The organism is Shinella sp. CPCC 101442 (assembly GCF_024704725.1).
GTDB lineage: Bacteria > Pseudomonadota > Alphaproteobacteria > Rhizobiales > Rhizobiaceae > Shinella.
Window position 1 is genome coordinate 57,672 of the sequence record NZ_JALIQS010000005.1, and the last position, 55,918, is coordinate 113,589.

Genomic DNA, 55,918 nt, shown 5'->3' on the forward strand with positions numbered 1-55,918 from the left:
AACCGATCCGGTCAAGGCGCGTGCGTTCAGGCGCCGAGGTTGGTTTCCTCGGCGTCGCTGCCTGGAATGAAGGCATCGATCGCCGCCAGCGCCTGCGCGCGAAACCGGTCGGTTTCCTGAAACAGTTCGTGGCGCGCGCCGTCGATCTCGATGAGACGGGCGGCGCGGAAAATGCGGGCGAGATTGTTGATCGCCCGGCGCGGCACCAGCTTGTCCGCTGTGGGGCAAAGGATGAGGGTCGGGATGCGGATACGCGTCAGGTGATCCTGATGTGTCACGCGGGCCATGACCTTCAGCGTCTCGTTCAGCCAGCGCGCGCTCGGCCAGCTGATCGAAAGCTCGGGATGTTCGGTGAAAATCGCGGTGTTGCGAGCAAAGCGGCGCTCGTCCGACGTCACGATATTGCGTGAAAAATCAAGCGCTGGATCGCCCCTGCGGAAGGTGCGCTTGCCGAGCCCGAAAAGCGAGGCGAGGCGGGCGATGATCGTGATCTTGCGCTGGCTCATCGACTGGCCGGCGAGCGCGATGAAGGGGGCGGCGAGCACCATGCGTTCGATACGGTTTTCAAGCTCCGGCGCCTGCGAGAGCGCGACGAGCGCGCCCGTCGAATGGGCGACGATGAAGAAGGGCAGGCGCGCATCCGGCAGCACGATCTTTTCCAGGAAGAGCGCCAGATCGGCTTCGTAGTCGGAAAAGCGGGCGACATGACCGGCGCGGCTGCCTGGTATCAGTCGGTCCGAGCCCCCCTGGCCGCGCCAGTCGAGCGTGGCGACCCAGAGGCCGCGCGCGGTCAGGTCGTTGATCGTCTCGAAGTATTTTTCGATGCACTCGCTGCGCCCACCGAGCAGCACCACCGTGCCCTTGGCCTCGCGCTCCCTCGAACGAAACACGGCATAGCGGATTTTAACCCCGCCGCGACCGTCCATGAAGCCGGCGAAGTGATTTTCCGGAACCGGATTGTCGGCAGTGGCGTGGAGGATGGAATCCATCAAGGCAGGCGATCTCGGATTGGCTATCTGATGGATAGGCGCTGATCCCGCAAGCGTCAAAGAAAAAAGCCGGATGCATGTGGCAACGGGGGTGGCACACATGCAGCCGGCGCAATTTAACCGGGGAGGAAGGGACGTTACGCCCCGGTCGTCGGAAGTTTTCGCTTCCGATGCTGCGGTTCTAGCAGCGCGAAGCTGAACGCTGTCCGAAGTGGTCGTTCATCCACCATTCATCTGACAGGCGTTCCATTCCGAACGCATCAGTTCGTACCAGACCTCGCCGTGCTCGCTGCCGTGGATGGGATCGGGCCAGTCGGCCACAACGGTGCGCGTGTGCTTCATGCCGATCTTTTCCATCACGCGGCGCGAGGCGTGGTTCACCGACATCGTGGTGGCGACGACCGTGTCATAGCGGCAGCTCGCAAAACCCCAGTCGACGAGTGCCGAAGCCCCTTCCGCCGCCAGGCCCTGGCCCCAGTCCATCCAGCGCAGGCGATATCCGAGTTCGGCCAGGCTCTCGTTCTCCGGCCACAGACAAAACCACCCGACGAAGGCGCCCCCGGCGGTGCGACGCGCAGTCCAGACGTAGGGCTCGGTTCCCCTGGGCATGAGGAAGGTGGCGTTCGGATCGGTCCGTTCAGGATCGACGGCGTAGCCGCCGTTGAGGAAACGCATGACGTCCGGATCGCGCTCAAGCGCGATGAAGTCGGCGCGGTCATGCGGGGTGCAAGGACTGAGGGTCAGTTGTGTTGTCTGCAAAACGGTCATCTGTCGAAATTCCCCTCCGGCCGCAGCATCGGCAATCATGCCCCCATTTGTGCCTCGTTCCGGACCTGGATCATATCCGTCCTATTCGTTGAACGGCACTCTTGAACGGTCGCAAAAGCATTCCCATCTCATCTTCACGGGCGCCGAAAGGGTCCGTCGAGGTTTCCGTCGCCAGAAAGGGGCGGAGGCCGGTTGAACCGGGCCGTACCCTTCGGAAATCAGGGGCGGCACTTTGAAAATCGCAATCGTTGCTCTGAAGGAGGACACCATGCGTCACGTCGATTTCTCCCCCCTCTACCGTTCCACCGTTGGTTTCGACCGTCTCTTCACCATGCTCGACAGCCTCGGTCAGCCTGATCAGGCCCAGAGCTATCCGCCCTACAACATCGAGCGCACCGGCGAGACCACCTATCGCATCACCATGGCGGTAGCCGGTTTCGACGAAAGCGAACTGTCGATCGAAGCGCGCGAACATGCGCTGACCGTCAAGGGCGAGAAGAAGGACGAAACGGCTGAGGAAAGCCAGTATCTCTACCGTGGCATTGCCAAGCGCGCCTTCGAGCGCCGCTTCCAGCTCGCCGATCATGTGGAAGTGCGCGCCGCTTCGCTGAAGAACGGCCTTCTCCACATCGATCTTCTTCGCGAGATCCCGGAAGCCGCCAAGCCGCGCCGTATCGAGATTGCGGCCGTCAACCGCGAAGCCAAGCAGATCGAAGCGCAGAACAACTAAGCTCGGGCGCGTCGGAATGAGCAAGGCGGTGCCGCAAGGCACCGCCTTTTTCGTTTCAGAGCGCCGAACGGAAAGTGTCGACGTCGGCCTCGCGCGTCGCAAAGCTGGTGACGAGACGGATCAGGGTTTCGTCGTCGCGCATGGTCGCCTTGAGCTCGGGACCGGCCGGCCAGTCGTAGAAGACGGCGCCTTTGTCCTGCAGGACCTTCATCGCGTCGTTCCTGATGATGACGAAGAGTTCGTTGGAACCCGTCGGCCAGGCGAGGCGGGCCTTTTCGGACCTGGCGAAGCCGCCGGCGAGGCGGGCGGCCATGCTGTTGGAATGGCGCGCGAGCGAGAGCCACAGGTCATCGCGGAAATAGGCGTCGAATTGCGCGGCGATGAAGCGGGATTTCGAAAAGAGCTGGGCGGAGCGCTTGCGCAGAAAATGCATCTGCTGCGCCTTGGCGCGGTCGAAGAGGACGAGGGCTTCGGCACACCAGCAGCCGTTTTTGGTGCCGCCGAAGGAGAGGATGTCGACGCCACGTTTCCACGTCATTTCTGCCGGCGTCGTGCCGAGATTGACAAGGGCATTGGCAAAACGCGCGCCGTCCATGTGCAGCGGCAGGCCGGCTTTTTTCGTAACGTCGGAAAGGGCGGCGATTTCGTCCAGCGAGTAGGCGGTGCCGGCTTCGGTTGCCTGCGTGATGGTCACGGCCATCGGCTGGCCGCCATGCACGAAATCCGGCGGAAAGCGGCCGATTGCGGCGGAGAGCGCATCCGGCGCGATCTTGCCCGCGGGGCCATCGATCGGCACGAGCTTGGAACCCGTCGCGAAAAATTCCGGCGCGTTGCATTCGTCGACATTCACATGCGCCTCGCGGTGGCAGAACACCTGCCCGCCGGGACGGTTGAAGCTTGCCAGCGCAAGCGAATTCGCCGCCGTGCCCGTGCCCACGAAGAAGACGGCGACGTCGCGCTCGAAAATTTCCGAAAAGGTCTTTTCCACACGCTTGTCGAGATCGCTGGTGCCATAGGCGGAAGCGAAGCCACCGGCCGCGTCGACGAGGCTCTTTGCAATGTCGGGATGGGCGCCAGCCCAGTTGTCGGAAGCGAAATACATGCGGTTTCCAGTGCGAATAGGGGCTTCGGAAGGACCATAATGGAGAAATGTCGGCGATCAATCGCCCGAGACGGCCGAAAGCACCATCCTCCCCGAGAATGAAAGGAACGGAAACAATGCGACGCAAGCTCGTAATTTAATTTCAAGTCACCGGGGGTGTGGGCAATTTTTCTTCATGAGGTGGTGATTATTTGGCATGATGGCCTTGCAGGGGAGGGTCGTTTCTGGCATAGAGCTCCTGAAATAGGACAGGGTTGCTGTCCTATTTCGGTCTAGAGACCGAGAAGGCGTCTTTCGCGACCGTGCGAAGGCGCCGAAAACGGCCCGGGCGGGAGCCATTCCCGAAAGCCCGAGGCCTGACGGTCCCGATGATCGCATGCTGATCGGCCGTCCCTTGTGGTCGCATCAGGTTCAGAAACACACGCTCGGTGATCGAGCCTGCCGGAAGGCAGGCGACGACCGCACGGGCGGAAACGATTGTCCGCAGGATGCGGCCCCACAGGAGGAAAGAAAATGGTGAAGACCCAAGCACATGATTTGCGGCAGTCCCGGACGCAGACGACTGCGACGGCCGCCAAAACGCGCGCTTCCGTTCCGGGCCTGCCGAAAAAACAGGGACTCTACGATCCGCGCAACGAGCACGATGCCTGCGGCGTCGGTTTCGTCGCGCATCTGAAAGGCACGAAGTCGCACCAGATCGTCAAGGACGGGCTATTCATGCTCGAAAACCTGACGCATCGCGGCGCCGTCGGCGCAGATCCGCTGATGGGTGACGGTGCAGGCATCCTCGTCCAGATTCCGGACCGCTTCTTCCGCGAGGAGATGGCAAAGCAGGGCATCACCCTGCCGAAGGCGGGCGAATATGCCGTCGGCCACATCTTCATGCCGCAGGACGAGAAGCTGGTCGATCATTTCAAGAAGGTCATCGGAGACGTCGTTGCCGAAGAGGGGCAGATCCTCATCGGCTTCCGCGACGTGCCGGTCGACAATTCCTCTCTTTCCAAAGCGCCCGAGATCGCCGCCACCGAACCGCGTCACGTTCAGGTCTTCGTCGGCGCCGGCCGCGAGGCTGCGACGAACGGAGAGTTCGAGCGCCGTCTCTTCACGCTGCGCAAGGTGATCTCCAACCGCATCTATGACGAATACGAGGGCGAAGAGAGCAACTTCTACCCGGTCTCGCTCTCGTCCACGACCATCGTCTACAAGGGCATGTTCCTCGCCTATCAGGTCGGCGCCTATTACAAGGACCTTGCCGACCCGCGCTTCGAGTCCGCCGTCGCCCTCGTGCACCAGCGCTTCTCGACTAACACCTTCCCGTCGTGGAAGCTCGCGCACCCCTATCGCATGGTCGCCCATAATGGCGAAATCAACACGCTGCGCGGCAACGTCAACTGGATGGCGGCCCGCCAGGCCTCCGTCTCCTCGCCGCTGTTCGGCGAAGACATCACAAAACTCTGGCCTATCTCCTATGAGGGCCAGTCCGACACCGCCTGTTTTGATAACGCGCTCGAATTCCTCGTGCGCGGCGGTTACTCCATGGCCCATGCGGCAATGATGCTGATCCCGGAAGCCTGGTCCGGCAACCAGCTGATGAGCCCCGAGCGCAAGGCGTTCTACGAGTACCATGCCGCCCTGATGGAGCCGTGGGACGGCCCTGCCGCCGTCGCCTTCACGGACGGCCGGCAGGTCGGCGCGATGCTCGACCGCAACGGCCTGCGCCCGGCCCGCTATCTCGTGACCGATGACGATCGCGTCATCCTCGCCTCCGAAGCCGGAACGCTGCCGGTCAAGGAGGAGAGCATCATCAAGAAGTGGCGTCTCCAGCCGGGCAAGATGCTGCTCATCGACATGGAAGAGGGCCGCGTCATCTCCGACGAGGAGGTGAAGTCCGCGCTCGCCGCCAAGCATCCCTATCGTGACTGGCTCGACAACACCCAGATCATTCTGGAAGACCTCGGCCCGGTCGAACCGCGCGCGCTGCGCCGCGACGTCTCGCTGCGCGACCGCCAGCAGGCCTTCGGCTATACCCAGGAAGACACCAGGCTGCTGATGTCGCCGATGGCGACGACGGGGCAGGAGGCGATCGGCTCCATGGGAACGGACACGCCGATCTCGGCCATGTCCGACAAGACCAAGCTGCTCTACACCTATTTCAAGCAGAACTTCGCGCAGGTGACGAACCCGCCCATCGACCCGATCCGCGAGGAACTGGTCATGAGCCTCGTCTCCTTCATCGGCCCGCGCCCGAACCTGCTCGACCATGGCGGTGCGGCCAAGGCCAAGCGCATGGAAGTGCGTCAGCCGATCCTTACCAATGGCGACCTCGAAAAGATCCGCTCCATCGGCCATGTCGAGGATCGCTTCGACACCAAGACGCTGGACTTCACCTATGATGTCTCGCGCGGTGCGGAAAGCATGCCGGAAATGCTCGACCGCCTCTGCGAGCGCGCCGAGCAGGCCGTCGGCAGCGGCTACAACATCATCGTGCTCTCCGACCGCCAGATCGGTCCGGACCGCGTGGCGATCCCCGCACTGCTGGCGACTGCCGCCGTGCACCACCACCTAATCCGCAAGGGTCTGCGCACCTCCGTCGGCCTCGTCGTCGAGACCGGCGAGCCGCGCGAAGTGCACCATTTCTGCCTTCTGGCCGGCTATGGCGCGGAAGCGATCAACCCGTACCTCGCCTTCGATACGCTCACCGACATGCACAAGCGCGGCGAGTTCCCGAAGGAAGTCGACGGGGAGGAGATCGTCTACCGCTACATCAAGGCGATCGGGAAGGGCATCCTGAAGGTCATGTCCAAGATGGGCATCTCGACCTACCAGTCCTATTGCGGTGCGCAGATTTTTGACGCCATCGGCCTGTCGTCCGAGCTAGTCGACCAGTTCTTCTTCGGCACGGCGACGACCATCGAGGGCATCGGCCTCGATGCGATCGCGCAGGAAACCTTCAACCGCCACAAGGCCGCTTTCGGCCGCGATCCGCTGCTCGCCAACACGCTCGATATCGGCGGTGAATATGCCTACCGCATGCGCGGCGAAGAGCATGCCTGGACGCCCGACGTCATCGCCTCGTTGCAGCATGCGGTGCGCGGCAACGCCGCCGATCGCTACAAGGAGTTCGCCGAGCTGGTGAACGCCTCGTCGCTGCGCATGAACACGATCCGCGGCCTGTTCTCCATCAAGGGCGCGGAAGCGGCCGGCCGCAAGCCTGTTGCCATCGACGAGGTCGAGCCGGCGGTCGACATCGTCAAGCGCTTCTCGACAGGCGCCATGTCCTTCGGCTCGATTTCCCGCGAGGCCCACACGACGCTCGCCATCGCCATGAACCGGATCGGCGGCAAGTCGAACACCGGCGAGGGCGGCGAGGAGGCCGACCGTTACCTGCCACTGGCGGACGGTTCCGCCAACCCCGAGCGCTCGGCGATCAAGCAGGTCGCATCCGGCCGTTTCGGCGTGACGACGGAATATCTCGTCAATGCGGACATGTTGCAGATCAAGGTCGCGCAGGGCGCCAAGCCCGGCGAAGGCGGCCAGCTGCCCGGTCACAAAGTGGATGCGACGGTCGCGAAAACCCGTCACTCCACGCCGGGCGTCGGCCTCATCTCGCCGCCGCCGCACCATGACATCTATTCGATCGAGGATCTGGCCCAGCTCATCTACGACCTGAAAAACGTCAACCCCGAGGCCGATATCTCGGTCAAGCTCGTCTCGGAAGTCGGCGTCGGCACGGTTGCCGCCGGTGTCGCCAAGGCGCGTGCGGATCATATCACGATCGCCGGCTTCGACGGCGGCACGGGTGCGTCGCCGCTCACCTCGCTGAAACATGCCGGTTCGCCCTGGGAAATCGGCCTTGCCGAAACGCACCAGACGCTCGTGCTGAACAAGCTGCGTTCGCGCATCGCCCTTCAGGTCGACGGAGGCCTGAAGACCGGCCGCGACGTCGTCATCGGCGCGCTGCTCGGTGCCGACGAGTTCGGCTTTGCCACCGCGCCGCTGATTGCTGCCGGCTGCATCATGATGCGCAAGTGCCACCTCAACACCTGTCCGGTCGGCGTTGCGACGCAGGACCCGGTCCTGCGCAAGCGCTTCAAGGGCGCGCCTGAGCATGTCATCAACTACTTCTTCTTCGTTGCCGAAGAGGTGCGCGAAATCCTGGCGTCGCTCGGCGTTCGTTCGCTGAACGAGATCATCGGCGCCTCGGAACTGCTCGAGAAGGAGACGATGATCTCGCACTGGAAGGCCAACGGTCTCGATTTCAGCCGCATCTTCCACAAGGTCGATGCGCCGAAGGAGGCGACCTACTGGACCGAGCGGCAGAACCACCCGATCCACGACGTGCTCGACCGCAAGCTGATCGAGCAGGCGAAGCCCGCACTCGAGGCGAAGACGCCCGTGGCCTTCGAGGTCGACATCAAGAACGTCGACCGTTCGGCGGGCGCGATGCTCGCCGGCGAGGTCGCCAAGCGCTACGGCTTCAAGGGCCTGAAGGACGACACGATCTCCGTGAAGCTGCACGGTACGGCCGGCCAGTCCTTCGGCGCGTTCCTGGCGCGCGGCATCACCTTCGATCTGGTGGGTGCCGGCAACGACTATGTCGGCAAGGGCCTGTCGGGTGGCCGCATCGTCGTGCGTCCGCCAGAGGGCAACCGCGCGGTGCCGCATGAATCGATCATCGTCGGCAACACGGTGCTCTACGGCGCGATCTCAGGCGAGTGCTACTTCAACGGCGTGGCTGGCGAGCGTTTCGCCGTGCGCAACTCCGGTGCCGTCGCGGTCGTCGAGGGCGTGGGCGACCATGGCTGCGAATACATGACCGGCGGCGTCGTCGTCGTCATCGGCCAGACCGGCCGCAACTTCGCGGCGGGCATGTCGGGCGGCGTCGCCTATGTGCTGGATGAGGAGGGTGATTTCGCCCGTCGCTGCAACATGGCGATGGTCGAACTCGAACCGGTGCCGGAAGAAGACGACATGCTGGAGAAGCTGCACCACCACGGTGGCGACCTCATGCACAAGGGCATGGTCGACGTGTCCGACGACATGACGCGCCATGACGAGGAGCGGCTTTATCAGCTCGTCTCGAACCACCTGCACTATACGGGCTCGCCGCGGGCCAAGGAGATCCTCGACCAGTGGGCCGAGTATCGTCCGAAATTCCGCAAGGTGATGCCGGTCGAGTACCGCCGCGCGCTCGAAGAGATGGAGCGCATGAGGATGGGGGTCGCTGCCGAATAAGGCAGCGGTCCATCTCCCTTCACTGACCGGTTGCGCGAAAGCGAAATCCGGATCGAATTCATCTTAACCGGCGCGACAGCGGAGCTGCGCACCGGTCCGGGGCCGCGAGGCACCGTCTTGAGCAAGGAATATTGACGTGGGCAAGGTAACTGGTTTCATGGAAATCGACCGGCAGGTGGCGAAGTATCAGCCGGCCTCCGACCGCATCCGCCATTTCCGCGAATTCACCATCCCGATGTCGGACCCCGAGGTCCAGAAGCAGGCCGCGCGCTGCATGGATTGCGGCATTCCCTATTGCCACGGCCCGACCGGGTGTCCGGTTCACAACCAGATCCCGGACTGGAACGATCTCGTCTACAACGGCAACTGGGAAGACGCGATCCGCAACCTGCATTCGACCAACAACTTCCCGGAATTCACCGGCCGCGTCTGCCCCGCACCCTGCGAGGAGGCCTGCACGCTGAATCTCGAGGATGCGCCTGTTTCCATCAAGACCGTCGAGCAGGCGATCGCCGACAAGGCCTATGAGATGGGCTACATCGTGCCGCAGCCGGCAACGGTGAAGACCGGCAAGAAGGTTGCTATCATCGGCTCCGGCCCCTCTGGCATGGCGGCTGCCCAGCAGCTCGCCCGCGCCGGCCACGAAGTCCATCTCTACGAGCGCGAATCCAAGGCCGGCGGTCTGCTGCGCTACGGCATTCCGGACTTCAAGATGGAGAAGAACTTCATCGACCGCCGTGTCGACCAGATGCGCGGCGAGGGTGTGACCTTCCATTACGGCGTCAATGTCGGCGTCGACAAGCCGATGGACGAGATGCTCGCCGAGCATGACGCTGTTCTCTACTGCGGCGGCTCCGAAACCCCGCGCGATGCCGGCATTCCGGGTGTCGAGTTTGCCGGTGTGCATGATGCCATGCCCTATCTCGTGCAGCAGAACCGCCGCGTCGGCCGCGAGAACATCGACAGCGTCGGCTGGCCGTCCGATCCGATTCTGGCCGGCGGCAAGCATATCGTCGTCGTCGGTGGTGGCGATACCGCGTCCGACTGCGTCGGTACGGCGTTCCGCCAGGGTGCCGTGAAGGTCACCCAGCTCGATATCCGCCCGCAGCCGCCGGAAAAGGAAGACAAGCTCGCCGTCTGGCCGTTCTGGGCGACGAAGATGCGCACCTCCTCCTCGCAGGCCGAAGGCGCCGTGCGCGAGTTCCAGGTCGGCACGCTCGAATTCGTCGGCGACGAGGACGGCGTCCTGACCGGGGTGAAGTGCTGCCAGGTGGATGACCGCCGCAAGCCGATCGCCGGCACGGAGTTCATCATCAAGGCCGATCTCGCCTTCATCGCCATCGGCTTCCGCGGTCCGTTCACGGACAGCGTGCTGAAGGACCTTGGCGACAAGCTTGCGATCAACACTGACAAGCGCGGCTCGTCCAACGTCATCGCCAACGAGCGTGACTACAAGACCTCGGTCGACAAGCTCTGGACCGCCGGCGACGTGCGCCGGGGCCAGTCGCTGGTCGTCTGGGCGATCCGCGAGGGCCGTCAGGCCGCCCGTGCCATCGACGAGGCGCTGATGGGCGCGACCACGCTGCCGCGCTAAGCTACTAAAAACGTGAAAAGGGCGCGCCGGGAAACCGGCGCGCCCTTTTATTTTGCGCAGTGTGTTCTCAGACGAAGAGGAAATCCGAAGCGGAGAGCTCGGAGAACTTGGTGTCTTCGAGACGCAGTTCGTGCTTGCCGAAGTCGAGTACGAGGTCTTCGCCGCCGTCAGCGGTGCGGACGAATTTCGAGAGATCGGAGAACGTCGAAGCGCCGAGAGACTTGCCAAGCTCGATCGTGTCGTCGCCGGCCTTGAAGTCTTCGATTTCCGTCTTGCCCGTTCTGAAAACGAAAGTGTCGCGACCGGCGCCGCCTTCGAGTTCGTTCACGCCCGTGTCGCCGTCGAGGCGGTCATTGCCGGCACCGCCATCCAGTTCATCGTTGCCTCTGCCACCCGACAGATGATCGTTGCCTGCGCCGCCATTCAGCTCATCATTGCCGTCGCCGCCGTGGAGCTTGTCGTTACCGCTGTCGCCGTTCAGTACGTCGTTGCCACCGAGGCCCTTGATCGTGTCGTTGCCAGCGCCGCCGGAGATAGTGTTGGCCTTAGCGTTGCCCGTAAGGGTGTCGTTACCCGAGAGCGCATCCTTCGGCTCGGTCGTGCCGACATTCTTGAAGGAGAAGTGGCTGGCCTTGAGGCCCGAAAGCTGGGTATCCTCCAGCGTCAGCGTGTTTCCGTTGCCGAAATCGAAGCGCACGTCTTCGCCGCCATCGACCACTTTCGCGGTCTTCATCAGGTCGGCATAGGACGTGATGCCGAGTTTGGTGTCGATGACGATCTTGTCGTCGCGGGTGGAGAAGTCGTCGATCTCGTCACGGCCGCTGGAGAAGACGAAAGTATCGCGACCGGCGCCGCCACTCAACTCGTCATTGCCCGTGCCGCCATGCAGCCAGTCGTCGCCCGCGCCGCCTTCGAGATCGTCATCACCACCATACCCGAACAGCTTGTCGTTGCCGGCGTAGCCGTGGATGTCGTCAGCGGTGGACTTGCCCTTGAGCGTGTTGGCAGCGGAGGTGCCGGTGATCTTTGCCATGAGAGTTTTCCTTTCTAAATGATGGTCTGGGGATGGAAGGGATCAGTGCTTGCGCTCGAGGCGCAGGATTTCGCCGGTGTAGCCATCGATCTTGGCTTCGCTGACGATGTTCTTGGGGTCGATCACCGTCGCCTCGAAATGACCGTCGTCCATCTCGATCTCGCGGATCGCATAGCCCTTGGCCGAGAGCTCGGTGACCACCTGTTCCAGCGTCTTGCGGCTGGGTGTGGTCTCGGCCGTCGCAGGTGTGGCAATGGCGAGGCCGGCGAGGCTCGCGGCAAGAAGGCCGATCGTTCTGATACGCATTGGCAGGTCCTTTCCTGTGATGTCGGAAAGGGGTTTGCCATGTGACGCCTGTCGCTTCCCTGACAGCGCCTGTCAGCGAATTGTCAGCTTCAGTCGCGTATGACGTGCACCATGATCAAGAAGCTCCTTTCCCCCCTCCCGACGGCCCTCGTCTTTCTGCTTGCCTTCTCGCTGGCACCCTCTATCGGCGCACCGGTGGACAACAGTGACGACGATGACGATGCGCTGGAGCACGAACAGGCCCGGCTGGCGCTCGAACAGGGCCTCGTGCGTCCGCTGGAGGAGATCATCGCGGAGGCGCGCAAGCATGTTCAGGGCGATCTGATCGAAGTGGAGCTTGAGCGCGAGGACGGGCGCTATATATACGAACTGGAATTCATCCAGCCGTCCGGCCAGATCATCGAGCTGCAGCTCGATGCCAAGTCGATGGCGATCATCGAGGACGATGCCGACTGATGCGCCTGTTACTCGTCGAGGACGATGCCCGCATCGCGGCCGACATTTCCGCTGTGCTGACGGGAGCCGGCTACACGGTGGAGACCGCGTCCGACGGCGAGGACGCCTGGTTCCGCGGCGATACGGAAGATTACGACCTCATCGTGCTGGATCTCGGCCTGCCGGGCCTGGATGGCATGTCCGTGCTGAAACGCTGGCGCGGCAACGGCCGCCATATGCCGGTGCTGGTGCTGACGGCGCGGGGCAGCTGGGCCGAGCGCGTCGAGGGCATCGATGCTGGCGCTGACGACTATCTCCCCAAGCCGTTCCAGTTCGAGGAATTGCTCGCGCGCTCGCGTGCGCTTATCCGCCGTTCCGTCGGGCATGGCGCGGCGACGATCGCCGTCGGGCCGCTGACGATCGACACCCGGGCCATGCGCGTCAGCGTCAATGGCGTGCCGCAATCGCTGACACCGCTCGAATACCGTCTCGTCAGCTATCTCGGCCACCACCGGGATCGCATCGTGCCGCCGACGGAATTGCAGGAGCATCTCTACGGCGACGATTTTTCGCGCGACGCCAATGCGCTTGAGGCGCTGGTCGCGCGGTTGCGCAAGAAGCTGGGTGCTGTGGCGATCGGCACGCGCCGGGGCTTCGGCTACTATATGGGCGAAAGCGCGCCATGACGCGCCGCTCCCTGCGCCTGCGGCTCGCGCTTGCGGGCGCTGCCTCCATCGTGGCCGCCCTCGTGGCGGCTTTCTTCGTTCTTTCCACCCTGTTCGAGCGGCATGTGGAGCGGCGCATCGGCGCCGAGCTCGTTCTGCATCTCAACCAGATCATCGCCGGCATCGCCGAGCAGCCGGGCTCGGCGCTCGATCTCGTCAAGCCGCCGGTCGATCCGCGATTCGACCGCCCGCTCTCCGGTCTCTATTGGCAGATCGAGGGCGAGGGAAAGCGTCTGCGCTCCCGTTCGCTGTGGGACGATGTGCTCGCCCTGCCGGATATCGCAGTCGGCGGCGTCCATATGGAAACCGTTGCCGGTCCCGGTGAGGCCACACTCCTTCTGGTCGAGCGCGCGGTGGTGACCTCGGCGCGGGCTGGCGCAAAGCCGCTGCGGGTTGCGGTTGCCATCGACCGGTCTGACATTTCCCGTGCGACCGATGAATTCGAGGCCGATCTTCTGCCCTATCTCCAGGCGCTTGCGGTTCTGCTGCTGGCGGCGAGCCTTGTGCAGATCGTCGTCGGCCTCAGGCCTCTGGCAACGCTTACACAGCGTCTTTCCGCCATCCGCGTCGGCAAGGCGGAGCGGCTGGGAAGCGACTTCCCGGATGAGGTTCTGCCACTGACCGGAGAGGTGGATGCGCTTCTGCAATCGCGCGAAAACCAGCTGCGCAAGGCGCGCGAACGCGCGGCCGATCTGGCGCATGGCTTCAAGACGCCGCTGCAGATCTTGTCCGGCGATGTGTTGCGGCTGCGCGAGCGCGGTGAGGAGGGCGTCGCGCGCGATATCGAGGCGATCATCCTGCGCATGCGCCGCCATGTGGACCATGAAATGGCGCGCGCCCGGCAGGCCGAGCGCGGCCACACGGCCCGCAGCGATCTCGGCCGCGTTGCCGGGCAGGTGGTGAGCGTCGTCTCGCGTACGCCGGCGGGCCGCGACCTTGACTGGCAGCAGGAGATCGAGCCGGGACTTCTTTTGCGGATCGACGCCGAGGATTTGGCGGAAATCCTCGGCAGCCTGGCGGAAAACGCTGCCCGCTATGCACGCACGACCGTCTGCATTTCCGGCAGGGCAGACGAGGGCATCGCGATCATCGAGGTCACCGACGATGGCCCCGGCATACCGGAAAGCGAGATCGGCTTCGTGCTGAAGCGCGGCGGCCGCCTGGACACGACCAGCGAGGGCGCGGGATTGGGGCTCGCCATCGTCGAAAGCTTCGTCGAAGAGGCGAACGGTACGCTTCTGCTCGAGAACCACAATCCCGGCCTCCGCGCCCGGATCACTCTGCCGCGGATTGTCGCTTAGAGAATTTCCAGCAAAAGTGCGAAGCGGTTTTGCGTCCGGAAATACGACAGAACAGGAGCTTGGAACCTTTTCGCGATTCGAAGAAAAGCGGAAAGGCTCCAGGTCAGGGTGTCGCGGTTTTCTTCACGCTGAAATCATCGACGCGGCCGAGTGGCGCATCGGCGATTTCGCCTTTCTCGACCAGCTTTTCGCGCAGGCTCTTGCCATTGCCCTTGATAACGGTGCCGCCGAGCAATGCGGTGCCGCTGTCGAGCGCGGGGTCGGACAGGCCGATGGGCTGCGTCTTGGTGATTTCCGTGTCTTCCGTCGATGGCGTCGCGACGATGAGATCCTTCAGGTCGCCCTGCTGGCTGACGCCGCTGGCGGCATCGCCGAGCACGCGGCGAATCTCCTTCTCCACATAGAAGGCCAGCTTGCGTTTGCCGGCCTTGGTGAAGTTGATGCCGTCGGAGCCGCGCAGGCGCACCTGCTGGCCGTTGATATCGGAGCCCGATGTGACGAACTTGCCGTTCTCGTCGACGAAGCCGTCCCAGATATCGATGAACTCGCCGCCGGCCTTTTCCACGCCGGCGCGGTAGAGATTGTTCAGCGTCGTCATGTCCGCCGTCTGTGCTGAGGACTGAAAGGCGGGCATGCCGATCCACAGAAGCGGCTTGCCGTCCTTGCGCGCGAGGCCCGCAATGCGATCGACCCTGGCCTCGTATTCCCTGGTCCACGCTTCGGAGCGGAACTTTTCCTTCTGGCCGGCCACGGTCATCTGCTGGCGGTCGTTGGCGCCCATGCTGACGACGACGAGGGCGGGCTTCGTTTCGGACAGGAGGCCCGGCAACGAGGTGGGCCAGTCGTAATAGTCGTCGCGCACGATGCCGGAGGAACCGTTCGTACGGCGCTCGACGACGATGCCGGGTGTCGCCTCGAAAGCTGCGATCAGGCCTTCGCCAAGACTGCCGGCGATGAAATCGCCGACGACGAGCACGACCTTTGCGTCCGGCGTTTTTTCGACGGCGGCAGGTTCGGGTTTTGCCGCAACGGCGCTCGCCTGCTTCTTCTTGCGGTTGACCGTGCGGGGCTTCCTGATCGGCTGCTCGGGCTCGATCTCCTGACGCTTCGGCGAGCCGAAGAGAAGCTGGAGGATGGACTTGCGCTGGACGCGTTCCTGGGCACTGGAGGGCGCGGCCGGCATCATCACGCTTGCCGCAACGGCAAAAGCGAGGGTGAGGCGCGCAATCCGGATCATCGTCATGCTCATCGCGATTGTCTCTCGTCTTCTCCGCGATCCTGCTGGAGCGCGGTGGCGGCATGATGGCAAAAGCTGGAGGCCAGCGGAAGCGCTTCAATGCAAAAGGGGCGCCGAAGCGCCCCAATTTCCGTTACCGCCGAGGTTATCGGCGCAGAGCCTTCAAGAGCTTCTGGCTTGGTTCGCCATCGGTATCCATGCCCATGCGGTTCTGGAAGGCCTGGATCGCGGCCTTGGAGCCGGAACCGAAATTGCCGTCGACCTCGCCTTCATAATAGCCGAGCTCCTTCAGGCGCGTCTGCAACTCGAACTTTTCCGTCATGTCGAGCGTGCCGTCCGGACGCGGCCAGCGCTGCTTGACGCCGGTGTAGCCGGCAATCTGGTCGGCCAGCATGCCGACGCCCATGGCGTAGGAATCCGACGCGTTGTAGCGCTTGATGACGAAGAAGTTCTTGGTCATCAGGAAACCCGGTCCGCCATTGGCCGGCAGTTTCAGCTCGGCGCGGTCGGAGCCGTTCTTGAAGCCGCTGCCGTTCGGACGCAGGAAGCCGAGCTTGGCCCACTGGGCGAGCGTCTTGGTCTGGCCGGAATATTTGCTGCCGCCCGTGGGTACGACGATCTCGTATCCCCAGGTCTTGCCGCCCTGCCAGCCGTTCTTGGCAAGCAGGTTGGCGGCCGTCGCCAGCGCATCCGGGACGGAGTTCCAGATATCGCGGTGGCCGTTGCCGTCGGCGTCGATGGCATAGAGCAGGTAGCTCGTCGGGATGAACTGGGTGTGGCCCATGGCGCCGGCCCAGGAGCCGGTCATGTCGCCGGCGGCGATATCGCCGCGCTGGATGATCTTGAGGGCGGCGACCAGCTGGGTGCGGGCATACTTCCCGCGCTTCTTGTCGGCATAGGCAAGCGTTGCCAGTGCGCGGGGCACATAGTGCAGCCGGTCGTCCTTCTTCAGGACCTCGCCATAGTTCGATTCCATCGACCAGATGGCGAGCAGGATATTGCGATCGACGCCGAAATGGCGCTCGAGGGCTGCAAGCGTGCGGCCATGTTTGGCGGCCATTTCCTGGCCGATGCGCACCGTATACGGGTTGACGCGCGAATCGAGATAATCCCAGATCTTGTGCTTGAATTCCGGCTGGTAGGCCGCCTTTTCGAGTACGTCGGGATCGGGCGTCTTCACGCCGGAGAAGGCGCGCTGGTAGGTCGATTTGCTGATGCCGGCGTCCGACGCCGTCTGGTAGAAGTCGGCGATCCATTTCTGGAAGCCGGCATCGGCACGGGCGGCGGTCGCCTGGGCGAAAAGCCCTGCCGAGAGGAAAAGGGTAAGCGCAGATCGGCGCAGAACGGTCTTCAGATTCTGTGTCATCGGCTGTCGTGTCCGTTTCTCAAATTTCGGTACGATGGCGCGGAACCACCGGCTGAACGCAAAACTTATAAAAACGAAGTCAACAAATTCTTTACCATCAAACTTTTGTCTCGTCTCTCTTTGCAAAAAAATAGTAATTCGATTCTAATTCCACACATATGGACCCCGGCCATGAAGGCGACGGGCTCGAAGAGGTGAAGAATGTCGCAGACACGTAAGGTTCGCAAAGCAGTGTTTCCAGTGGCCGGTCTCGGCACCCGCTTCCTTCCCGCCACCAAGGCCGTGCCGAAGGAAATGCTGACCGTCGTGGACAAGCCGGTCATCCAGTACGTCGTCGACGAGGCGATGGATGCCGGGATCGAACATCTCATCTTCGTCACCGGCCGCTCCAAGGCGGTCATCGAGGACTATTTCGACATCCAGGTCGAGCTGGAGCAGACGCTGCGCCAGCGCAACAAGACGGCCGAGCTGACGCTGCTGGAAAGCATCCTTCCGGTCGCGGGTTCGACGAGCTTCACCCGCCAACAGGAGCCGCTCGGTCTCGGCCATGCCGTCTGGTGTGCCCGCGAACTCGTCGGCAACGAACCTTTCGCGCTGTTGCTGCCGGACATGATCATGAAGGCCGAGAAAGGCTGTATGAAGGGCATGGTCGAGCTTTTCGAGCATAGCGGTGCAAACGTCATCGCGGTGGAAGAATGTGCGCCCGATCAGGCGCATAAATACGGTATCGTCGGCGTCGGCGACAAGGTCGGCGATGGTTTCGCCATTACCAAGATGGTCGAGAAGCCGGCGCCAGGCACTGCGCCCTCCAACTTCTTCATCAACGGCCGCTACATCCTCCAGCCGGAGATCTTCCCGATTCTTGCCAATCAGGAACGCGGCGCCGGCAACGAGATCCAGCTGACGGATGCCATGGTGCGGCTTGCCAATGACCAGCAGTTCGCCGCCTATCACTTCCGCGGCGAGACCTATGACTGTGGCGCCAAGGACGGCTTCATTCTTGCCAATATCGCCTTTGCGCTGGCGCGCGCCGATATCCGCCCGTCCGTCGAAGGTCCGTTGCGCGAGCTCGTCGCCAGCCTGAAATAATCAGCGGCGCAGAACCAGGCCGATGCCGGCGCGCGTGACGCCGGTGTCGGATGCGTTTGCCTGGCGCGTCAGCTCGTAGGAGACGTCGCCGGTCATGGCGAGCCAGCGATTGATGTTCCATGTCAGACCGGTGCCGACGAGATAGATGTTCTGGTCGGGACCCAGGGCTGCCGGCAGGTTGCGCCACGTATAGGCGGCGCTGAGGCGGGCGACGAGATTGTCGCGCAGTTCATGCGTCAGTTCGGCATTGGCCGCATAGCTCACATAGCCGCTCTGGCCGCCAGCCGTCGACGGTTCGATCTGCGTCTGCAGGCCGAGCCTGAGATCCGTGCCGCGTTGCGGCGACCAGAAGACGGAGCCGTCGACCGTCAGGGCGCGGATTGCGTCGAGGTCGTTGTCGTCGAAGGAGGCCTGTTCGTAACCGACGCCGAGATCGCCACGCAGTTTTTCGCCGAGGTCCACCTCCACGCCTGCCCGGCCGCCCAGCGTCGTAGCCGACCGTTCGTAGCCGAGCGGATCGGTCTTGTCGTCATAGAACGAGCGTCCGACGGAGGCTTCCAGATAGGGAATGAGGGCGGGGGAAAGTTCGTAACCGATGCGACCCGTCACGGTCGCTTCGGTATAGTTGCGGTAGGAAAGGTCGAGCTTGCTGCCGTTGCTGAGCGTCGCAGAACCATAGGTGCGGCGCTCGATTTCGGTGCCGAGCGTGCCGCGGATGAGACCGAAATCGCGCGTGACGCGCGCGCCGCCCGTCAGGGTCTGCACGCCGGACTGGGCGCTGGCCCCGTCGACGGCGTTGGGCTCGCTCGAGCTTTCCCGCTCGAAGGCGTACCCGCCGGTAATATTGACGATCGTATCGTCGCTGAGGTCGAGCCTGAGGTCACCGTTGATGCGCAACTGCGGCTCGGTTTCGCCGGTGCCGCTGAGATTGCGCTGATAGATACCGTCGGCATCGATGGTGAGCTGGTGACGCGACCAGTCCGACGTCAGCGAACCCCGGATGCCGGTCTGCGAGAAGGCGCGGCTCGTCGAGGTGCTGCCGGTGCGGTTTCGCTCGTAGCCGAGGCCCTGCGTCAGGGAGGGCTTGAGTACGAAGGTGCCGAGGCGGATGCCGGTCGGCTCATAGGGATCGTCGTCGGGGCTGCGCACATTGTCGATGGTCCCCTCCGCCAGGTTCAGGCGCTCGGCTTCCGGATCGGTGCGCCGGATCGCTCCGGTCAGATCGTCGTCGGCCACCTCGGCCTGCTGGTCGGCGGAAAGCACAGGCTGCGCCGGCGTCGCGTCCGCGGCTGTGACGTTCGTGGCCGTGCCCGTCTGGGTCGGGAGCGGGGTGCTGAAAGTATCGGCGGTGCCGGTGCCCGTCGCATCCTGGGCAAGGGCGGGCATGGCTGCAAGCATCGTCCCGGCGAGCAGAAGCCCGGCGAGACGCCGCGACTGGCGGGACAGGGCTGTCCCGCGATCCATTCCGTGTACCTCTGCCATGATTGCGGCCTGCGATCTTTCCGAATTTCCTAAGCGAACGTAAACCGTTGTGGTTAACGCTTGGTTGAGACGGTGCAGATTCACCTGCCGTAACGGGCTGCCTTCATTCGTGCATGGACAATGATAGACAAACGGTCTAACGAGGCCGAATGATCAAGAGACAGGCAAAAGTTGACGGCAACGGCGCTATCGCGTCCGCAATCCGCACCGTCGAAACCGAAAAAGCCGGGCTTGTTGCCCTTTCGGCTGCGCTCCAGGGCGGGCTTTACGACGCGTTCTGCGAGGCGGTGCGCTTGATCGGCGATATCAGCGGGCGCGTCGTGGTGACCGGCATCGGCAAGTCCGGCCATATCGGCGCGAAGATCGCGGCGACCTTCGCCTCGACCGGAACCCCGTCCTTCTTCGTGCATCCCGTCGAAGCCAATCATGGCGATCTCGGCATGATCGCGCGCGACGACGTCATCCTTGCCATGTCGTGGAGCGGCGAAAGCGCGGAGCTTCAGGGCATCATCAACTATTCCCGCCGCTTCCAGATCCCGCTGATCGCCATCACCTCCGGCGAACGCTCGGCGCTGGCGCGCGAGGCGGACACGCTTCTGTTGCTGCCGAAGGAACAGGAAGCCTGCCCGCATGGCCTTGCGCCGACGACGTCAACGCTGATGCAGCTTGCGCTCGGCGATGCGCTTGCGGTTGCCCTGCTGGAAGCCCGCGGCTTCAGTGCGACGGATTTCAAGACCTTCCACCCCGGCGGCAAGCTGGGGGCGAGCCTCTCGCATGTCGGCGATATCATGCACAGCGGCGAGAACATGCCGTTGGTGGCTCTCGGCACGTCAATGCCGGATGCCGTCATGACGCTGGCCCAGAAGCGTTACGGCTGCGTCGGTGTCGTCAACGAGGAAGGCATCCTCGTCGGCATCGTCACGGACGGCGATATCGCGCGCAACCTGACGCGCAACCTCGCCGAACTTGACGTCGACGACGTGATGACGCGCAATCCCAAGACGGTGAAGCCCGCGACGCTGGCGACATCGGCTCTCGGCCTGCTCAACCAGCACAACATTTCCGCGCTGCTTGTCACCGACGAGGCGTTCCGCCCCGTCGGGGTCGTGCACTTCCACGACCTGCTCAGGATCGGCGTCGCCTGATCCCTATAGCGGCTCGACCGTGAGATCGCGGCCATTGCTGGCCGTGACCCGCACGCGCGTGCCAACCGGCAGGTCCGGGCCCTGAACGCTCCACATCGTATCGTCGAGACGGATACGGCCGCGCCCTTCGGCGATCGGCTGCTCCAGCGTCGCCGTCCGCCCGACAAGGCTCTGGCCGCGCTGGTTGAGATGCGGCTGGTCGGAGGTTTGGCCGCGCGTGCTGACGATGCGCCGGCCAACGAGAGCGGCGACCAGCGACAGGACCGCGAAGACCAGCCACTGCGCCTGCCACGTCCAGAATGCCGCGTCCCACAGCAGCAGCGAGAGCGCGCCGGTGACAATCGCCGCAATGCCGATCCAGACGAGGAAGACGCCGGGCATCAGCACTTCGAGGATCAGGAGCACGATACCGAGCACCCACCAGGCCCAGGGGCCGAGTTCCGTGACGATGCGCTGGATCATGCTCAGCTTCCCTGCGGCGTATCGAACGGATTGCGGAAGGCGGGCGTTGACGCGGTGGTCGTCGTCGCCGACGTCGTCTGGCGGGCACGGGGCGTGTTTACGGGCTGTGCGGAGCCACCGTCACCAAACACCTCCCGCGCGATGGCGCCGATACCGCCGAGCGAGCCGACCAGCGCGGAGGCTTCCATCGGCATCAGCACGATCTTCGAGTTCGGCGCCTTGCCGATTGCCGCCATGGCTTCGGTGTATTTCTGCGCGACGAAATAGTTGATCGCCTGCACATTGCCGGCGGCGATGGCTTCCGACACCATCTTCGTCGCCTTGGCTTCGGCTTCGGCAAGACGCTCGCGGGCTTCGGCGTCGCGGAACGCGGCTTCGCGCTGGCCTTCGGCCTCGAGGATCGCGGATTGCTTGGCACCTTCGGCGCGCAGAATCTGCGCGTTGCGCGCACCTTCCGCCTCCAGAACCTGCGCACGCTTTTCGCGCTCGGCCTTCATCTGCCGGCCCATCGAATCGACGAGATCCTTCGGCGGTGCGATGTCCTTGATCTCGACGCGGGTGATCTTGATACCCCAGGGATTGGCGGCCTCGTCGACGACGCGCAGCAGCTTGTCGTTGATCACATCGCGGTTGGACAGAAGCTCGTCGAGATCCATCGAGCCCATGACCGAGCGGATGTTGGTCATGGTGAGGTTGAGGATGGCGTTTTCGAGATTGGCGACCTGATAGGCCGCCTGGGCCGGGTTCAGAACCTGATAGAAGGCGACGCCATCGGCCGCGACGCTCGCATTGTCGCGGGTGATGACTTCCTGCGTCGGGATGTCGAGCACCTGCTCCATCACGTTCATCTTCGCGCCGATGCGGTCGATGAACGGGACGATGAGGTTGAGGCCGGGTTCAAGGGTGCGCGTGTAGCGACCGAAGCGCTCCACCGTGTACTGATAACCCTGCGGGATGGTTTTGATCCCGGCAAAGAGGATGAGGATGACAAGCACCACGAGGGCGATGACGACGATATCCAGTCCGGCCAGTTCCATATTCTTTCTCCCGAGCAATCAACAGTGCGGCGCCACTTTAAGGAATACGGCCCGCGACGCCAGTCTATTTGGATGGGAGAAGGATTTATCCCGGCTCAGATCCAGCCGGCGAGTTCGCGGCGCACGACCTTCTCCAGCACGGCCATGCCCTCGGGGCTGTCGTTCAGGCAGGGAATGTGGGCGAATTTCTCGCCGCCATTGTGCAGGAAACTTTCCGCCGCCTGTTCGGCGATCTCTTCCAGCGTTTCAAGACAATCGGAAACGAAGCCGGGATTGAGCACGGCGATGCGCTTGATGCCGTCCTGCGCGAGCTTTTCGACCGTCTTGTCGGTATAGGGTTGCAACCACTCCTCAGGTCCGAAGCGGGACTGGAAGGTGATCATCAGCTTTTCTTCAGACCAGCCGAGCCGTTCGCGCAACAGGCGCGCGGTCTTCTGGCACTGGCAATAATAGGGGTCGCCCTTCTCGAAATAGCTCTGCGGAATGCCGTGGAAGGAGGTCAGCACGCGCTCGGGCTCCCAGTCGAGCGTCGCCAGATGCTTTTCGATGGAGACGGCGAGCGCGTCGATATAGGTCGGATCGTCGTGATAGGGCGGCACGGTGCGCAGCGCCGGCTGCCAGCGCTGCTTGAGCAGGAATTCGAAAGCCTTGTCGTTGACGGTCGCCGTCGTCGCTGCCGCATATTGCGGATAGAGCGGGAAGATGAGGATGCGCTCGCAGCCCTGCTTCTGGAGGTACTCCATGCGCGAGGCGATCGACGGCTGGCCGTAGCGCATGGCCCAGTCGACGACGACGTGGGCATGCTCGGCAAGCGAGGCCGCCATCAACTCTGCCTGGCTGCGGGTATAGGTGCGCAGGTAGCTTTCGTTCCTGTCCTTGTTCCAGATCGTCTCATAGGCCTTGCCGACCTTGCCGGGGCGCGTGTTGAGAACGATGCCGAACAGGATCGGATACCAGGCGATCTTCGGCCATTCGATGACGCGCTTGTCCGTCAGGAATTCCTTCAGGTAACGCCGCATGGACGTATAGTCGGTCCCGTCGGGCGTGCCGAGATTGACGAGCAGGACGCCGACCTTGCCGTGCTTGACGGGTGGATGGCTGGCGGGCTTGGCGGTGATGTCCTGCATGTCTCGGTCCAGTGCGTGCGGTTGGCGTTCGGTGTTCTTCTACGCGGCGAGGGGCCGTCCGGTTCGGAATGGTTCTAAAAAGAAATGCCGGCCCGGGATAGTCCGGGCCGGCAGAAATAGTGGAGACAAATTGTCCTTATTTCACCGAGCCTACTTCGCGGGGATGGACAGCTCGTTGCCGACGCGAAGAGCGCGGGGACGTGGATTGCCGTTGGCCTCCGCAATCTTGCGCCACAGCGTGCCGTCGCCATAGGCGGCCCTGGCGAGATCCCACAGCGTGTCGCCACGCGCGATGACGTGTTTTCCGCCGGCCATGACGGCAGACGCGGCCGTCTCGGTTGCCGTGGCCCCCTCCGTCGGCTTTGCAACTGTTTCGGTGGATGTCTCGGGTTTGGCTTCGGTCGTCGTTACCGTGCCGGAAGCAGCGTCACCCGTTGTTGCAGCCCCCTCCGTCGCCGGTTTTGCCTCGGTGCTGGTTGCGGTGTCGGCCGTTGCCGGCGCGGTGGCGGCGACCTCGGTGATGCGGCCATCGGTATAGGGCTTGTAGGGCTGGTGCGCGGCGAGATAGTCGGCGACGACCAGTTCGAGGTTCGGGCCGAAGTCATAGGCGTTCTGGCCGGATTTCGCGAAGACCGAATAGCCGTCGCCGCCCGAGCGCATGTAGTTGTTGGAGGCGACGCCGTAGGTCTTGTTCGGATCGAGTGGCACGAAGGCATCGCCCTCCTTCACCTCGACGGAAACGACGCGGCTGCCGGCCGGCTTCGACTTGTCGAAGGAATATTTCAGTCCGGATACCTGCGGGAAGCGGCCGGCGCCCTCCTCGATCTGGCTGAGGCCGTTTTCGAGCGCGGCGACGAGGTCGGAGCCCTTGAGCTGGAACGTGGCAACCGTGTTCTGGAAGGGCAGGACCGAGAGCACTTCCCCCATCGAGACCGGACCGCCATCGATGGAGGCGCGCAGGCCGCCGCCATTGGTGATCGCGATGGCGATGCCCTGGTCCTTGGTACGGTCGAGGATCGCATCGGTCACGAGGTTGCCCATGCTGCATTCGGCGGTGCGGCACACTTCGCGCGAGCCGTCGATCGGGGCCGCACTTTCGGCGACGATCTTGTTCTTCAACTCCTCGATTGGACCGGAAAGTTCCTTGATGCGGGCGAGCACGGCCTCGTCCGGCTTGATGGAATTGTCGATCAGGATCGGCTCGCCGGAGGCTTCCTTCACCACGCCGGCATCGTCGAAGACGACCTTCAGATTGCCGAGATACTTGCTGTAGGCGCCGGCCTGCACGACGGGCACCTTGTAGCCGCCGGGGTTGTCGACCAGCGTCGGGTAGGGGCCTTCCGCCTTGTCCGAGGTGTTGGAGAGGAACGTGTTGGTGTGGCCGCCGACGACCACGTCGACATCGGGAATCTTGGCGATGGCTGCGAGATCGCGCGGATAGCCGACATGGGTGAGTGCTATGATCTTGTCGACGCCTTGCTTCTTCAATTCGGTGACGGCGGCGGTGATGTCGGCGACGTCGTTGCCGATCAGCACGTTCGGGCCGGGCGAGGACAGTTCCGGCGTGTCGTTGGCGACCGCCCCGACGATCCCGATCTTCTGGCCGCCCTGGTCGAGCACGATGAAGGGCTTGATGCGGTCGCCGAGCTTCGAGCCGGCACCGGCGGCGACGTTGGCGGTGACGACCGGGAACTGGATCTTGTCGAGGAAGGTCGCAAGGCCGTCCTCGCTGTCGTCGAATTCATGGTTGCCGACGGTCATGGCGTCGAATTTCATGAGGTTGAGGAACTCCGCTTCCGCAGCGCCCTTGTAGGTCGTGTAGAAGAGCGAGCCCTGGAAATTGTCGCCGGCATTGAGGAGAAGCACGTTCTTGCCCGTCAGCGCCTCGCGCTGGGCGTCGATCGCGGCCTTCAGGCGTGCCACGCCGCCGAAGCATTCGCCCTTGCCTTCCTCTTCGTCCGAGCAGGTCGAATCGAACTTGTTAATCGCCTCGATGCGCGAATGCAGGTCGTTGATGTGCAGGATGTTCAGCTCGTAATCGGCAAATGCCGAGCCGCTGGAGAGTGCGATGATGGAGGCGGCGAGAAAGCCGGATCGGAAAATCGTCATGGTCCTCATCTCCTTGTTTGTGCCCGCGCCAAAGGCACGGGAGGGCTGCCCACTTCTTTTCTAGAACGCAAGCATGACAGCCGGCCGGTCGAATGGTTTCACCGGTTGCGGGCAACTTCAAGGGAAAAGACGGATACCGAAACCCGGGAGTGTTCATCGCTGAAACGAAAAAAGGGCCTTGCGGCCCTTTCGTCGGATATGTGCCTCACCTTTACGCGCGGCGGGCGAGCGAGAACTGCGCACCTTCGGCGGTCGTGCAGTTCAGCTGGCGCTGGCTGACGAGGGCGCAATTGACCTTGGACTGGGTGTTTCGCACCAGCGAGGTCATGTTGATTTCGACCAGCGTCGGGGAGGTGTTGATATAGGTGCCGGAGGCCAGAAGCTGGTTGGTGTCCGTCGTGCGCGTCGAGAACGTGCCGGCCTGGAAGGTGGAAACGATGCCGTTCGGATCGACCCAGGCGCCCTCGACGCCTGTCTGCTGCACGGGCTGCTGGGCGGCGGGCAGGCCACTCGGCGCGCGGTCGCTTTGGCAGGCGGAAAGTGCAACGGCGGCGGCCAGCAGGCTGAGGACTGTGATCGGCTTCATAGGGGTCTCCAGGGTCACGGCGGCAAACCGCCCGTCCAATTCGGCAAACCATGCCGCGAAGAGCCCGTGAAAGCAAGATACGCATGGTCGCGAGCGGGCATTATCCCATTGAAAGCGAAGACGCCCGCGGTTTGGCCGCGGGCGTCTGGCAATCTGTTTTACGGTCTGGTTCAGCGAACGAGGATGTTCTTGAACTGCCACGGATCCTTCGTGTCGAGGTCTTCGGGGAAGAGGCCCGGGCGACCGTCGAGCGGGGTCCAGTCGGTGTAGTGGCCTTCGACCGGGCCGAGATACGGCGTCTGCACTTCGAGGCAACGCTTGTAATCGACCTCGTCGGCTTCGACGATGCCGGCCTTCGGGTTTTCCAGCGCCCAGACCATGCCGGCGAGCACGGCGGAGGTTACCTGCAGGCCGGTCGCGTTCTGGTAGGGGGCGATGCGGCGGGTTTCTTCCAGCGACAGGCGCGAACCGTACCAGTAGGCGTTCTTGTCGTGGCCGTAGAGCAGCACGCCGAGTTCATCGACGCCGTCGACCAGCTCGTTCTCGTCGAGAACGTGCAGCACCGGCTGCTGGTTTCCGCCATTGCCGAACATTTCATGCAGCGACAGCACCGCGTCGTTGGCCGGATGGTACGCATAGTGGCAGGTCGGGCGATAGGTGACGTCGCCGTCCTTGTCGCGCACCGTGAAGAAGTCGGCAATCGAGATCGACTCGTTGTGGGTGACGAGGAAACCGTATTGCGGGCCGGGGGTCGGGCACCAGGAGCGCACGCGCGTGTTGGCGCCGGGCTGCTCGAGATAGATGCCGGCCTTGCAGCCCTTCTTGTGCTTCTTGGCGTTCTTCGGCATCCACTCTTCGTGCGTGCCCCAGCCGAGTTCCGCCGGCTGCAGGCCTTCCGAGATGAAGCCTTCGACCGACCAGGTGTTCCAGAAGGTGTTGAACGGCTTGGGGTTCTTGGTGCGCTGCGTGTCGCGCTCGGCGATGTGCACGCCCTTGACGCCGACCTTCTTCATCAGCTTCGCCCAGCCTTCGCGGTCATCCTGCGCGGGCTCTTCGAACTTGACGTCGAGGTCCTTGGCGAGGTTCACCAGCGCCTGCTTGACGAACCAGGAGACCATGCCGGGATTGGCGCCGCAGGTGGAAACCGCCGTCGTGCCGCCCGGGTTCTTGTCCTTCTCCTTGCGCAGCGTTTCACGCAGCGCATAGTTCGTGCGGTCGGCGTTCTTCATGCCCTTGTCGAAATAGAAGCCGAGCCAGGGCTCGATGACCGTATCGATATAGAGCGTGTCGAGCTTGCGGCAGAACTTGATCAGATCGACCGAACCGGTATCGACGGAGAGGTTGACGCAGAACGCCTGGCCGCCGCCTTCGGTGAGAAGCGGCTTCAGCAGGTCCTTGTAGTTGTCCTTGGTGACATGCGACTTGATGTGGCGCACGCCATGGCGGGCGTAGATTTCCGCGTCGGCGGCATCTTCGCGCGGCTCGATGACGATCAGCCGGTTCCGGTCATACTTGAAGTGGCGCTCGATCAGCGGGAGCGTGCCGCGCCCGATGGAGCCGAAGCCAATCATCACGATCGGGCCGGTGATTTCGCCATATACCGGATAGGTGCTGTCTGCCATTTGGGTCTCCTGCGGACGGCCGCTTTGCGCTAAAAATCGGGGCTTTGTGGCGCCCCATAGCATAATGGCAGCGCTAGAGCACAGATTTCTGTCACAATAAAGGGAAAGCACGGTTTTCTGCGGTGATATTCTTAACCGCGTTAACCGCCCGCAATGCGCGCTACGAGAGGGTGCCGCGGATGAGCCCGCGCAACGAATTGCCGATGAAGATTTTTCCGCCAGAAAGGTCTTCCGGCCGCAGCACCGCTTCGACCGCCTTGCCGTTTTCCAGCAGGTCGGCGCGCAGCACGCCGGCAAGCAGGCCGGCAGCGAGCGGCGGCGTCTTCAGGATGCCGGCGCCGTCATCGAGGAAAAGCGAGGTGATCGTACCCTCGCAGAGTTCGCCGCGTTCGTTGAGAAGGATCACCTCGTCGGCCTCGCCTGCCGGGAACTCCGCGCGCGCCGCGACATAGGGCGCGCGGCGTGAGGTTTTGTGGCGCAGCAGCGGGTCGGTGGAGGCGAGGCGAGTTTCGGCAATCTTCAGCCGCCAGATCGCATCGGCGGCGAGTGGAGTGAAGGCGGCCGCCTGCACCTCGATCCGGCCATCTGGAAAAAGCTCCAGCCGGATGCGCAGCGGCGTGTTGGAATCGGGAAGTGCGGCGCGCAAGGCATCTTCGGCCTTTTCAGCGCCCGTCAGTCCGCACAATGCCGCCGAATGCGTCAGCCGCGCCAGATGCCGCTCCAGTCGTACGAAGCCGATGCCGGGCTCCCAGCGCAGGGTCTCGATCAGCGAGAAATCCATTGATCCCCCACGGCAAAGCGGGCCTTCAGCAGGCACTCGTCATATTCCGCCTCGGCGGTGGAATCGAAAACGATGCCGCCGCCGACATTGAAAACGGCCTCTCCATGCTCGAAAATCGAGATCGTGCGGATGGCGACGTTGAAGCGCATGGTGCCATTAGGGGCGATCATGCCGATGGCGCCGCAATAGGCATCGCGCGGGCCGTCCTCCAGGTCGTGCAGGATCTTCATGGCGCTCATCTTGGGCGCCCCGGTGATCGAGCCGCAGGGGAAGAGGGCAGCGAAAATGTCGCGGATGGAGATGTCCGGCAGAAGTTTCGCCCTGACATGGCTCACCATCTGGTGCACGGTCGGATAGGTCTCGACGGCGAAAAGCTTCGGCACATGCAACGTACCCACCTCGGTGATGCGGGAGATATCGTTGCGCAGGAGGTCGACGATCATCCGGTTTTCCGCCTGCGACTTCGGATCGGCCTGCATGGCGGCGATGATGTCTGCGTCCTCGGCCGCATTCGCCCCGCGCGCGGCTGTGCCCTTCATCGGATGCGTCTCGATCCAGCCGTCCTTGTCGATATCGAAGAACAGTTCCGGCGAGCGGGAAAGAAGGAGAGGGCCGTCGAGCGAAACGAAGGCGCCGTAGCGCACCGGCTGGCGCTCGATCAGCGACCAGAAGGCGGCGAGCGGGTCGCCGGTCCAGCGGGCGCGGATCGGCATGGTGAGGTTCGCCTGGTAACAATCGCCCTGGCGAAGATGCTGGTGCAGGCGCTTGAAGCGACCGCGGTAGGTTTCGAAATCCCAGTGGGCTTTCGGCTCGGTGAGAAAAGGCTCGTTCTCCGTGCGCTGGCGCGGTTTTGCCAGCGGATGGCCGTCCGCCGGCTTTTCGAAGATGCCGAAGCTCATGAGCGGCGTGGGGCGGTTTTCCTCAGCGAAGGGCGCCAGTTTCTCCTCGAAGAGATGGCCGGCCTCATAGCTCATGAAGCCGGCGATCCAGTGACCCTTGTCATGGGCGGCCTGCAGCGCTGCGAAGGCCGGCTCGAAGCCGGCGCGGTCGCGCACGGTGATGACCGCGATCGGATCGGCGAAAACCACCGTCCGGTCCTCGCGGTCGTCCCTGAGGAGCACAAAGCGTTCGCGGTCGGTCATGCGGGCATCCGGCTTCTTTTAAGAGGAGGCCTTATCAAGCGCTTCCAGCTCGTCGATCAGCCCCTCGATCATCGACAGTCCCTTGCTCCAGAACGACGGATCGCTGGCATCGAGGCCGAAGGGCTCCAGGAGTTCCGAGTGATGCTTCGTGCCGCCGGCCCGGAGCAGGTCGAAATACTTCGCCTGGAAGCCGGCTTCGGCTTGGCTGTAGACGGCATAGAGCGAGTTGACCAGGCAATCGCCGAAGGCATAGGCGTAGACATAGAAGGGCGAGTGGATGAAGTGAGGGATATAGGCCCAATAGGTCTCGTAGCCCTCGGAAATGCGAATCGCAGGCCCCAGGCTTTCGCCTTGCACGGACAGCCAGAGCTCGCCGATCTGCTCGGCGGTCAGCTCGCCTTCCTTGCGGGCGGTGTGCAGCTTGCGCTCGAATTCGTAGAAGGCGATCTGGCGCACGACCGTGTTGATCATGTCCTCGACCTTCTGGGCGAGCATGGCCTTGCGCTCGCGCTTGTCCTTCGTCTTGTCGAGCAGGCTGCGGAAGGTCAGCATCTCGCCGAAGACGGAAGCGGTTTCGGCCAGCGTCAGCGGTGTGGAGGCCATCAGCGCGCCCTGGCCGCCGGCGAGCACCTGATGCACGCCATGGCCAAGCTCGTGGGCGAGCGTCATCACGTCGCGCGGCTTGCCCATGTAGTTGACGAGCACATAGGGATGCGCCGAGGGAACGGTCGGATGCGCGAAGGCGCCCGGCGCCTTGCCGGGGCGCACCGGCGCGTCGATCCAGCCCTTGTCGAAGAATTCCTTGGCGATGCCGGCCATTTCGGGCGCGAAGGCGCCGTAGGCCGAGAGCACGGTATCGCGCGCCTCATTCCACGGGATGATCGCATCGGGTGTCTCGGGAAGGGGCGCATTGCGGTCCCAGAACTCCATCTGCTCCATTCCGAGCCACTTCGCCTTCATCGCATAATAGCGGTGCGAGAGGCGCGGATAGGCTTCGCGCACGGCTGCGGCGAGTGCGGCGACCACTTCCGGCTCGACGCGGTTGGCGAGATGCCGGCTGTCGGCGATATCCTCGAACCCGCGCCAGCGGTCGGAGATTTCCTTGTCCTTGGCGAGCGTGTTGGTGATCAGCGAGAAGGTGCGGATGTTCTCCTGAAAGGTCTTCGCCAGCGCTTCCGCAGCTTTGCGACGGGCGTCCCGGTCCGGCGACTGCAACTGGTTGAGGGCGATTTCGAGCGGCAGTTCCTCGCCGTCGATCGTATAGCGCAGCGACGCCATGGTTTCGTCGAACAGGCGGTTCCAGGCGGCAGCCCCGGTCATCGATTTTTCGAGGAAGAGCTGTTCGGTCTTGTCGTCGAGCTGGTAGGGCTTGTCCTTGCGCAGGTCCTCGATCCACGGGCGGTAATGCGCCGCCAGGGCGTCGTTCACAAGCGCCGCTTCGATGCGTTCGTCGGCTATCCTGTTGAGTTCAAGCGAGAAAAACAGGAGATGCGCGCCGAGATCGGTCAGCTTGGCCTGCACGTCGCCGTAGAACTTGCCGTTGGCAGGCTCGGTCGTGTTGGTGAAATAGGTGAGGCCGGCAAAGGAGATGAGGCGGCCCATCACGTCTTCCAGCGCCTCGAATTCCTTGACGGCCGCGCCGATGCCCTCGTCGCCGGCCTTTTCCGTGGCGGCGTCGAGCTTGCCCTTCCATCTCGCCTCGAAGGCAAGTGAATCAGCCTCGGCCTTCTTCATGTCGCCCTGGAATTCCGGGGAAGCCTGCGAGGGATAGAGATCGCCAAGGTTCCAGCCGGGAAGGTCGCCCAGTTCGGTGCTCGCGGCGGCTTCCGCCGGGGCGAAGGTGATCCGGGGTGCGGGGAAATTACGGGTCATTTCTATCTCTCTTCCTGGATGGGCAGATCGGCCCCTTGCTTGCGTCGGCGTTGGTTAAAATGCAAGCCTTTCTCAAAACGGCATGTTCAACCCTTTCTGCCAAGGTCCGCTGGTGTTCAGTTCCCTTGGGCGTGCATGACGCATGCCTTCGGCAAGGAGGTTCCAGTGACGGCCCATATTCTTGTCATCGACGATGATCCTGTCCAGCGCAGGCTGTTGAAGAACATGATCGAGCGCTCCGGCCATGTCGCCCATATGGCGGAAAACGGCCGCGCCGGCCTCGACATGCTCGATCGCAAGGGCGGTCTGATCAATGTGATCCTGCTCGACCTGATGATGCCGGAAATGAACGGTTCGGCCTTCCTCGACGCGCTCGCCGAGCGCGAGAACACGATCCCCGTGATCGTGCAGACGGGGCAGGGCGGCATCGAGACCGTCGTCATGGCCATGCGCGCCGGTGCCTTCGATTTCGTGGTGAAGCCGGTTTCGCCCGAACGCCTCGGCGTTGCCATCGGCAATGCGCTGAAGGTCGACCAGCGCGAGGGCCGCAGCCGCAGCGGACGCCGCGGGCGTAGCGAAACCGTGCAGTTCGACGATATCGTCTCGGCCAGCCCCGAAATGCTGCGCGTCATCGAGCTCGGCCGCCGCGCCGCCCAGTCGAACATTCCCGTCGTGCTGGAAGGCGAATCGGGCGTCGGCAAGGAAATGGTCGCCCGCGCCATCCAGGCCGGCAGCGACCGGGCGCACAAGCCCTTCGTCACCGTCAACTGCGGCGCTATCCCGCACAATCTCGTCGAAAGCATCCTGTTCGGTCACGAGAAGGGCGCCTTCACGGGGGCGACGGAGCGCCATACCGGCAAATTCATGGAGGCGGACGGCGGCACGCTGTTCCTCGACGAGATCGGAGATCTGCCGCTCGAAGTGCAGGTAAAGCTCCTGCGCGCCGTGCAGCAGGGCGAGATCGAGACGATCGGCGCGCGCTTCCCGCAGAAGGTCGATGTGCGCCTGATCTCGGCGACCAACCGCGACCTCATCAACGAGGTGCGCGAGGGCCGCTTCCGCGAAGACCTCTACTACCGTCTCAACGTGTTCCCGATCACCATTCCGGCGCTGCGCAAACGCAAGGAGGACATTCCGGTCCTGGTGCGCGCCTTTGTGCAGCGTTTTGCCGGCGAACAGAAACTCGCCCGCCCGCTCAGCGTTTCCGCAGGCGCCATGGCGCTTCTGACGGCCTATGACTGGCCGGGCAATATTCGCCAGCTCGAAAACGCCATCTTCCGCGCGGTCGTGCTTTCCGAGGGGGCGGAGCTCAATGCCGCCGATTTCCCGCAGATCGCCGCACAGGTGCCGGGTTATGGCCTTGCCGAAGACGGCGCGGTCACCTGGGAGGCGGCAACCGCGCGAAGCTCGGACCTGTCGAGCGATGCGCGCCTGCCGAGTGTCTATCCGGATTTCCGGCCGAACGAATCAGCTTCGGCTGATGTCCATGGCGCGTCGGACAACGCCATTCCGAGCGTCGACAAGGGCGGTCACGTGCGCAAACTCGCCGATGTGGAGGAGGAACTCATCCGCTTTGCCTTGAAATTCTATCATGGCCAGATGAGCCAGGTTGCCCGAAAATTGGGCATCGGCCGCTCGACTCTCTACCGGAAACTGAAGGATTACGGCATCGATCCGGACAATCCGTTGAAGGAAGCTGCGTAAAAACCGTTGGAATCCCGGCCGCTTGAGATTTCCTGATTGCCGTTTATTCCCTGTTAGTGGATTGTTCACTATAACGGGTGCGCGGTGAAGAGTGTGGCGGATTTGCCATGCTCTCACCGCAATTGATAGGCATCTGGAAAAACGGACGTTCGTTGTCCTTCGGACGGGGAAAGAGTTGGCAAATTTGTTCGCATCGATGAAGCGCCCGGGGATCGCCCTTGGCAGCCTCTGCAAAACAGTGTTGCAAAAGCTGCCCAAGGCTTTGACCACGGCTGTGCTCTCTGCTGCCCTCATTCTCCCGACGGCCATTCCCGCGACGGTTCAGGCCGAGAGCGGCAACCGTACGCTCAAGCTCTATTTCATCCACACCAAGGAAAAGGCCGAGATCACCTTCAAGCGCAACGGTCGTTTCGACCAGCGCGGCCTGAAGCAGCTCAACACGTTCCTGCGCGACTGGCGCCGCAACGAGCCGACGCGCATGGATCCGCGTCTTTTCGATCTGGTATGGGAAGTCTACCAGAAGGTCGGCGGCACGGGTTACATCAACGTCGTCTCCGCCTATCGCTCGCCGGCGACGAACGGCATGTTGCGTTCGCGCTCCAAGGGCGTCGCCAAGAAAAGCCAGCACATGCTCGGCAAGGCGATGGATTTCTATATTCCCGGCGTAAAGCTTGCGAACCTGCGCGCCGCCGCAATGAAGTTCCAGGTCGGCGGTGTCGGCTTCTATCCGACCTCCGGGTCTCCTTTCGTGCATCTCGACGTCGGCAGCGTGCGCGCCTGGCCGCGCATGAGCCGCCAGGAACTCGTTCGCCTGTTTCCCGACGGCAAGACCATGCATGTTCCGACGGACGGCAAGCCGTTGCCGGGCTACCAGCAAGCCGTGGCAGACTACAAGCGCCGCGTCGGTTCTGACGCCATCCAGGTTGCCGGTGGCGGTTCCACGCCGACCGCTTCCAAGCGGAAGGGCGGCTTCCTGGCTGCGCTCTTCGGTGGCGGCGGCGACGAGGATGAAGAACCCGAAATGATCGCGAGCAGCAAGGTCACGATCGCCGACGCCTTCGATGAGGGCGGTGAATCGGGTGGCAAGCCGGCGAAGGCCGTTGCCGAAGAAAAGCCGGTTGCGGCGGAAGCCGAAACCGAGCTTGCCTTCAACGCGCCGGTTCCGGGCAGCCGTCCCGCCTTCAAGGCGGCCGAGACGGCCAGCGAGCTTGCTCTTGTCGCTCCGACGACGAGCGGCGCCGTCGCCGCCCTCGAAGCGGCAACGACGACCGAAGAGCAGAAGCCCGAATTCGAAGACCTGTCGGCTTACAAGGTCCCGCTGCCTGTCATGCTCGGCGCCCGCACCCAGGCTGGCGATGCGCAGCCCGGCGAGACGATGACCGCGGCCGTTGCCACCGCTGCGGCGGAGACTGACGTTGCAACGGCTGAAGGCGGCGAGGAGTTGGCCATGGTGCCGGTCCCGGGCCTTCGCCCGCAGGTCGAACTCGACCAGTCGCAGACCGCCCTCATGGCCGCGGCCGAGGCCAGGGTCGCGCTTCCCTCGTCTGCCGACCGCTCGGGGCTTGCGGCTCTCGCCGATCCGACGACGGGTGACGATCAGGGCAATCCGGTCGAGATGGCCGCGCTGGTTTCCAATAATACCGGTGGCACGCGTTCGCTGGCAGGTGTCGATGCGTTCGACGGCGTGCCGGTCGAGGAGACGCCGTCGAAGGGCGGACGCCCGAAGAAGAAGGATGCCGATGCCGCAAGCCGTGGCGCGATTCGCACCGAGCCGAAGCTGACGCAGAAGATTATTTCCAGGTGGGCGCTCGAGCAGGGCAATATGGCGACGCTCTCCAAGCCGGTCAAAGCACCGCGCTTCGTGAGCCGGAAGCTGCGCGCTGCGCCGACGACCGTCTACATGGCCGGCTTCCAGTCGCAGGGCAAGTCGATCGATGCCGGCCGCTTCAGCGGCACTGCGGTCAACTTCATGGAAGTCCGCAAGTTCGACTGAACTGAATGACAGATATCAAAAAAGCCCGCCGGATCGCTCCGGCGGGCTTTTTCTATGGGCTGTGCTGACGTCTTACTCGGTGTCCTGTGGCAGTTCGATCATGCCGAGAGCCTGCAGGTAGGTGTCGAGGATCGCTTCCTGTTCCATGCGCTCGTCCTTGTCCTGCTTGCGGATCTGGATGACCTTGCGCAGGATCTTGGTGTCGAAGCCGGTGCCCTTGGCTTCGCCGTAGACGTCCTTGATATCGTCGGCGATGGTTTTCTTTTCTTCCTCGAGACGCTCGATGCGCTCGATGAATGCGCGAAGCTGGTCGCGTGCGACGCCGTGGGCATCCGACATGGTCTTCTCCTTGGATGGGCTAGAATTCGAAGGCCGTGACTTGCCGTGAAGTTTCGGCAAGATCAAGGCCTATCGCGCGGTGCTTCCGGTTTTTCACGCCGCCGTGGCGTCATTCTTTCGGGCGGTTGACCTCGAAGGCGATCTTCTGGGCGTCACTCGCCTCGCGCTGATGGCGTTCGCGCCATTCCTCGTAGGGCATGCCGTAGATGATCTCGCGTGAGGTGTCCTTGTCGAGGGAAACGCCCGCCTCGTTGGCCGCGTCGCGATACCAGTTGGACAGGCAGTTTCGGCAGAAGCCCGCCAGATTCATCATGTCGATATTCTGCACATCCGTGCGCTCGCGCAGGTGCCTGACGAGGCGGCGGAAGGCGGCGGCCTCGAATTCGGTCTGCTGCTCTTTGGAAAGCTCGGTCATTGTCGGTCTCAATAGGGTCCGGTGCGGGAGGTGTGTATCTCGTATGTGTGCAGGGCTTCGTCCGCATTCAACCGCGAAAAGATCGGCGCAAGGCGGTCGACCCAGCTGACAATCCCGATTTCGTCGCCGATTTCGTCCTGGCGGATCTCGATGAGGGCGTGAGCAATGCCTGATATCATGCAATGGCGGAACATGGTGTCGCCGCGCAGCGCCCCGTCATACGGCTCGTTGTCGCCGACCCTGACATCGCCGAGGCCTTCCAGTTCGCAAAGCAGCGGGCCGACGGCGCGATGGTCACTGTCCCACAGCACCGTTACCTGCCAGGGGCGCGAAACGCCTTTCCAGGCGGGCGTGAAGGAATGCATGGACATGACGAGCGGCGCCTTGCCCGTTCGTTCCGCCACCGCGCCGATCGTGCGGGACACGGCATCGTGATAGGGACGATGATAGGTATCGAGCCGGTATTGCCATTCTTCTGATGTGATTGGGTGATTGCCTGGAATGATCGCACCGTCGGAAATACGCATGACGAGTGTCGGGTCGTCCTCGCCGCGGTTGGGGTCGATCAGAAGGCGGGAAAAACGGCTCATCACGACCGGCGCGTTCAGCCGGGCATTGAGGCCGCGCACCACGCCCTCGACACCGATATCGTAGGCGATGTGGCGCTCGAAGGCGCTTTCCGGCAGGCCGAGGCGGCCATAGCGTTCGGGCAGGAGATTGGTGGCGTGGTCCGCCAGGATGACGAGCCCGAGGGAGAGGTCGCCGTCGATGATCTCGAAGGAAGGATGGTTCTGCATGCCCTCTGCCGAAGTTGTGTCACTCATCTCGACTGATCGCATGGGGCGATCCGGCCTGCAAGGCACGGGGCCTGCGGTTGCGGGAAAGATTCCATCTACTTTCGTGAAATTGTAATCGATTAGTGTTGCGTTGACATTCATGCCCCGTCGTCGCAAGAAAGCGCATATTCAAATCAACGGAGTTCCATTGGAAGCCGTGCGAGCCAAGAGCCATAGCCCCTTCTTCCCGAAAGCCACGCGCCTTCTGCCGGCCGTCCTTTTCACCTGTGCGGGCTTCCTTGCCCTTTCCGTGCCCGGCGAGGCGAAAGCCGAGTTCCGTGTCTGCAACGGCACGCAGAACCTCGTCGGCGTCGCCATCGGCTACCGCGCCAAGGAAGGCTGGATGACCGAGGGCTGGTGGCAGGTGCCCGCCACGACCTGCGCCACGCTGATCGAAGGCGAGCTGCAGTCGCGCTACTACTATCTCTATGCCGAAGATGCCGCCCGCGGCGGCCGCTGGACCGGTGACGTCAACATGTGCGTCGCCGAGAACGAGTTCAAGATCACCGGCGTGCAGGACTGCTTCGCACGCGGTTTCCAGCGCATGGGCTTCAAGGAATATGACACGGGCCGACAGGGAAGCTGGATGGTGCAGCTTTCCGACACGCCAGGGACCCAGGAAAGCCAGAACTGATGAGACGGAACAGAAAAGTCAAAATCCTCGCCACGCTCGGACCCGCATCGTCCGACGAGCAGATGATCCAGAAGCTGCATGAGGCCGGGGCAGACCTGTTCCGCATCAATATGAGCCATGCGAGCCACGACGTGATGCGCATGCTGATCAGCCGCATCCGCGCCGTGGAAGCCCGTTGTGGACGCCCCATCGGCATCCTCGCCGACCTTCAGGGTCCGAAGCTGCGCGTCGGCAAGTTCGCCAACGGCTCGGAAGAGCTGAAACCCGGCCAGACCTTCACGCTCGACAACAAGGACGTGCCTGGCGACAACACCCGCGTCTTCCTGCCCCATCCGGAAATCCTCGAAGCCGTCAAGCCCGGCCATCGCCTGCTGATCGACGACGGCAAGCTGCACCTGCGCGCCGAGAGCGCCGACGGCAAGTCGATCGTCTGCACCGTCGTTTCCGGCACCAAGATTTCCGACCGCAAGGGCGTCAGCCTGCCCGACACGCTGCTTGGCGTCGGCGCGCTGACTGAAAAGGACCGTGTCGACCTCGATGCGGTTCTGGCAACCGGCAGCGTCGACTGGGTCGCGCTCTCCTTCATCCAGCGTCCGGAAGACCTCGCCGAAGTGCGCAAGATCTCGCGCGGCCGCGTCGGCCTGATGTCGAAGATCGAAAAGCCGCAGGCCATCGAGCGCATCGACGAGATCATCGAACTCTCGGATGCCCTGATGGTCGCCCGCGGCGACCTCGGCGTGGAAATGCCGCTGGAAGCCGTTCCGGGCCTGCAGAAGCAGCTTATCCGCGCTAGCCGCCGCGCCGGCAAGCCGGTCGTCGTGGCGACGCAGATGCTGGAATCGATGATCTCGGCCCCGGTGCCGACACGCGCCGAAGTCTCCGACGTGGCGACCGCCGTCTTCGAAGGCGCCGACGCCATCATGCTGTCGGCTGAATCCGCTTCGGGCGACTATCCGGTCGAAGCCGTCTCCACCATGGCCTCCATCGCCAGCAAGGTCGAGCTCGACCCGCACTATCCGGGCATCATCTACGCGCAGCGTACGCCCCCGGAGGCTACCGGCGCCGACGCGATCTCGCTTGCGGCCCACCAGATTGCCGAGACGCTGAAGCTCGCCGCCATCGTCTGTTACACCTCGTCGGGTACGACGGGCCTGCGTGCTGCCCGCGAGCGGCCGGAAGTGCCGATCCTGGCGCTCTCGCCGGTCATCGAGACAGCGCGTCGCCTCTCCGTGGTCTGGGGCCTGCACTGCGTCGTCACCGGCGATGCGGAAGACCTTGACGACATGGTGAACCGCGCCTGCCGCATCGTCGTGACGGAAGAGTTCGGCAAGCCGGGTGACCGTATCATCATCTCGGCCGGTGTGCCGCTGCGCACGCCCGGCGGCACGAACATGCTGCGCATCGCCTATATCGGCGCCGACGGCGTCAGCGGCATCTGAGTCCCGCTTATCTTTCGTGATCCTTTGCAAGGCGGGCTTCGGCCCGCCTTGCTGATTCCTGGAGGTCGCGGTCACGCCCCGCGATCGTCTCCAGCGCCTCGACGGCAAGGTCCGTCACCACGTAATCCGGCTTGTGACCGAGATTGCGGATCCAGACGAGCTCCGATCCCGCAATATCGCGCGCCAGCCCTCGCGAATGGATTTCCTCATAGACGACGCCATCGGTGTCGCCGGTGATGATCACCGTCGGCGTGTGGATTTCATGATATCGCGGCTGCACGCGGCGGACATATTCCAGGAGGTTGGCGACGTCGGTGGCGTTGTTGCGGAAGGCGGCGGGACGCAGCACCAGTGCGGGTGCGGTCGCCGCGATATAGTCGTCCGGACGAGGGTTGGGCGCAAAGACGAAATGCGTGCCGCTCTCGATGCGTGACAAGCCCACCGGCAGCGCTAGGACGCGCGTGAACAGCCAGCCGATATAGGGTGCCTTGGCAAGATCGTAGTACCAGTCGACTCCGCCCGGCCAGGGATGGGTCGCAGGCGCAAGGAAGAGCAGACCGGCGGTCTTGTCCGGATGCTCCAGCGCGAAGCTTGCCGCTATGGCGCCGCCAAAGGAATGAGCGACGATGATCGCCTTGTCGATGCCCCTTTTTTCCATGAGGCGCGCGATGGCATGGGCCTGACCGTCCGGCCAGGCATTCTCGGGCCCGCCGCGCTCGGAATAGCCGTGGCCCGGTCGGTCGAGAAAGAGCAGGGTTGCGCGGCCTTCGAGCCTGGCGCGGAAGGCATGCATCTGGTCGCGCAGGTTGCCGCTGGCGCCGTGGATGAACACGATGGGCGGCAGGTCGGCTTTTTCGCCGTCAGGGACCAGCACGCTGTTCATGCGCAAGCCGCCGACATCGATCAGTTCGCCTGCATTGGGAAATTGTTGCTCGATGGCGCGTGCCTTCCAGGCCGTGAAAGCGTAGCCGGCGAGCGCGAGGGCGAAGGGAGCGGCGAGGAGGATTGTCAGCATGAGGCGGAGCGGGGAGGGCAAGGAGGGGTCCGGTCTTCGACGTCGAATAAACGATCTACGCAGGTGGCGCCATGCCGGTTCACCTGAACGGTCTCAGGTGCGCTGACCGGTCAGCTTCTCTGCCAGATCGCCCATTTCCTTCTGCGCCTGCCGTTCGGTCGGGTAGACCTCGAGGAAACGCTCCCAGGCTTTCATCGCAAGCTCGTCACGGCCGCTCTGCGAAAGAATGGCGGCCATGCCGGCGAGCGCGCCGAAGTGGCGGGGTTCGATCTTCAGCACCTGGTTGATGTCGGACATCGACTTGCGATAGTTGCCCATCTTGAAATGCAGCGTCGCCCGGCGGTTCCAGCCTTCGACATAGTCGGGCCTGAGGCGAATCGCCTCGTCGAGGAAATCGAGCGCGGCGGCATTCTTGTCCTCGACCATGGCCGTATCGGCCCACTGGATCAGGAGATTGATGCTGGCGCTGCCCGAGTCCTGCCATTCGCGGCGGATCTGGTTGGCGACGCCGGTGGCGGCGTCGGGGTCGGCCTCGCGCTTCAGTTCGCCGAAAAGCTTGTCCAGCCGCTGGGCTTGCGTGGTGAACGTGCCTGAAGACGAATCGAGCGAAGCCTTGTCCGCCGACTGCGCGAGGGCAACCGATGGCGCGGACACAGCGAGGGAAAGGGAACAGCAAAGTGCCGAAAGCATGAAAAAGCGCATGGCGGTTATGGTAAACCGCCATGCGCCGAACTTCAATTTGTTATTTCTCGATCAACACTGTCCTCGACAAGGACAGGCAACCGCGACGCCGTATCAGCCCTGACGAGCCTTGAAGCGCGGGTTCTGCTTGTTGATGATGTAGATGCGGCCCTTGCGGCGAACAAGGCGGTTTTCGCGGTGGCGAGCCTTGAGCGACTTGAGCGAATTCTTGATCTTCATTTTTCTGATCCGCGTATTGCAGGGCGACACGAGTTCGCCGGATTTCTTCAATCAAAAACGCGCCGTTTCGGGCGCGCTTTCACGTTGGCAGGCATGTAACCCGTGACATTTCCGCTGTCAACCATAGACGACGGGTTTTCCGCCTCCAAGGCCGGTTTTCCAGACCATCTCAGTCGAAAAGCTGGGTAATATGCCCCATTTTTCGGCCCGGACGGGCTTCCGTCTTGCCGTAGAGGTGGACAAGCACACCCGGCTTGGCGAGCCAGGCCGGCACGTCGTCGATGTCGTCGCCGATCAGATTCTGCATCACGCAGTCCGAATGGCGGCGCGGATCGCCGAGCATGTGGCCGGCGACGGCGCGGATATGTTGTTCGAACTGCGAGACCACGCAGGCCGCCTCCGTCCAGTGGCCGGAATTGTGTACGCGGGGTGCGATCTCGTTGGCGACGAGCCCGCCATCCGCCAGAACGAAGAACTCGACGCCGATGACGCCGACATAGGCGAGGCTGTCCAGGATGGCGCGTGCCGCCTTGCGGGCCTGGTCCGCTGTCGCTTCTCCGATGCTCGCCGGCAGGGTCGAGGTGTGCAGGATGCCGTTGAGATGGATGTTTTCGGCCGGATCGTAGCAGGCGATGGTGCCGTCGCGATCGCGCGCGGCGATGATCGAGACCTCGCGTTCGAAGGGTACGAGGCTTTCGAGGATGAGCGGTACGCCGCCGAGCGCTTCGAAGGCGCCCTCGCGGCTTTCGGCCGGCGAGCGGAAGAGGCGCTGGCCCTTGCCGTCATAGCCGAGCCGGCGCGTCTTCAGGACGCCGACGGCGCCGAAGCGGTCGAGCGCGTCCTCAAGGTCGGCCTGACTGTCGACGGCGGCGAAATCAGCGGTGAGAATACCGCAGTCGCGGATAAAGCTCTTTTCGACAAGGCGGTCCTGCGAGACTTCCAGCGCACGCGGCGGCGGATAGACCGGGACGGCTTCTGCCAGTGCGGCCGCCGCAGCGACGGGCACGTTTTCGAATTCATAGGTCACGACGTCGCAGACGCGGGCAAGCTCGGTGAGTGCGTGCGCATCGTCATAGGCGGCTATGATCTGCGCGTTGGCGACCTGGGCTGCCGGACAATCGGCCTGCGGCTCGAGGATGACGGTGCGCAGGTTGAGGCGCGCAGCCGCCATGGCGAGCATGCGGCCGAGCTGGCCGCCGCCGATGATGCCGATGGTGCGCGCGCTCATAGCGGGCCGTCCACGGGATATTCGGCAATGGCGTTGGACTGGTTCTCGCGCCATTCATCGAGGCGATGGGCAAGTTCCGGATCGTTGAGGGCGAGGACCGCGACCGCAAGAAGGGCTGCATTGACCGCGCCGGCCCTGCCGATGGCGAGCGTACCGACGGGAATGCCGGCCGGCATCTGCACGATGGAGAGCAGGCTGTCTTGGCCGGACAGGGCCTTTGACTGGACCGGCACGCCGAAGACCGGCAGCGGCGTCATGGCCGCGGCCATGCCGGGCAGATGGGCCGCACCGCCTGCGCCGGCGATGATGATCTTGAAGCCTTCCGCCTTGGCGCCGCGCGCGAAGCTATAGAGCCTGTCGGGCGTGCGGTGCGCCGAAATGATGCGGGCCTCGTAGTCGACGCCGAGCGCATCCAGTGTATCGGCCGCGTTCTTCATCGTCTCCCAGTCGGACTGGCTTCCCATGATGATGGCGACGGGGGGCGTTTCTGTGGTGTCCAAAGCGTCTCGTCCGGTTCAGGCGATGATATCGGGAATGATCTGATCTTCCAGCTTGGAAAGCTTGTCCTTGAGGATCAGTTTCTTCTTTTTCATGCGCTGGATTTTGAGGGCTTCGCAGCCGACCTGGATCATGGCGTTGATTGCAGCGTCGTAGTCTTCATGTTCCTGGCGAAGCCGCGCGGCGGCAAGCCGCATTTCAGCCTGTTCCTGGTCTGCCATGCTTTAGTTCCCCGTCGTCGGAAACAGCGGTTTGCCCGTCTGTCCCAGTCTGTAGAGGGTGCTCCTACCACGAAACCCCTGGTAACGGGAAGTTATCCCTTGCCACGTTTTCGCCTTCGACAAATGAAAAATGACATGGCACACTGGTTCTGTTGCAACCTGGATCATCCGGCACGCAAGTGACCGGGTGCAAGCAAAAGGAAGGAACTGTCACATGACGATTGAGGCCCATCTGGCTACGCTCGAAAAGAAGCATTTTGCTCTTGAAGAAGAGCTCCATGCTGCGATCAAAAGGCCCTCTTCGGAGGATGAGACGATTGCAGACATCAAGCGTCGCAAGCTGCGCATCAAGGACGAGATCGAGCGTATTCGCTCCTCAGCCCACTGAAACGACAGGGATTTTTCCAAAAGGATTATAGGGAGGCAAGTCGCGGAACAGATGGTCCGTATGGGAGGACCGGGGTAGGAGCCCATTTCGCGAAACCGCTTCCGAAAATGAAATCATAGATGTCGTGACGCCCTGGCAAACCGGAAGGTCTGCCGGGGCGTTCTATTTCAAAATGGGACGATGAGGCTTACGACCAGAACTGGTCGAGCCAGAGATTGAGCCGGTCGAAACCCTTGGCGTTGATGGCATAGACACGTTTCGTGCCCTGGGCCTTCACGCTGACGAGGTTGGAATCGAGCAGTGCTTTCAGGTGCTGGGAGACTGCTGGGCGGCTGATCGGCAGGCCTTCGGAGAGTTCGTTGACCGTGCGCGGCGCGCGGCGCAGCTCTTCCAGCAGGAACCTGCGGTTGGGGTCGGCAATCGCAGCAAAGGGATCCGGGTGCGCCATGGCCGAACGCTATGGCAAAGCAGCATTAGCGGCAAGTATTTTGTGCGGTGCGAAGTAAACCGTCAGAGAAAGGCGACCACGCCGTCATAGACGAGCTTCAGGCCGGCGATCAGCGCCATGGAATACATGAAGGGATAGAACACGTCCGGCCTCATGCGCTTGACCATGAAACCGCCGAAGGCCGTGGCGACGATAGCGAGCGGCACGAGCGTGGCCGAAATGGCGAGGTTCGTCGTGTCGAGCTGCCCGAGTGCAAAATAGGGCCCGAGCTTGATGACGTTGAGGATGGCGAAGAAGCGGACGGCAGCACCCGTATAGTCGCGCGGTGGCAGCTTCAGCGGCAGGCCGTAGACCTGGAAGGGCGCGCCGCCGGCATGCGCCACGAAGCTGCCATAGCCGGAAAGCGTGCCGAAAAAGGCGGCGGGAACGAGCCGGTGCGGCTTCGGCGCGATGACATAGCCGTGCCGGACGCGCCAGGAATTGTAGAAGTAGCGCAGCACGAAGAGCACGGTGATGAGGCCGATGATCAGGCGCAGCGCATCGCGCGGCACATAGGCCGACGTCGCCCAGCCGATGGCGATGCCGAGAAGCGCGCCCGGCAACAGCATCTTCAGGAGCGGGCGGTTGTTGTGTTCGCGCCAGATCCAGAGCGACACGCAGTCCATCACCACCAGGATCGGCAGGAGGATTGCGGCGGCCTGCACAGGTGGCACGGCCATCGCCAGCAGCGGCACGCCCATCAGGGCGAGTGCCTCGCCCATGCCGCCCTTCGTCAGGCCGACCAGGAGAACTGCAGGGATGGCGGCATAATAAATCGACGGGTCGATGGACATGGAAGGCGATTGATCCTGTTCGTTCTTCCGTCTATCCGCTTTGATCTGTTATGACGAGCCTAGAGCGCCGCAATTCAAGGAAAGTGCCCATCCATGTCCGAAGCCGATAAACGCTGCCGTCTCGTGTTGATCCTTCCCGAAGGCGAGGACCTTTCCGCGCGCGCTGCAATGCTCGAAGCTGCGCTGAAGGGTGGCGATGTCGCCTCGGTGATCCTGCCGCAATACGGTCTCGATGACGGCCTGTTCCAGAAGCATGCGGAGGCGCTCGTCCAGATCGTTCAGGATGCCGGCGCCGCCGCGCTTATCGCCGGCGACACGCGGGTTGCCGGCCGGGCGAAGGCCGACGGCATCCATATTACCGGCGGGCTGGAGGTGTTCAGCGAAGCCGTTGAAAAATTCACCCCGAAGCTCATCGTCGGCGGCGGCAATGCCACGGACCGCCACAAGGCGCTGGAAATCGGTGACATCCAGCCGGACTATATCTTCTTCGGCAAGATCGGCGGCGACATCAAGCCCGAGGCGCATCCGAAGAACCTCGCGCTTGCCGAATGGTGGGCCTCGATGGTGGAAATTCCCTGCATCGTGCTCGGCGGGACCGACCCGCAGTCCGCCCTTGCCGTCGCCGAGAGCGGTGCGGAGTTCGTCGCGCTCGACAAGGCTGTTTTTGCCGACCCCGAGCAGGCGCCGCATGTCGTTGCCGCGGTCAATGCTCTTCTGGACGAAAAAGCGCCACGGTTTGAGCAATAGTAGGCGCTCATGATCAGGGCCCTTCTTTCACAAGCTTGCCGTATCGCGCCGGTGGCGCTTCTCGCCACGGGCGTGCTCGTCGCCGCGCCGTCGCTTGCCGAGACCGCCAAGAAAGGGCCGTCGGTCACCGTCGACGATGCCAAGGCCGGTGACAAGGATGCGGCAAGCGAGGTGAAGCCTGCCGCTCTCGACGAGCAACCTGAGGTCAAGAAGGATGACAAGAAGCCGGACGATGGCCCCTCCACCGGTCTTTCGGTGCTCGACCGCATGGGCGCCGATCTGCCGGCGCTGCCGGCGGAAAAGCCGTTTTCCGGCAAGATCGACGAGGCCTATGGCGCTTTCCAGCGTGGCCATTACCTGACCGCGATGGAACTCGCTCTTCCGCGCGCGCAGCTCGGCGATCCCGCCGCGCAGACCCTCGTTGCGGAAATTCTGGACCGCGGTCTCGGCGTGAAGCGCGATCGCAAGCAGGCGATGTTCTGGTATGAGCAGGCGGCCAATGGCGGCGATCCGACCGGCATGTTCAAATACGCGATCCTGCTGATGGAGCGTTCGGCTTCGGCCGATGACCGCAAGAAGGCCGACGTGTTGATGAAGAAGTCGGCCGATCTCGGCAATGCGTCGGCGCAGTTCAACTATGCGCAGGTGCTGGTGGCCGATACGCCTGGCGACAAAGGCCTTCGCAACGCGCTGCCCTATTATGAAAAATCGGCCGAGCAGGGCATCGCGGATGCGCAATATGCCGTCGCGCAGATTTATATCAATCTGACGGACCTGCCCGAGGACAAGACGAAGCGCGCGCGCGAGTGGTTGCTGCGCGCGGCGCGTGCGGGTTTCGACACGGCCCAGCTCGATCTCGGCATGTGGCTGGTGAACGGTACGGCCGGTGATCGCGACTACGACACCGGCTTCAAATGGCTGAAGCGCGCCGCCGATGGCGGCAATGTCGTCGCCCAGAGCAAGCTCGCGCAGCTCTATATCCACGCCATCGGCACGCGACCCGATCCGATCGAGGCGGGCAAATGGTTCGTGCTGGCGCGGCGCGCAGGGCTGAACGATCCGTCCCTCGAGGATTTCTACCTCGGCCTGACGGACCAGCAGCAAAAAGCTGCGATCACGGCGGCGAACAAGTATCGCTCGGGGTCGTAGGACGCCGCATATTTACCCTGTTGCACGATCGTGGCCCCTGCATTGCAGCCGATGCAGGGGCTGAAGGCTTGAAACTTCGCCGGATTTGTGGTCTTGAAGCCCGCACATCCGGTCCCCGTGCATTTGCGCGCCGCGGCTTTTGCCGTCCCGATGCGCCGGACATTCCCGAAGGACATTCATTTTATGGCTCGTTCAGCTCTTCTTAACGTTATGGTTCAGGCCGCCTTCAAGGCCGGCAAGTCGCTTTCGCGCGATTTCGGCGAAGTGCAGAACCTGCAGGTTTCGCTCAAAGGCCCCGCCGACTACGTGGCGCAGGCCAACCGCAAGGCCGAGAAGATCATTCGCGAAGAGCTGATGAAGGCGCGCCCGACCTACGGTTTCCTCGACGACGCGGCCGAAGAGGTCATCGGCACGGATGGAGCGCATCGCTGGATCGTCAAGTCGCTCGACGGCACGACCAACTTCCTGCACGGCATTCCTGCCTTCGCCAGCACGATCGCGCTGGAGCGCAACGGCGAAATCGTGGCCGCCGTCGCTCTCAACCCGGCGACGGACGAGCTCTTCACCGCCGAGCGCGGCGGCGGCGCCTTCCTCAACGACCGTCGCCTGCGCGTGGCGGCCCGCAAGGCCCTGTCGGATTGCGTCATCGGCTGCAGCGTGCCGCATCTTGGCAACGGCAACCACGGCAAGTTCCTTGTCGAACTGCGCCATGTGATGGGCGAAGTCGCCGGCATGCGCCGTCTCGGCTCCACCGCGCTCGATCTCGCCTATGTCGCCGCCGGCCGTTTCGACGGCTTCTGGGAGCGCGAACTGGCGGAATGGGACATGGCGGCCGGCATGCTCCTGATTCGTGAAGCCGGTGGCTACGCGACGGACCTCGACGGCGGCAATGACATGTTCAACACCGGCACCGTGGTCGCCGGCAACGAATATATCCACAAGGCGCTGCGCGACGTGCTGCACCGCCCGGTGCCGACGCGCTGATGCGTTGAGGACGGCGGCGTATCAAAGCGCCGCTGTTGCCGCTAAGCCCTTCAATTCCACACAATCTTCCTCTAGTCTCCGCCCCGACGAGAAAGCGGAGATGCGACTACATGGCTAAGCTGGCGCTGTCGGGCTGGGGAGGGTCGTCCGAGACCGGAGACGACTACCCGCACAAACTTTCGAGCCCCATGGCGTTCTTCTGGACGATGGTGATCTTCCTCATCATCGTCGGCTTCGTCGCGGCCATCCTATTCCGCCAGGCGCAGACGGCGTTCCTGTCCAATCCCGGGCTCAACGGCCTCATTGTCGGCGTGCTTCTGATCGGCGTTCTCCTGGTGTTCAACCATGTTCTGGCGCTGCGGCCCGAAGTGCGCTGGTTCAATTCGTTCCGCGCGGCCGGCAGCGCCGAAAAGGTCGGGCGCGATCCCGTCTTGCTCGCGCCGATGCGGGCGCTGATCGGCCGGCGCCATTCCGTCGCGCTCTCGACCGCGACGCTTCGCTCGATCCTCGATTCCATCGCCACGCGTCTCGACGAATCGCGAGACACCTCCCGCTACCTGATCGGCCTTCTGGTCTTTCTCGGCCTGCTCGGCACCTTCTGGGGTCTGCTCGGCACGATCGGCTCGATCAGCGCGGTCATCCAGTCGCTGGATGCCGGTGGCGGCACGGCGAACGACATTCTGACGGCCCTCAAACAGGGCCTTTCCGCGCCGCTCGAAGGCATGGGCACGGCCTTCTCCACCTCGCTCTTCGGTCTGGCCTCCTCGCTCATCCTCGGCTTCCTCGACCTGCAGGCGGGCCGCGCGCAGAACCGGTTCTATACCGAGCTGGAAAACTGGCTGTCCTCGGTGACCGATGTCGGCACCGAGTTCCAGCCGGCGGCCGACCTGGCCGCCACGTCCTCCACCGACGTTCAGGCGCTCGCCGAGCAGATTCTGAAACTTGCGCAGCATGAGGGCGGCGGTCAGCGCTCGACGGCGGCGATGGCGAGCCTTGCCGAGGGTATTCAGGGTCTCGTGAAAAACATGCGCAGCGAGCAGCAGATGCTGCGCGACTGGATCGAGGCGCAGCAGGAGGAAGCCAAGGCGCTCCGCCGCACGCTCGACCGGCTTGCCGCGCGCTCGGGCGAACGGTCGGTCGAGAAACTGCCCGAACGCACCACCGAGAAGGCTCACAAGGCCGGGGGCGAATAGAGATGGCGCTCGCCCGCAATCGGCGCAGCCAGCGCTCGGTCGATTACTGGCCGGGCTTCGTCGATGCACTCTCGACGTTGCTGCTCGCCATCATGTTCCTGCTCACGGTCTTCGTGCTGGCGCAGTTCTTCCTCAGCCGTGAAATCTCCGGCAAGGACGATGTGCTCAACCGGCTGACCAGCCAGATCAACGAGTTGACGCAGCTTCTGGCGCTGGAAAAGAGCGGCAAGCAGGACCTCGAGGACACGCTCGCCAATCTCCAGGCTTCGCTCGCTTTGTCCGAAAGCGACCGCACGCGCCTTCAGCAATTGCTCGATAGCGGTTCCGGCGCCTCCGACGCGGCCAATGCCCGCGTGACGACGCTGGAAGGCGAGCTGGATTCGGAAAAGCAGGTGAGCGCACGGGCCGCAAGCCAGATCGAACTGCTCAACCAGCAGATCGCGGCTTTGCGCAGCCAGATCGCCGCCGTGGAAGAAGCGCTTCAGGCTTCCGAGGCCAAGGACAAGTCTTCGCAGACGAAGATCGCCGATCTCGGCCGCCGCCTCAACGTCGCGCTGGCGCAGCGCGTGCAGGAACTGAATCGCTATCGCTCCGATTTCTTTGGCCGGCTGCGGGAAATCCTCTCCGACCGTGAGAACATCCGCATCGTCGGCGACCGCTTCGTCTTCCAGTCGGAAGTTCTGTTCCCCTCCGGGGGCAATGACCTCAACGAGGCGGGACAGGCGGAGATGAAGAAGCTTGCAACCGCGCTGCTCGATCTCGCCAAGGAAATCCCCGCCGAGATCAATTGGGTGCTGCGCGTCGACGGCCACACGGACAACGTTCCGCTCTCAGGCACCGGCCGCTACCGTGACAACTGGGAACTCTCGTCCGCCCGCGCGACGTCGGTCGTGAAGTTCCTCATCGCCAACGGTGTTCCGGCCAATCGCCTCGTTGCTGCGGGCTTCGGCGAGTTCCAGCCGATTGCCGAAGGCAACGACGACGCGGCAAAGGCGACCAACCGCCGTATCGAGCTGAAGCTCACCGAGAGGTAGCCACCAAGGCACCGGGATGGGAATGACCACACTCCCACCCCGCGCGACAGGTATTTCCCGCCTATTGATATGACGTGAACGTCAGCGTAAGTTTTTGCGATCTACGGCGGGAGGCGTTGTGATGGACTGCGATCTTTTGGTGATCGGGGCGGGCCTTGCCGGTCTCGTTGCGGCGACGGAGGCGGCAGGACGGGGCCTCAAGGTCATTGTACTCGAGCAGGAGGGAGAGCAGAACCTCGGCGGGCAGGCCTTCTGGTCGCTCGGCGGCCTGTTCTTCATCGATAGTCCCGAGCAGCGGCGCCTGCGCATCCGCGACACGCTCGCGCTGGCGCGGCAGGATTGGCTGGGGTCCGCGGGCTTCGACCGGCCGGAGGATCATTGGCCACGCCGCTGGGCGGAAGCCTATCTCGACTTTGCCAGCGGCGAGAAGCGTGCCTGGCTGCATGCCATGGGCATGCGCTGGTTTCCCGTCGTCGGCTGGGCGGAACGTGGTGGCGGGCTTGCCACTGGCCACGGCAATTCCGTGCCGCGCTTCCATGTGACCTGGGGCACCGGCCCCGGTGTTCTCGCGCCTTTCCTTCGGCGTGCCGAAGCGCTTCGCGCCGCCGGAACGCTTGCATTCCGCTTCCGCCACCGCGTGGATGGCCTGATCGTCGAGAGTGGTGCGGTCGTCGGCGCGCAGGGTGTGGTGCTGGAGCCGGATCATGCGGCTCGCGGGCGGTCCACCTCAAGGGAGGTTGTCGGCGTTTTCCAGCTTCGCGCCGGCGCTGTGCTGGTCTCGTCGGGCGGCATTGGCGGAAATCAGGATCTGGTGCGGCAGAACTGGCCGCGTGACCGGCTCGGAGAACCGCCCGCTTTCATGGTGAGCGGCGTGCCTGCCCATGTCGACGGGCGCATGCTGGGCATCGCGCAACGGGCTGGCGGCTCGGTCATCAACGGCGACCGCATGTGGCACTATACGGAGGGTTTGCGGAACTGGGACCCGATCTGGCCCGGCCACGGCATCCGCATCCTGCCCGGCCCGTCTTCCTTGTGGCTCGATGCGCGCGGTCGCCGTTTCCCGGCGCCGGCCATGCCGGGCTTCGATACGCTGGCGACGTTGAAGGCCATCTGCGCGACGGGGTATGATCACAGCTGGTTCATCCTCACGCGGGCGATCATCAAGAAGGAATTCGCGCTTTCCGGTTCCGAGCAGAACCCGGATCTGACGGGCAAGGACATTCCGCTGCTTTTGAAGCGGCTTGGCAGGAACCCGCCCGGCCCGGTGCAGGCCTTCATGGACAAGGGCGAGGATTTCGTCGTGCGCGACGATCTCGATGACCTCGTCGCCGGCATGAACGGGCTGACCGGCGAGCCGCTGCTCGACACGGCGCAGGTGCGGGCCGAGGTGGAGGCGCGGGACCGGGAGATCGTCAATTCCTTCTCAAAGGATGCGCAGGTGACGGCCATCCGCGGTGCGCGCAACTATCTTGGCGACAGGCTGATGCGCACGGCCTGCCCACACCGTCTGCTCGATCCCAAGGCCGGGCCGCTGATCGCGGTGCGCCTCAACATCCTGACGCGCAAGACGCTTGGCGGGTTGCAGACCGACCTTTCCGGCCGGGTGCTGGAATTGTCGGGCAAGCCGGTGCCTGGCCTCTATGCGGCGGGCGAGGCAGCCGGCTTTGGCGGTGGCGGGGTGCACGGCTACAATGCGCTGGAGGGCACGTTCCTTGGCGGATGCCTGTTTTCCGGCCGCATCGCGGGCAGGGCGATCGGCGCCTGAGGCGCCGATCGGACTTTTCATCAATCCATCTGGATGTTTGCGCCTTCGACGACGGGTTTCCACTTGGCGAGTTCGGCCGTCACATGTTTGCCGAGTTCTTCCGGCGTGGAGCCGACGATGGTGGCGCTGAACTCCTTCATGCGCTCGATGACGGCAGGGTCCTTCAAGGCGGTGTTGGCGGCTTCGTTGAGCTTGTCGACGGCCTCCTTCGGCGTGCCGGCCGGCGCAAACAGCGCGTTCCACGTATAGGTCTCGTAGCCGGGAATGCCCGATTCCGCGATCGTCGGCACATCGGGGAAGGATGCGGCGCGCTCCTTGGTGGTGACGGCAAGGGCGCGCAACGTGCCGGCCTTGATATGGCCGGAGGAGGAGGGCAGATTGTCGAACATGATGGGGATCTGGTTGCCGATCACGTCGTTCAGCGCCGGGCCGGAACCCTTATAGGGCACATGCTGCATGCTGACGCCTGCCATCGACTTGAAGAGTTCGCCGGAGAGATGCAGCGGCGTGCCGTTGCCGGAGGAAGCGTAGCTGTAGCCCTCCGGATCGGCCTTCAGCAGGGCCAGCAGTTCCTCGACGGTCTTGGCGGGCAGTTCGGGATTGACCACCAGCACGTTCGGGACGATCACCAGCAGTGAGACGGGCGAAAAATCCTTCTCCGCGTCGTAGGGTTTGGTCTTCAGGATCAGCGGGTTCAGAGCGTGGGTGGCGACCGTCCCCATCAGGATCGTGTAGCCGTCCGGCTCCGCGCGGGCGACGCGGTCCGCGCCAAGGCTGCCGCCGGCACCGCCGACATTTTCGACGATGATCTGCTGGCCGATATTTTCCGACATCTTCTGCGCGATGATACGGGCCACCACATCCGTCGAGCCGCCGGCCGCGAAGGGCACGACCAGCGTGATGGTGCGATCGGGAAACTGCTGGGCGCTGGCCGGTGCGGCGAGCGTGAGCGCCGCAAGTGCGGTGGCGCCGAGTGCAATCAGGGTCCGGCGGGTGATCGTCGAAAATGCCACGGTGGTCTCCTCCCAGGGTGACGTTGGGTCCGACACTCAGGATAGGGCGCCAGCCTCTCGTGGCAAGGGCGAACCGGTCAGCCCGCCGCGCGATCCTCTCCGAGGAACGCCTGGCCGCCATGGTCGAACTGCAGCCGGGCGAGGCGTGCATAGAGCCCGCCGTCCCGGATCAGCGACTGATGCGTGCCTTCCTCAACGATCCGGCCGGCTTCCATGACGAGGATGCGGTCGGCCTTGAGCACGGTCGCGAGGCGGTGGGCGATGACGATCGTCGTGCGCTTACCCATCTGGCCGTCGAGCGCTTTCTGCACCAGGGTCTCGCTTTCGGCGTCAAGCGCCGACGTGGCTTCGTCGAGCAGCAGCAGCGGTGCGTCCTTGAGGATGGCGCGGGCAATGGCGATGCGCTGGCGCTGGCCGCCGGAGAGCGTGACGCCCCGTTCCCCGACCATCGTGTCATAACCCTTGTCGAGCCGCTCGATGAACTCTTCCGCCTGCGCGGCGCGGGCGGCGGCGCGGATGGCCTCGTCGCCCACATTCTCCATGCCGAAGGCGATGTTGTCGCGGATCGTCGCGGCGAAGATGGTGACATCCTGCGGCACCAGCGCCATGCGGCGGCGAAGTTCCTCGGGATCGGTGGTGCGCAGATCCACGCCGTCAAGCCGCACGGTGCCGGTATCGGGATCGTAGAAGCGTTCCACCAGCGACAGGATCGTGCTCTTGCCGGCGCCCGACGGGCCGACGACGGCGACGGTCTCGCCCTGCTTCACGCTGAAGGACAGGCCGTTGATGCTGCGGTAGCCGGGACGGGCGGGATAGGAGAAATGCACGTCCTCGAAAGCCAGTTCGCCGCGCGAGGGCACGGGCAGCGCGACGGGATTGGCGGGGGCTGCAATGGCAGGCTTTTCGGCGAGCAGTTCGGTCAGGCGCTCGGCGGCGCCTGCGGCCTGCGAGAGTTCGCCCCAGACTTCCGAAAGCGCACCAAGGCTGCCGGCGGCGAAGACGGCGTAGAGCAGGAACTGTCCGAGCGTGCCGGCCGACATCGTTCCTGAAAGCACGTCCTGTGCGCCGAACCACAGGACGGCAACGACGGAGCCGAAGATCATGGCGATGGCAAAGCCGGTCAGCAGCGAACGGGCGCGGATGGCGGAGCGGGCGGCTTCATAGGCGCTTTCGACGGCGCCGAAGAAGCGGGTGCGTGCCGCCTCTTCCGCATTGAAGGCCTGTAGCGTGCGTGCCGCGCCGATCGCCTCCCCGGCATAGGCCGAGGCGGCGGCGAGCGTGTCCTGCGCCTCGCGCGAGCGACGGCGCACCGAGCGGCCGAAGGCGACAAGCGGGAAGACGATGATCGGGATAGCGCCGATGACGAGGCTGGAGAGCTTCGGGCTCGTATAGAGCATCATGGCGATGGCGCCGAGACACAGGATGAGGTTGCGCAGGGCCACGGAGGCGGTGGCGCCGACGGCGGATTTGATCTGCGTCGTGTCGGCCGTCAGCCGCGAGACGATCTCGCCGGACTGGTTGACGTCGAAGAAGGCGGGCGACAGCCGCGTCACATGGGCGAAGACCTCGCGGCGGAGATCGGCGACGATCCGTTCGCCGAGCGTGATGACGAAGTAGTAGCGCATGGCGCTTGCCAGCGCGAGCAGCCCGGCCAGCGCGAAGAGCATGGTGAAATAGGTATCGATGAAGCCGGCATCGGCCCCCGAGAAGCCATGGTCGATCATGCGGCGCACGGCGATCGGCAGCGCCAGCGTGGTGACGGCGGCCATGACCAATGCGGCCAGAGCCCCACAGACGAGGCCTCGATAGCGGCGGATATAGGGAGTGAGCCTGCCCAGCGGACGAATATTTTTACGCGCGGGCTTTTCCTGCGCGGCCTGTTCTCTGTCTGTGGACACCATACCCCCGTTTCCAGCGCCTTGCGGCACGAATTGTCTTTCGGCTCTTGTTATCCAGACGGCCTTCATGTATAGGCTCGCCATCGAATTGGGAAGCCGCAGGTCCGACCGGCCGCGGCTTCATTTACGTCTTTGGCCCCGCTGCCGCAATGCGTTGCGACAAATGGCCCCCGGAACAGGCAGGAAGAGTGTCATGAAGGCTGATATCCATCCCGACTACCACGTCATCAAGGTCGTCATGACCGACGGCACCACGTACGAAACCCGCTCGACATGGGGTTCGGAAGGCGCAACGATGAACCTCGAAATCGATCCGAAGTCGCATCCGGCCTGGACCGGCGGCAACCAGCAGATGCTGGACCGTGGCGGCCGCGTTTCCAAGTTCAAGAAGCGCTTCGAAGGCCTCGGCCTCTAATCTGCGCTTCGCAGACGGTTTTGAAGAACCCGGCTCCGGCCGGGTTTTTTGTTGCCTGCAGTCCCGCTGATTCTCGAAACAAAAAACCCGGCCGAAGCCGGGTTTCAATCTGCGTTCTGTCTTTCCCGCTCAGCTGTTGCCGAAAGCGGTCTGCAGCAGGTTGATCTGGGCCTGCACGCTGTTCTGGTTGTCAGGTGCGAAGGCCTGGACGTCCTGCGGACGGTAGATTTCGCGGTCGAGCAGGGCGATGCGGTTCTGCAGGCGCAGCGAGCGTTCGATGAGGTCGCGGAAGGCTTCCGGCAGGTCGTTCCAGCCGGGCGCGGTCTTGTCGACGTTGAAGCTGTCGAGACGGACCTTGTTCTTTTCCGACAGCACCTGGTCGCGGCTCATCTCGCCATTGTTGACGGCGCGCTGGAGCAGCAGCCAGGAGGCCATCTGCATCAGGCGGGTGGTCAGCCGCATCGATTCTGCCGCATAGAGCACCGAGGCCATGCGGGGCAAGACCTTGGAGGCCTGGCGGCCGACGCCGTCGAGATAGCTCGCGGTTTCCTCGACGAGACCCATGCCCTCAGCGTACAGGGACTTGAATTGCGCCGACGACGCAACGTGGCCAGCAAAGCTGACGGTATTCAATCCTCTTTCGGACATGGTTTTATCCCTGTTGAACGCACGACTTGCAGGTAATGGAGGATCGGCTCATTCGGTTCCGAGCCGCCTTTTATGTCTTGAGGATGATCCCATAACCTAATTCGCGCAAGGGCATTCTTAATAAAGGGTTAATCTCCACAATTCTTTCGGGACAGTGCACAGGAGGATGCGCGCGCAAATAAAAAAAGAGCCGCGGAAAGCGGCTCTCAAGGTAAAACAGGGAGAAAAATCAGACCGATACCCCAAAGGGCGAAAATGTCTGAACCCGGAAGGACCGGATAGGCAAGTAATAACGTGTAAGGCTTAATGGCCGGTTAACTCTATTGTTGTTTTGCCTTGTTCTGTGTTTTTTCGGCAAGGCTGCGGCAATATGCGCCGGTTTTTTGGCGCATTGTCCGACGCCGAAGCGGTCTCGCTTCGGCTGGAAAGGCTCTAGCGGAACAGGCTTTCCGCCGCCGAGCGGCTGGCGCCCTTTTTTGCCTTCTCCGATTCGAGACGCACGATTTCGGCCTTGAGGAGGTCGATTCGCGCGGAAAGCTCGTCGACCGAAAGCAGCGAGAGGTCACTGCCGATGTCATGGACTGTCTTCTTCAGCGGGCGGTCGTCATCGAAGAGGCTCATGCGGTCTCATTCCCCTGTTGCTCGTCGGCAGCGGCCTGCTGCTGGGGCAGGGCGCGCGGTGAAAGCTGGAGGCTTTCCGGCGTCATCAGCGTGCCGGGGTTGATCGTCGTATAGGCATCGCGCATTTCGGCCGGCTTTGCGGCGCGGCGCTGGCTGCGGAAAATGGCGTAGGCGGTGATCAGGATATGCGCCCAGCAGGTGACGAGGAACAGTGCATAGGGGCCGATGGCCGACATGATCGGGCCGCCGAGCGTGGGGCCGATG

Annotated in this window: 52 protein-coding genes and 1 pseudogene (1 of these 53 running past the window's edge); 20 read left to right on the forward strand and 33 right to left on the reverse strand. The window is 63.4% G+C overall.

The annotated features are described in order from the left end of the window. Positions 1–26: 26 nt before the first annotated feature. Complete coding sequence (locus tag MUO32_RS19330) at positions 27–989, reverse strand: alpha/beta fold hydrolase (RefSeq protein WP_257950024.1); 963 nt, start codon at positions 987–989, stop codon at positions 27–29. Positions 990–1,208: 219 nt separating this feature from the next. After that, entirely contained in the window at positions 1,209–1,757 is a 549-nt protein-coding gene (locus MUO32_RS19335; RefSeq protein WP_257950025.1) for a GNAT family N-acetyltransferase, read from the reverse strand. Between the two features lie 268 nt (positions 1,758–2,025). Between MUO32_RS19335 and MUO32_RS19340 the strand changes: the two genes are divergently transcribed. Beyond that, positions 2,026–2,487, forward strand: a complete 462-nt coding sequence (locus MUO32_RS19340) for an Hsp20 family protein (RefSeq protein WP_257950026.1) — start codon at positions 2,026–2,028, stop codon at positions 2,485–2,487. 55 nt (positions 2,488–2,542) lie between these two features. Here the strand turns inward: MUO32_RS19340 and MUO32_RS19345 are convergent, their stop codons facing one another. Further along, positions 2,543–3,589 (reverse strand): low specificity L-threonine aldolase, encoded by a 1,047-nt coding sequence (locus tag MUO32_RS19345; RefSeq protein WP_257950027.1) that lies wholly within the window; start codon positions 3,587–3,589, stop codon positions 2,543–2,545. A gap of 513 nt (positions 3,590–4,102) precedes the next feature. Here MUO32_RS19345 and gltB point away from each other — a divergent pair. Further along, on the forward strand, positions 4,103–8,824 hold the full coding sequence (gene gltB / locus MUO32_RS19350; protein WP_257950028.1) for a glutamate synthase large subunit: 4,722 nt from the start codon (positions 4,103–4,105) through the stop codon (positions 8,822–8,824). Between the two features lie 136 nt (positions 8,825–8,960). After that, positions 8,961–10,418 (forward strand): glutamate synthase subunit beta, encoded by a 1,458-nt coding sequence (locus MUO32_RS19355; RefSeq protein WP_257950029.1) that lies wholly within the window; start codon positions 8,961–8,963, stop codon positions 10,416–10,418. 67 nt (positions 10,419–10,485) lie between these two features. Here the strand turns inward: MUO32_RS19355 and MUO32_RS19360 are convergent, their stop codons facing one another. Both MUO32_RS19360 and MUO32_RS19365 read right to left on the reverse strand, forming a co-directional pair. Further along, the gene (locus tag MUO32_RS19360) at positions 10,486–11,451 is read right to left on the reverse strand and encodes a calcium-binding protein (RefSeq protein WP_257950030.1); all 966 of its coding nucleotides are present in this window, start codon (positions 11,449–11,451) and stop codon (positions 10,486–10,488) included. Positions 11,452–11,493: 42 nt separating this feature from the next. Then, positions 11,494–11,757 carry a PepSY domain-containing protein gene (locus tag MUO32_RS19365; RefSeq protein WP_257950031.1) on the reverse strand — a complete coding sequence of 88 codons (264 nt, stop codon included), beginning with the start codon at positions 11,755–11,757 and terminating at the stop codon, positions 11,494–11,496. 111 nt (positions 11,758–11,868) lie between these two features. Here MUO32_RS19365 and MUO32_RS19370 point away from each other — a divergent pair, with 111 nt between their 5' ends. The 3 genes from MUO32_RS19370 to MUO32_RS19380 are packed head-to-tail and all read left to right on the forward strand — an operon-like array spanning position 11,869 to position 14,218. Continuing rightward, positions 11,869–12,213 carry a PepSY domain-containing protein gene (locus MUO32_RS19370; RefSeq protein ID WP_257950032.1) on the forward strand — a complete coding sequence of 115 codons (345 nt, stop codon included), beginning with the start codon at positions 11,869–11,871 and terminating at the stop codon, positions 12,211–12,213. Further along, entirely contained in the window at positions 12,213–12,878 is a 666-nt protein-coding gene (locus MUO32_RS19375) for a response regulator transcription factor (RefSeq protein WP_257950033.1), read from the forward strand. The genes MUO32_RS19370 and MUO32_RS19375 overlap by 1 nt, the downstream gene beginning before the upstream one ends. Beyond that, on the forward strand, positions 12,875–14,218 hold the full coding sequence (locus tag MUO32_RS19380) for a HAMP domain-containing sensor histidine kinase (RefSeq protein ID WP_257950034.1): 1,344 nt from the start codon (positions 12,875–12,877) through the stop codon (positions 14,216–14,218). Before MUO32_RS19375 ends, MUO32_RS19380 begins: the two co-directional genes overlap by 4 nt. A gap of 103 nt (positions 14,219–14,321) precedes the next feature. Here MUO32_RS19380 and MUO32_RS19385 read toward each other — a convergent pair whose 3' ends face one another. Together MUO32_RS19385 and MUO32_RS19390 are read right to left on the reverse strand one after the other, a co-directional pair. After that, positions 14,322–15,467 (reverse strand): DUF459 domain-containing protein, encoded by a 1,146-nt coding sequence (locus MUO32_RS19385; protein ID WP_374708691.1) that lies wholly within the window; start codon positions 15,465–15,467, stop codon positions 14,322–14,324. A gap of 133 nt (positions 15,468–15,600) precedes the next feature. After that, positions 15,601–16,821, reverse strand: a complete 1,221-nt coding sequence (locus tag MUO32_RS19390; RefSeq protein ID WP_257950035.1) for a lytic murein transglycosylase — start codon at positions 16,819–16,821, stop codon at positions 15,601–15,603. A gap of 201 nt (positions 16,822–17,022) precedes the next feature. On the opposite strand from MUO32_RS19390, the gene galU reads away from it, so the two are divergent. Next, positions 17,023–17,910 (forward strand): UTP--glucose-1-phosphate uridylyltransferase GalU, encoded by an 888-nt coding sequence (galU, locus tag MUO32_RS19395; protein ID WP_257950036.1) that lies wholly within the window; start codon positions 17,023–17,025, stop codon positions 17,908–17,910. Here galU and MUO32_RS19400 read toward each other — a convergent pair whose 3' ends face one another. Continuing rightward, entirely contained in the window at positions 17,911–19,392 is a 1,482-nt protein-coding gene (locus MUO32_RS19400; protein ID WP_257950037.1) for an outer membrane beta-barrel protein, read from the reverse strand. It abuts the gene before it with no gap. A 149-nt stretch (positions 19,393–19,541) separates the two neighbouring features. On the opposite strand from MUO32_RS19400, the gene MUO32_RS19405 reads away from it, so the two are divergent. Next, complete coding sequence (locus MUO32_RS19405; RefSeq protein WP_257950038.1) at positions 19,542–20,537, forward strand: SIS domain-containing protein; 996 nt, start codon at positions 19,542–19,544, stop codon at positions 20,535–20,537. A gap of 3 nt (positions 20,538–20,540) precedes the next feature. On the opposite strand, the gene MUO32_RS19410 is transcribed toward MUO32_RS19405, so the two are convergent. The 9 genes from MUO32_RS19410 to MUO32_RS19450 form a co-directional block, all read right to left on the reverse strand. Beyond that, entirely contained in the window at positions 20,541–20,999 is a 459-nt protein-coding gene (locus MUO32_RS19410) for an NfeD family protein (RefSeq protein ID WP_257950039.1), read from the reverse strand. Between the two features lie 2 nt (positions 21,000–21,001). Then, positions 21,002–22,036, reverse strand: a complete 1,035-nt coding sequence (locus MUO32_RS19415; protein ID WP_257950040.1) for an SPFH domain-containing protein — start codon at positions 22,034–22,036, stop codon at positions 21,002–21,004. A 95-nt stretch (positions 22,037–22,131) separates the two neighbouring features. Continuing rightward, a complete protein-coding gene (gene hemH, locus MUO32_RS19420; protein WP_257950041.1) occupies positions 22,132–23,163 on the reverse strand; it encodes a ferrochelatase in 1,032 nt (343 codons plus the stop codon). A gap of 150 nt (positions 23,164–23,313) precedes the next feature. After that, on the reverse strand, positions 23,314–25,272 hold the full coding sequence (locus MUO32_RS19425) for a 5'-nucleotidase C-terminal domain-containing protein (RefSeq protein WP_257950042.1): 1,959 nt from the start codon (positions 25,270–25,272) through the stop codon (positions 23,314–23,316). Between the two features lie 211 nt (positions 25,273–25,483). Next, positions 25,484–25,858, reverse strand: coding sequence for an outer membrane lipoprotein Omp10 (omp10, locus tag MUO32_RS19430; RefSeq protein ID WP_257950043.1), 375 nt, complete (start codon positions 25,856–25,858; stop codon positions 25,484–25,486). 170 nt (positions 25,859–26,028) lie between these two features. Further along, positions 26,029–27,480 (reverse strand): homospermidine synthase, encoded by a 1,452-nt coding sequence (locus tag MUO32_RS19435; protein ID WP_257950044.1) that lies wholly within the window; start codon positions 27,478–27,480, stop codon positions 26,029–26,031. Positions 27,481–27,640: 160 nt separating this feature from the next. Then, entirely contained in the window at positions 27,641–28,261 is a 621-nt protein-coding gene (locus MUO32_RS19440; protein WP_257950045.1) for an aminotransferase class IV family protein, read from the reverse strand. Beyond that, complete coding sequence (locus MUO32_RS19445) at positions 28,246–29,403, reverse strand: aminodeoxychorismate synthase component I (RefSeq protein ID WP_257950046.1); 1,158 nt, start codon at positions 29,401–29,403, stop codon at positions 28,246–28,248. Before MUO32_RS19445 ends, MUO32_RS19440 begins: the two co-directional genes overlap by 16 nt. 18 nt (positions 29,404–29,421) lie before the next feature. Further along, complete coding sequence (locus MUO32_RS19450; protein WP_257950047.1) at positions 29,422–31,275, reverse strand: M3 family oligoendopeptidase; 1,854 nt, start codon at positions 31,273–31,275, stop codon at positions 29,422–29,424. A gap of 165 nt (positions 31,276–31,440) precedes the next feature. On the opposite strand from MUO32_RS19450, the gene MUO32_RS19455 reads away from it, so the two are divergent. Both MUO32_RS19455 and MUO32_RS19460 read left to right on the forward strand, forming a co-directional pair. After that, entirely contained in the window at positions 31,441–32,979 is a 1,539-nt protein-coding gene (locus MUO32_RS19455; protein WP_257950048.1) for a sigma-54 dependent transcriptional regulator, read from the forward strand. A gap of 175 nt (positions 32,980–33,154) precedes the next feature. Then, entirely contained in the window at positions 33,155–34,972 is a 1,818-nt protein-coding gene (locus tag MUO32_RS19460; RefSeq protein WP_374708692.1) for a DUF882 domain-containing protein, read from the forward strand. A gap of 72 nt (positions 34,973–35,044) precedes the next feature. Here the strand turns inward: MUO32_RS19460 and MUO32_RS19465 are convergent, their stop codons facing one another. The 3 genes from MUO32_RS19465 to MUO32_RS19475 all read right to left on the reverse strand — a co-directional run bounded on the left by MUO32_RS19465 (position 35,045) and on the right by MUO32_RS19475 (position 36,550). Beyond that, positions 35,045–35,311, reverse strand: coding sequence for a DUF2312 domain-containing protein (locus MUO32_RS19465; RefSeq protein WP_257950049.1), 267 nt, complete (start codon positions 35,309–35,311; stop codon positions 35,045–35,047). Between the two features lie 109 nt (positions 35,312–35,420). Further along, complete coding sequence (locus tag MUO32_RS19470; protein WP_257950050.1) at positions 35,421–35,726, reverse strand: DUF1244 domain-containing protein; 306 nt, start codon at positions 35,724–35,726, stop codon at positions 35,421–35,423. 8 nt (positions 35,727–35,734) lie between these two features. After that, positions 35,735–36,550 carry an N-formylglutamate amidohydrolase gene (locus MUO32_RS19475; RefSeq protein WP_257950051.1) on the reverse strand — a complete coding sequence of 272 codons (816 nt, stop codon included), beginning with the start codon at positions 36,548–36,550 and terminating at the stop codon, positions 35,735–35,737. A 274-nt stretch (positions 36,551–36,824) separates the two neighbouring features. Here MUO32_RS19475 and MUO32_RS19480 point away from each other — a divergent pair. Together MUO32_RS19480 and pyk are read left to right on the forward strand one after the other, a co-directional pair. Beyond that, positions 36,825–37,196: pseudogene (locus tag MUO32_RS19480) on the forward strand (DUF1036 domain-containing protein); the annotation flags it as partial. Beyond that, positions 37,196–38,635 carry a pyruvate kinase gene (gene pyk / locus MUO32_RS19485; RefSeq protein WP_257950053.1) on the forward strand — a complete coding sequence of 480 codons (1,440 nt, stop codon included), beginning with the start codon at positions 37,196–37,198 and terminating at the stop codon, positions 38,633–38,635. The pseudogene MUO32_RS19480 and the gene pyk, both read left to right, overlap by 1 nt. Positions 38,636–38,642: 7 nt before the next feature. On the opposite strand, the gene MUO32_RS19490 is transcribed toward pyk, so the two are convergent. From MUO32_RS19490 to MUO32_RS19515, 6 genes are all read right to left on the reverse strand, one after another. Beyond that, positions 38,643–39,650: an alpha/beta fold hydrolase gene (locus MUO32_RS19490; RefSeq protein ID WP_257950295.1), complete on the reverse strand. Its 1,008-nt coding sequence runs from the start codon at positions 39,648–39,650 to the stop codon at positions 38,643–38,645. A 93-nt stretch (positions 39,651–39,743) separates the two neighbouring features. Continuing rightward, positions 39,744–40,361 (reverse strand): hypothetical protein, encoded by a 618-nt coding sequence (locus tag MUO32_RS19495; RefSeq protein WP_374708697.1) that lies wholly within the window; start codon positions 40,359–40,361, stop codon positions 39,744–39,746. A gap of 84 nt (positions 40,362–40,445) precedes the next feature. After that, a complete protein-coding gene (gene ykgO, locus MUO32_RS19500; protein ID WP_024271182.1) occupies positions 40,446–40,571 on the reverse strand; it encodes a type B 50S ribosomal protein L36 in 126 nt (41 codons plus the stop codon). A 169-nt stretch (positions 40,572–40,740) separates the two neighbouring features. After that, complete coding sequence (locus tag MUO32_RS19505; protein ID WP_257950055.1) at positions 40,741–41,799, reverse strand: 5-(carboxyamino)imidazole ribonucleotide synthase; 1,059 nt, start codon at positions 41,797–41,799, stop codon at positions 40,741–40,743. Further along, positions 41,796–42,263, reverse strand: a complete 468-nt coding sequence (purE, locus tag MUO32_RS19510) for a 5-(carboxyamino)imidazole ribonucleotide mutase (RefSeq protein WP_244762686.1) — start codon at positions 42,261–42,263, stop codon at positions 41,796–41,798. The genes MUO32_RS19505 and purE overlap by 4 nt, the downstream gene beginning before the upstream one ends. Before the next feature lie 51 nt (positions 42,264–42,314). After that, complete coding sequence (locus tag MUO32_RS19515; RefSeq protein WP_257950056.1) at positions 42,315–42,518, reverse strand: YdcH family protein; 204 nt, start codon at positions 42,516–42,518, stop codon at positions 42,315–42,317. Between the two features lie 214 nt (positions 42,519–42,732). Here MUO32_RS19515 and MUO32_RS19520 point away from each other — a divergent pair, with 214 nt between their 5' ends. After that, positions 42,733–42,906: a YdcH family protein gene (locus MUO32_RS19520; protein ID WP_244762416.1), complete on the forward strand. Its 174-nt coding sequence runs from the start codon at positions 42,733–42,735 to the stop codon at positions 42,904–42,906. 187 nt (positions 42,907–43,093) lie between these two features. On the opposite strand, the gene MUO32_RS19525 is transcribed toward MUO32_RS19520, so the two are convergent. Together MUO32_RS19525 and MUO32_RS19530 are read right to left on the reverse strand one after the other, a co-directional pair. Next, complete coding sequence (locus MUO32_RS19525) at positions 43,094–43,354, reverse strand: helix-turn-helix transcriptional regulator (protein ID WP_257950057.1); 261 nt, start codon at positions 43,352–43,354, stop codon at positions 43,094–43,096. Positions 43,355–43,416: 62 nt separating this feature from the next. After that, positions 43,417–44,187, reverse strand: coding sequence for a sulfite exporter TauE/SafE family protein (locus MUO32_RS19530; RefSeq protein WP_257950058.1), 771 nt, complete (start codon positions 44,185–44,187; stop codon positions 43,417–43,419). Positions 44,188–44,280: 93 nt separating this feature from the next. Here MUO32_RS19530 and MUO32_RS19535 point away from each other — a divergent pair, with 93 nt between their 5' ends. The 6 genes from MUO32_RS19535 (at position 44,281) to MUO32_RS19560 (ending at position 51,059) form a co-directional block, all read left to right on the forward strand. Further along, the gene (locus MUO32_RS19535; RefSeq protein WP_257950059.1) at positions 44,281–44,934 is read left to right on the forward strand and encodes a thiamine phosphate synthase; all 654 of its coding nucleotides are present in this window, start codon (positions 44,281–44,283) and stop codon (positions 44,932–44,934) included. Between the two features lie 9 nt (positions 44,935–44,943). Then, positions 44,944–46,083 (forward strand): tetratricopeptide repeat protein, encoded by a 1,140-nt coding sequence (locus MUO32_RS19540; protein ID WP_257950060.1) that lies wholly within the window; start codon positions 44,944–44,946, stop codon positions 46,081–46,083. Between the two features lie 183 nt (positions 46,084–46,266). Beyond that, positions 46,267–47,067 (forward strand): inositol monophosphatase family protein, encoded by an 801-nt coding sequence (locus tag MUO32_RS19545; RefSeq protein ID WP_257950061.1) that lies wholly within the window; start codon positions 46,267–46,269, stop codon positions 47,065–47,067. Between the two features lie 110 nt (positions 47,068–47,177). Further along, entirely contained in the window at positions 47,178–48,260 is a 1,083-nt protein-coding gene (locus MUO32_RS19550; RefSeq protein WP_257950062.1) for a MotA/TolQ/ExbB proton channel family protein, read from the forward strand. A gap of 2 nt (positions 48,261–48,262) precedes the next feature. Further along, on the forward strand, positions 48,263–49,294 hold the full coding sequence (locus MUO32_RS19555; RefSeq protein WP_257950063.1) for a peptidoglycan -binding protein: 1,032 nt from the start codon (positions 48,263–48,265) through the stop codon (positions 49,292–49,294). A 121-nt stretch (positions 49,295–49,415) separates the two neighbouring features. Further along, positions 49,416–51,059 (forward strand): FAD-binding dehydrogenase, encoded by a 1,644-nt coding sequence (locus MUO32_RS19560; RefSeq protein ID WP_257950064.1) that lies wholly within the window; start codon positions 49,416–49,418, stop codon positions 51,057–51,059. A gap of 20 nt (positions 51,060–51,079) precedes the next feature. Here the strand turns inward: MUO32_RS19560 and MUO32_RS19565 are convergent, their stop codons facing one another. Both MUO32_RS19565 and MUO32_RS19570 read right to left on the reverse strand, forming a co-directional pair. Further along, on the reverse strand, positions 51,080–52,072 hold the full coding sequence (locus MUO32_RS19565; RefSeq protein ID WP_257950065.1) for a tripartite tricarboxylate transporter substrate binding protein: 993 nt from the start codon (positions 52,070–52,072) through the stop codon (positions 51,080–51,082). Positions 52,073–52,149: 77 nt separating this feature from the next. Continuing rightward, positions 52,150–53,973, reverse strand: a complete 1,824-nt coding sequence (locus tag MUO32_RS19570; protein ID WP_257950066.1) for an ABC transporter transmembrane domain-containing protein — start codon at positions 53,971–53,973, stop codon at positions 52,150–52,152. A gap of 190 nt (positions 53,974–54,163) precedes the next feature. On the opposite strand from MUO32_RS19570, the gene rpmE reads away from it, so the two are divergent. Continuing rightward, entirely contained in the window at positions 54,164–54,385 is a 222-nt protein-coding gene (rpmE, locus tag MUO32_RS19575) for a 50S ribosomal protein L31 (protein ID WP_257950067.1), read from the forward strand. Positions 54,386–54,514: 129 nt separating this feature from the next. On the opposite strand, the gene MUO32_RS19580 is transcribed toward rpmE, so the two are convergent. The 3 genes from MUO32_RS19580 to MUO32_RS19590 form a co-directional block, all read right to left on the reverse strand. Continuing rightward, positions 54,515–55,033 carry a DUF1465 family protein gene (locus MUO32_RS19580; protein WP_257950068.1) on the reverse strand — a complete coding sequence of 173 codons (519 nt, stop codon included), beginning with the start codon at positions 55,031–55,033 and terminating at the stop codon, positions 54,515–54,517. Positions 55,034–55,465: 432 nt separating this feature from the next. Further along, positions 55,466–55,654, reverse strand: a complete 189-nt coding sequence (locus MUO32_RS19585; RefSeq protein WP_257950069.1) for a DUF1192 domain-containing protein — start codon at positions 55,652–55,654, stop codon at positions 55,466–55,468. After that, a protein-coding gene (locus MUO32_RS19590) for an MFS transporter (protein ID WP_257950070.1) crosses the window boundary here: on the reverse strand, positions 55,651–55,918 show its end. The gene runs 1,013 nt beyond the window's last position; 268 of the gene's 1,281 nt are visible here — the last part of the coding sequence; the start codon falls outside the window, past its right edge — the gene reads right to left on this strand; it ends in the stop codon at positions 55,651–55,653. Before MUO32_RS19590 ends, MUO32_RS19585 begins: the two co-directional genes overlap by 4 nt.

Excerpts from the sequence above, each read along its gene's own strand:
- MUO32_RS19330 (WP_257950024.1), bottom strand. The coding sequence starts at position 989 with ATGGATTCCATCCTCCACGCCACTGCCGACAATCCGGTTCCGGAAAAT.
- MUO32_RS19335 (WP_257950025.1), bottom strand. The coding sequence starts at position 1,757 with ATGACCGTTTTGCAGACAACACAACTGACCCTCAGTCCTTGCACCCCG.
- MUO32_RS19340 (WP_257950026.1), top strand. The coding sequence starts at position 2,026 with ATGCGTCACGTCGATTTCTCCCCCCTCTACCGTTCCACCGTTGGTTTC.
- MUO32_RS19345 (WP_257950027.1), bottom strand. The coding sequence starts at position 3,589 with ATGTATTTCGCTTCCGACAACTGGGCTGGCGCCCATCCCGACATTGCA.
- gltB (WP_257950028.1), top strand. The coding sequence starts at position 4,103 with ATGGTGAAGACCCAAGCACATGATTTGCGGCAGTCCCGGACGCAGACG.
- MUO32_RS19360 (WP_257950030.1), bottom strand. The coding sequence starts at position 11,451 with ATGGCAAAGATCACCGGCACCTCCGCTGCCAACACGCTCAAGGGCAAG.
- MUO32_RS19365 (WP_257950031.1), bottom strand. The coding sequence starts at position 11,757 with ATGCGTATCAGAACGATCGGCCTTCTTGCCGCGAGCCTCGCCGGCCTC.
- MUO32_RS19370 (WP_257950032.1), top strand. The coding sequence starts at position 11,869 with ATGATCAAGAAGCTCCTTTCCCCCCTCCCGACGGCCCTCGTCTTTCTG.
- MUO32_RS19375 (WP_257950033.1), top strand. The coding sequence starts at position 12,213 with ATGCGCCTGTTACTCGTCGAGGACGATGCCCGCATCGCGGCCGACATT.
- MUO32_RS19380 (WP_257950034.1), top strand. The coding sequence starts at position 12,875 with ATGACGCGCCGCTCCCTGCGCCTGCGGCTCGCGCTTGCGGGCGCTGCC.
- MUO32_RS19385 (WP_374708691.1), bottom strand. The coding sequence starts at position 15,467 with ATGAGCATGACGATGATCCGGATTGCGCGCCTCACCCTCGCTTTTGCC.
- MUO32_RS19390 (WP_257950035.1), bottom strand. The coding sequence starts at position 16,821 with ATGACACAGAATCTGAAGACCGTTCTGCGCCGATCTGCGCTTACCCTT.
- galU (WP_257950036.1), top strand. The coding sequence starts at position 17,023 with ATGTCGCAGACACGTAAGGTTCGCAAAGCAGTGTTTCCAGTGGCCGGT.
- MUO32_RS19400 (WP_257950037.1), bottom strand. The coding sequence starts at position 19,392 with ATGGCAGAGGTACACGGAATGGATCGCGGGACAGCCCTGTCCCGCCAG.
- MUO32_RS19405 (WP_257950038.1), top strand. The coding sequence starts at position 19,542 with ATGATCAAGAGACAGGCAAAAGTTGACGGCAACGGCGCTATCGCGTCC.
- MUO32_RS19410 (WP_257950039.1), bottom strand. The coding sequence starts at position 20,999 with ATGATCCAGCGCATCGTCACGGAACTCGGCCCCTGGGCCTGGTGGGTG.
- MUO32_RS19415 (WP_257950040.1), bottom strand. The coding sequence starts at position 22,036 with ATGGAACTGGCCGGACTGGATATCGTCGTCATCGCCCTCGTGGTGCTT.
- hemH (WP_257950041.1), bottom strand. The coding sequence starts at position 23,163 with ATGCAGGACATCACCGCCAAGCCCGCCAGCCATCCACCCGTCAAGCAC.
- MUO32_RS19425 (WP_257950042.1), bottom strand. The coding sequence starts at position 25,272 with ATGACGATTTTCCGATCCGGCTTTCTCGCCGCCTCCATCATCGCACTC.
- omp10 (WP_257950043.1), bottom strand. The coding sequence starts at position 25,858 with ATGAAGCCGATCACAGTCCTCAGCCTGCTGGCCGCCGCCGTTGCACTT.
- MUO32_RS19435 (WP_257950044.1), bottom strand. The coding sequence starts at position 27,480 with ATGGCAGACAGCACCTATCCGGTATATGGCGAAATCACCGGCCCGATC.
- MUO32_RS19440 (WP_257950045.1), bottom strand. The coding sequence starts at position 28,261 with ATGGATTTCTCGCTGATCGAGACCCTGCGCTGGGAGCCCGGCATCGGC.
- MUO32_RS19445 (WP_257950046.1), bottom strand. The coding sequence starts at position 29,403 with ATGACCGACCGCGAACGCTTTGTGCTCCTCAGGGACGACCGCGAGGAC.
- MUO32_RS19450 (WP_257950047.1), bottom strand. The coding sequence starts at position 31,275 with ATGACCCGTAATTTCCCCGCACCCCGGATCACCTTCGCCCCGGCGGAA.
- MUO32_RS19465 (WP_257950049.1), bottom strand. The coding sequence starts at position 35,311 with ATGTCGGATGCCCACGGCGTCGCACGCGACCAGCTTCGCGCATTCATC.
- MUO32_RS19470 (WP_257950050.1), bottom strand. The coding sequence starts at position 35,726 with ATGACCGAGCTTTCCAAAGAGCAGCAGACCGAATTCGAGGCCGCCGCC.
- MUO32_RS19475 (WP_257950051.1), bottom strand. The coding sequence starts at position 36,550 with ATGAGTGACACAACTTCGGCAGAGGGCATGCAGAACCATCCTTCCTTC.
- pyk (WP_257950053.1), top strand. The coding sequence starts at position 37,196 with ATGAGACGGAACAGAAAAGTCAAAATCCTCGCCACGCTCGGACCCGCA.
- MUO32_RS19490 (WP_257950295.1), bottom strand. The coding sequence starts at position 39,650 with ATGCTGACAATCCTCCTCGCCGCTCCCTTCGCCCTCGCGCTCGCCGGC.
- ykgO (WP_024271182.1), bottom strand. The coding sequence starts at position 40,571 with ATGAAGATCAAGAATTCGCTCAAGTCGCTCAAGGCTCGCCACCGCGAA.
- MUO32_RS19505 (WP_257950055.1), bottom strand. The coding sequence starts at position 41,799 with ATGAGCGCGCGCACCATCGGCATCATCGGCGGCGGCCAGCTCGGCCGC.
- purE (WP_244762686.1), bottom strand. The coding sequence starts at position 42,263 with ATGGGAAGCCAGTCCGACTGGGAGACGATGAAGAACGCGGCCGATACA.
- MUO32_RS19515 (WP_257950056.1), bottom strand. The coding sequence starts at position 42,518 with ATGGCAGACCAGGAACAGGCTGAAATGCGGCTTGCCGCCGCGCGGCTT.
- MUO32_RS19520 (WP_244762416.1), top strand. The coding sequence starts at position 42,733 with ATGACGATTGAGGCCCATCTGGCTACGCTCGAAAAGAAGCATTTTGCT.
- MUO32_RS19525 (WP_257950057.1), bottom strand. The coding sequence starts at position 43,354 with ATGGCGCACCCGGATCCCTTTGCTGCGATTGCCGACCCCAACCGCAGG.
- MUO32_RS19530 (WP_257950058.1), bottom strand. The coding sequence starts at position 44,187 with ATGTCCATCGACCCGTCGATTTATTATGCCGCCATCCCTGCAGTTCTC.
- MUO32_RS19535 (WP_257950059.1), top strand. The coding sequence starts at position 44,281 with ATGTCCGAAGCCGATAAACGCTGCCGTCTCGTGTTGATCCTTCCCGAA.
- MUO32_RS19540 (WP_257950060.1), top strand. The coding sequence starts at position 44,944 with ATGATCAGGGCCCTTCTTTCACAAGCTTGCCGTATCGCGCCGGTGGCG.
- MUO32_RS19545 (WP_257950061.1), top strand. The coding sequence starts at position 46,267 with ATGGCTCGTTCAGCTCTTCTTAACGTTATGGTTCAGGCCGCCTTCAAG.
- MUO32_RS19550 (WP_257950062.1), top strand. The coding sequence starts at position 47,178 with ATGGCTAAGCTGGCGCTGTCGGGCTGGGGAGGGTCGTCCGAGACCGGA.
- MUO32_RS19555 (WP_257950063.1), top strand. The coding sequence starts at position 48,263 with ATGGCGCTCGCCCGCAATCGGCGCAGCCAGCGCTCGGTCGATTACTGG.
- MUO32_RS19560 (WP_257950064.1), top strand. The coding sequence starts at position 49,416 with ATGGACTGCGATCTTTTGGTGATCGGGGCGGGCCTTGCCGGTCTCGTT.
- MUO32_RS19570 (WP_257950066.1), bottom strand. The coding sequence starts at position 53,973 with ATGGTGTCCACAGACAGAGAACAGGCCGCGCAGGAAAAGCCCGCGCGT.
- rpmE (WP_257950067.1), top strand. The coding sequence starts at position 54,164 with ATGAAGGCTGATATCCATCCCGACTACCACGTCATCAAGGTCGTCATG.
- MUO32_RS19580 (WP_257950068.1), bottom strand. The coding sequence starts at position 55,033 with ATGTCCGAAAGAGGATTGAATACCGTCAGCTTTGCTGGCCACGTTGCG.
- MUO32_RS19585 (WP_257950069.1), bottom strand. The coding sequence starts at position 55,654 with ATGAGCCTCTTCGATGACGACCGCCCGCTGAAGAAGACAGTCCATGAC.